This is a genomic window from Rhizobacter sp. P2_H3, assembly GCF_056403355.1.
Genome location: NZ_JBFUFQ010000007.1, coordinates 1 through 56,128, shown reverse-complemented (window position 1 = coordinate 56,128; position 56,128 = coordinate 1). Strand labels below are relative to the sequence as shown.

Below are 56,128 nucleotides of genomic sequence, written 5' to 3'. Positions count from 1 at the left end.
GCACCGAGCTGCGCATCGGCTACCAGAAGTACGGCACGCTGACGATCCTGAAGGCGCGCGGCGACCTCGAGAAGCGCCTCGCGCCGCAGGGCGTCGACGTCAAGTGGACCGAGTTCCCGGCCGGCCCGCAGCTGCTCGAAGGCCTGAACGTCGGCTCGATCGATTTCGGCACCGTCGGCGAAGCGCCGCCGATCTTCGCGCAGGCGGCCGGTGCCGACCTGGTCTACGTCGCGAACCAGCCGCCCGCACCCGCCGGCGAGGCGATCGTCGTCGCGAAGGATTCGCCGATCCGCTCGGTCGCTGAACTGAAGGGCAGGAAGGTCGCGCTGAACAAGGGCTCCAACGTCCATTACCTGCTGGTCAAGGCGCTGGAAAAAGCCGGCGTCAAGTACAGCGAGATCCAGACCGTGTTCCTCGCGCCGGCCGATGCGCGCGCCGCCTTTGAGCGCGGCAGCGTCGACGCCTGGGTCATCTGGGATCCGTTCCTCGCCGCGGCCGAAAAGCAGCTCGGCGCGCGCGTGCTCGCCGACGGCAAGGGGCTGGTCTCGAACCACCAGTTCTACCTCGCGTCGCGGCCCTATGCCGACAAGCAGCCGCAGGTGATCCGCGCGATCGTCGAAGAACTCGCCAGGCTCGACCGCTGGGCCGAGGGCAACAGCCGCGAGGTGGCTGCCTTCCTCGCGCCGCAGATCGGGCTCGATGTCGGCGTTGCCGAGGTCGCCGCCGGCCGCTTCGCGTACGGCATCGTGCCGATCACGCCGAACGTGGCCGCGCAGCAGCAGAAGATCGCCGACGCGTTCTTCGAGCTGAAGCTGATCCCGAAGGCGATCCGCATCTCCGATGCGCTGCCGACGGCGCTGAAGACCGCGAGCGCGCCATGAGAGGCACGCGACGCGAGCTGCTGCAGGTGACGCTCGGCGCGGCCGCGGCGTCGCTGGCCGGGTTCGCGCGCGCCGCAGAATCGGCGCCCGCCCAGTTGCGCATCGGCTTCCAGAAGGCCGCCGTCAACCTCGTCGTGCTGAAGCAGCAGGCCGCGCTGGAAAAGCGTTTCCCGGCCAGCACCGTCAAGTGGATCGAGTTCCCGGCCGGGCCGCAGCTGCTGGAGGCGCTGGCCGTCGGCAGCCTCGAGTTCGGCCTCACCGGCGACACGCCGCCGGTGTTCGCGCAGGCCGCCGGCAAGGACCTGCGCTACGTCGGCGCCGAGCCGCCGAAGCCGCTGTCGTCGGCCCTCCTCGTGAAGCCCGATGCGCCGCTTGCGACGCTGGCCGACCTGAAGGGCCGCAAGGTCGCGCTGCAGAAGGGGTCGAGCGCCCACTACCTGCTGGTGCGCGCGGTCGACCGCGCCGGGCTGCAGTGGTCCGACATCCAGCCGGTGTACCTCGCACCGTCCGACGCGCGCGCCGCGTTCGAGCGCGGCAGCGTCGACGCCTGGGCGATCTGGGACCCCTACTACGCGGCCGTCGAGCTCGACCTGAAACCGCGCGTGCTGGCCAACGGCCGCGACCTGTCGAGCAACAACTCGTTCTACCTCGCGTCGCGCGCGCTCACCGAGCAGCACCCGCAGGCCGTGCTCACGCTGCTCGCCGAGCTGAGCCGCGCCGATGCGTGGGTGCAGGCCAACCGCAAGGAGGCGGCGCAGCTGATTTCCGACTTCAGCGGATTGAGCCTCGCGACCACCCATTTGTTCATCTCGCGCCGCCCGGTCTCGCCGGCGGCACCGCTGACGCCGGCGATCGTCGCCGACCAGCAGCGCGTGGCCGATGCGTTCGCGCGGCTCGGCCTTCTCCCGCAGGCGGTGCGCGTCGCCGACATCGTCTGGTCTCCCACTTCGAAGTCCCTATGAAGATCCTCTGGTTCATCCCCACGCACGGCGATTCGCGCTACCTCGGCACCAGCAAGGGCGCGCGCGCCGCGACCTTCGACTATTTCAAGCAGGTCGCGATCGCGGCCGACAGCCTGGGCTACGAAGGCGTGCTGCTGCCGACCGGCCGCTCCTGCGAAGACTCGTGGGTGCTGGCCGCGAGCTTGATCGACGCGACGCGGCGCCTGAAATTCCTGGTCGCGCTGCGGCCGGGGCTGGTGCAGCCGGTGCAGTCGGCGCGCATGGCCGCGACCTTCGACCGCCTGTCGGGCGGCCGCCTGCTGGTGAACCTGGTGACCGGCGGCGATGCCGAAGAGCTGGAGGGCGACGGCCTGTTCCTGCCGCATGCGCAGCGCTATGAACTCTCGCGCGAGTTCCTGACGATCTGGCGCGACGTGCTCGCGAAGAGCCACGACAACGAAGCCGTCAGCCACGACGGCGAGCACCTGCGCGTGAAGGGCGGCAAGGTGCTGTACCCGCCGATCAACAAGCCCTACCCGCCGATCTTCTTCGGCGGTTCGTCGGAAGAAGCGCACGAGCTCGCCRCGCAGCAGCTGGACACCTACCTCACCTGGGGCGAGCCGCCGGCGGCCGTCGCGACCAAGGTGGCCGACATCCGCCAGCGCGCCGCCAAGTACGGCCGCACGCTGGAGTTCGGCATCCGCCTGCACGTGATCGTGCGCGAGACCGAGGATGAAGCCTGGCGCGCCGCGGCCGAACTGGTCTCGCACCTCGACGAAGAGACCGTCGCGCGTGCGCAGCAGAAGTTCGCGCAGATGGATTCGGTCGGCCAGCGCCGCATGGCCGAACTGAACAAGGGCAGATTCAACCCGAAGAACGTGCGCGAAGGGCTGGAGGTGTCGCCGAACCTGTGGGCCGGCGTCGGCCTGGTGCGCGGCGGGGCCGGCACCGCGCTGGTGGGCGATCCGCAGCAGGTGGCCGACCGCATCCAGGAGTACGCCGCCCTCGGGCTGGAGTACTTCATCCTCAGCGGCTACCCGCACCTGGAAGAGGCGCACCGCTTCGCCGAGCTGGTGTTCCCGCTGCTGCCGGTGAACCTGCGCGAACGGCTGGCCGGCCAGGTGCTCACCGGCCCGTTCGGCGAGATTGTCGCCAACACCTACGTGCCCAAGGTTTCGCAGAGCTGATCACCATGCCCGACTTCCGCAGCGTCGACCACGTGCAGTTGCCCATTCCCCTCGGCGGCGCCGTGCGGGCCCGCGCGTTCTACGAGGACGCGCTCGGCCTGCGCGAGGTGCGCGACCCGGAGCTCGACCGCCCCGGCACGCTGCGCTTCTCGCTCGGCTGGCAGCGGCTGGACCTGACCGAGGGCCACTACACCGGCGTCGCGCCGCAGGCCCACCTGGCGCTGCGCGTCGGCGACCTCGACACGATCGTGTTCCGCCTGCAGCGCGCCGGCGTCCGCGTCGACGAGGCGCCGCTGTTCGATGCCAGCCGTGCCTATGTCGAAGACCCGTTCGGCAACCGCCTCGAGTTGATCGAGCCCCACCACCCCGATGCGGAGACGCAGCACCATGTCACGGACATCCGGATCGCGGTTTGAAGCGGCGCGCCGGCGCCTGCTGCCCTGGCTGCTGCCGGTCGCGGTGCTGCTCGCGTGGGAGCTGTCGTCGCGCAGCGGCTGGCTGTCCACGCGCGTGCTGCCGGAGCCGCTGGCCGTCGTGAAGGCGTTCTGGTCGCTGCTGCTGTCCGGCGAGATGGCGCAGCACGTGGCCACCAGCACCGGGCGTGCGCTGGCGGGTTTCGCGATCGGCGGCGGGCTGGGCCTGCTGCTGGGGCTCGCGACCGGCTCGTGGCGCGCGGCCGAGACGCTGCTCGACTCGACGCTGCAGATGGTGCGCAACATCCCGACGCTGGCGCTGATCCCGCTCGTGATCCTGTGGTTCGGCATCGAGGAGTCGGCCAAGCTGTTCCTGGTGTCGCTGGGCGTGTTCTTCCCGGTCTACATCAACACCTTCCACGGCATCCGCTCGGTCGACAAGGGCCTGATCGAGATGGCGCGCAGCTACGGCCTGTCGGGCTGGGCGCTGTACCGGCACGTGATCCTGCCGGGCGCGCTGCCGTCGATCCTGGTCGGCGTGCGTTTCTCGCTCGGCTTCATGTGGGTGATCCTGATCGTCGCCGAGACGATCTCGGCGCAGGCCGGCATCGGCTACATGACGATGAACGCGCGCGAGTTCCTGCAGACCGACGTGGTGCTGGTCGGCATCCTGTTGTATGCGCTGCTCGGCAAGCTGGCCGATGTGCTGGCCAAGGGGTTGGAGCGCTGGTGGCTGCGCTGGAACCCCGCCTACCAGGTGGCGAAATGATGTTCAAGAGGATGGCGATGTTGCCTTCGCAGATCGAGTTCCAGGGACTGGCGTTTTTGGGTGAGTCGGCGGGTGAGTCGGCCGGCGATGCCGTCCTGCGCGAGGCGGATGTCGCCGTGCCGCGCCGCAGCGCGCCGGCCGGCATCGGCATGGGGCTGCAGCTGGACGGCTTGTCGAAGCGCTTCGGCGAACGCGAGGTGCTGTCGGGCATCGACCTGCGCGTCGACCCGGGCGAGTTCGTCGCGATCGTCGGGCGCAGCGGCTGCGGCAAGAGCACGCTGCTGCGGCTGGTGGCCGGGCTGGAAGAGGCGAGCGCCGGCGCGCTGGCGCTCGACGGGGCACCGCTTGCGCAGCACAGGAGCGACCTGCGCTTCATGTTCCAGGACGCGCGGTTGCTGCCGTGGAAGCGGGTGATCGACAACATCGCGCTCGGGTTGGATGCGGCCGACGGACGCGAGCGCGCGCTGGAGGCGCTGGCGCAGGTCGGCCTGGCCGATCGCGCGAACGACTGGCCGGCGGTGCTGTCGGGCGGGCAGCGGCAGCGCGTCGCATTGGCCCGCGCGCTGGTGCACGCACCGCGGCTGCTGCTGCTTGACGAGCCGCTCGGCGCGCTCGACGCGCTGACGCGCATCGAGATGCAGTCGCTGATCGAATCGCTGTGGAAGCGGCACGGCTTCACCGCGCTGCTGGTGACGCACGATGTGTCCGAGGCGGTCGCGCTGGCCGACCGGGTGCTGCTGATCGAGGACCACCGCGTGACGCTGGACGAGCGCATCGCGCTGCCGCGGCCGCGCTCGCGCGGCAATGCGGCGTTCGCGGCGCTGGAGGAGCGGGTGCTGCAGCGGGTGTTGCAGGTTCCGGGACGCGATGAGCCCGAACGCGTGAACTTGTCCCCGGCATCTGAATGGCGCTGGGCTGTGTAGATTGGCCCACCCCGGCGGTGGCAGGCAACTCGCGGCACACTTGGCGCCCATGTCCGCCTCCGAACCCCTGCTGATCGCCTGCCTCTGCGCCGCCTGGTGCGGCACCTGCCGCGACTACGAACCGCTGTTCGACAGCGTGCGCGCCGAGCACCCCGACGCGCAGTTCGCCTGGGTCGACATCGAGGACAACGACGAGGTGCTGGGCCCGATCGACGTCGAGAACTTCCCGACGCTGCTGATCGCCCGCGGCGACCGGCCGCTGTTCTTCGGCACCGTGCTGCCGCATGTGCAGACGTTGTCGCGCCTGGTGCAGAGCGCCGCGGAAGGCAACCTGCCCGGCGTCCGCGAGATGGGCCTCGAAGGCATGCCGGCGCGGATCCGCGCCCTCCAGTCTCATGACGTTTGAATCAGAAAGCGCATAAGAACGGAAGTTTTGATTCGTTTCCCGCGCAAGGCCGGCTGCCTACCATTCGCATCCTCCCCGCGGCTTCGTGCCGCCCACCAGGACGATTTCATGACGACGGCCCGCTTCATTCACCACTCGCTGCTCTCCCTCGCGCTCGCCGCCACGGCGGGCGTCGCTCTCGCCAAGGACATCACGCTGCTCAACGTGTCCTACGACCCGACGCGCGAGCTCTACCAGGAATACAACACCGCCTTCAGCAAGTACTGGAAGGCCAAGACCGGCGACAACGTGACGATCAAGGCCTCGCACGGCGGCTCGGGCAAGCAGGCCCGCTCGGTGATCGACGGCATCGACGCCGACGTGGTCACGCTGGCCCTCGCCTACGACATCGACGAGATCGCCGAACGCGCCAAGCTGCTGCCCACCGGCTGGCAGAAGCGCCTGCAGCACAACAGCACGCCGTACAGCTCCACCTACATCTTCCTGGTGCGCAAGGGCAACCCGAAGGGCATCAAGAACTGGGATGACCTGATCAAGCCGGGCGTCTCGGTGATCACCGCGAACCCGAAGACCTCGGGCGGCGCGCGCTGGGGCTACCTGGCCGCCTACGGCTTCGAGCTGAAGCGCAACGGCGGCAACGACGCGAAGGCCCGCGAGTTCATCTCGAAGGTCTACAAGAACGTGCCGGTGCTCGATTCGGGCGCGCGCGGTGCCACCGTGACCTTCGCCGAGCGCGGCATCGGCGACGTGCTGCTGGCCTGGGAGAACGAGGCCTACCTGTCGCTGAAGGAGTTCGGCGCCGACAAGTTCGACGTCGTCTACCCGCCGATCAGCATCCTGGCCGAGCCGCCGGTGTCGGTGGTCGACAAGGTGGTCGACAAGCGCGGCACCCGCGAGGTCGCCCAGGCTTACCTCGAGTACCTCTACACGCCGGAAGGCCAGGAGATCGCGGCGCACAACTTCTACCGCCCGATCGACCCGAAGGTCGCCGCCAAGTACGAGAAGCAGTTCCCGAAGCTGAACCTGTTCACCATCGACGACGTGTTCGGCGGCTGGACCAAGGCCCAGAAGACGCATTTCGCCGACGGCGGTGTCTTCGACCAGATCTATTCGAAGTGATTTGAAGGAATAGAGCGCAAGTAAGCGCAGGCTTCAAGTGATCGCGGCGGGCGCTTCGGCGTCCCGCCGCGAACTCGCTTGTGCAAAAAACTCATAAGGATTCGCCGATTGAGTCGTTCGCTGTTGCGGTGTCCGTCCGTAACATCGCCGGTCCGATCTGCATGGGCTGCGTCGTTGGCGGCCGAAACACCATGTCCTCACGCCTGTCCCTCCTCCTGTCCTCGGTCGGTGCCGCCGCGCTGTTCGCCTTCGCGCCCGCCCACGCAGCCGGCCCGACGCTGCTGAACGTCAGCTACGACGTCGCCCGCGAGTTCTTCAAGGACATCAACCCGGCGTTCCAGAAGTCCTGGAAGGCCGCGACCGGCGAAGACGTGGCGATCAACCAGTCGCACGGCGGATCGAGCAAGCAGGCGCGTGCCGTGCTCGACGGGCTCGAGGCCGATGTGGTGACGATGAACCAGTCGAGCGACATCGACGTGCTGGCCACCCGCGGCAAGCTGCTGCCGGAAGACTGGGCCAGGCGCCTGCCGAACAATGCGGCGCCGACCACCTCGCTCACCGTGATCCTGGTGCGCAAGGGCAACCCGAAGGGCATCAAGGACTGGGGCGACTTGGCGAAGCCGGGCACCAGCGTCGTGATCCCGAACCCGAAGATCACCGGCAACGGCCGCTACAGCTACGTGGCCGCGTGGGGCTCGGTGATCAAGGCCGGCGGCACACCGGCCCAGGCCCGCGAGCTGGTGCAGAAGATCTTCGCCAACGTGCCGGTGTTCGACGGCGGCGGTCGCGCCGCGACGACGACCTTCGCGCAACGCAACATCGGCGATGCGCTCGCGACCTTCGAATCCGAAGTGAACCTGATCAAGTCGGAGTTCGGCGACAACTTCGAGGTGGTCTACCCGAAGTCGACGATCCTGGCCGAGAACCCGGTCGCGGTGGTCGAGAAGGTGGCCGACAAGAAGGGCACGCGCAAGCAGGCCGAGGCCTACCTCAAGTTCCTGTGGACCGACGAGGCGCAGGAGATCGCCGCCAAGCACCAGCTGCGCCCGCGCAGCGCGGCCATCCTCGCGAAGTACGCGACCGATTTCCCGAAGGTCAACACCTTCACGATCGATGAGGTCTTCGGCGGCTGGACCAAGGCGCAGAAGGAGCATTTCGACGACGGCGCGATCTACGACCAGATCCTCGCCGCCGCGAAGAAGTAAGCGCCTTCCGTGCTGTTCACCCGCACCCTGCTGAAGCGGCACAGCGTGCTGCCGGGCTTCGACCTGGCGCTCGGCTTCACGCTGCTGTACCTGAGCTTCATCGTGCTGCTGCCGCTGTCGGCGGCCTTCCTGAAGACGGCCACGATGACCTGGCCGGCGTTCTGGGACGCCGTCACCGCGCCGCGCGTGCTCGCGTCGTACCGGCTCACCTTCGGCGCATCGTTCGCCGCCGCGCTGATGAACTCGGTGTTCGGGCTCGTCGTCGCGTGGGTGCTGGTGCGCTACGAGTTCCCGTTCAAGCGGCTGATCGATGCGCTGGTCGACCTGCCGTTCGCGCTGCCGACCGCGGTGGCCGGCATCGCGCTGACGGCGCTGTACGCGCAGAACGGCTGGATCGGCCGCTACCTGCCGTTCAAGGTGAGCTTCACGCCGCTCGGCGTGTTCGTGGCCCTCACCTTCATCGGCCTGCCCTTCGTCGTGCGCACGCTGCAGCCGGTGCTCGAAGACCTGCACAAGGAGATCGAGGAGGCCGCGGCCACGCTCGGCGCCTCGCGGCTGCAGACCTTCACGAAGGTGATCTTCCCGATCATCTCGCCGGCGCTGCTCACCGGCTTCGCGCTCGCGTTCGCGCGGGCGCTCGGTGAATACGGCTCGGTGATCTTCATCGCCGGCAACATGCCGCTGATCAGCGAGATCACGCCGCTCTTGATCATCACGAAGCTGGAGCAGTACGACTACACCGGTGCCACCGCGATCGCGGTCGTGATGCTGGTCAGCGCGTTCGCGCTGCTGCTGGCGATCAACGCATTGCAGGCCTGGACGAGAGCGAGGCAGGGACGATGAGCACGGCCGCGATTCCCCGCGACGCCGCGAGCGCGGCCGAGGCCCCGCGCCATCTGCAATCCGCCACCACCGAGCCGGCGTGGGTCAAGTGGACGCTGATCGGCATCGCGCTCGCGTTCCTGACGCTGTTCCTGTTCGTGCCGCTCGCGATCGTGTTCGCCGAGGCGTTCAAGAAGGGCGTCGGCGTCTACTTCGCCGCCATCACCGACCCCGATGCGCTGTCGGCGATCAAGCTGACGCTGATTGCCGCCGGCATCTCGGTGCCGATGAACCTGGTGTTCGGCATCGCCGCCGCCTGGTGCATCGCGAAGTTCGAGTTCCGCGGCAAGAACGTGCTGCTCACGCTGATCGACCTGCCGTTCTCGGTCAGCCCGGTCATCTCGGGCCTGATCTACGTGTTGCTGTTCGGCCTGCAGGGCTGGTGGGGCGAGTGGCTGCGCGACCACGACCTGAAGGTCATCTTCGCGGTGCCGGGCATCGTGCTCGCGACCGTGTTCGTGACCTTCCCGTTCGTCGCGCGCGAACTGATCCCGCTGATGCAGGCGCAGGGCACCGAGCAGGAAGAGGCAGCGCGCGTGCTGGGGGCCAACGGCTGGCAGATCTTCCGGCGCATCACGCTGCCGAACGTCAAGTGGGCGCTGCTGTACGGCGTGATCCTGTGCAATGCGCGCGCGATGGGCGAGTTCGGCGCGGTCAGCGTCGTGTCGGGCCACATCCGCGGGCAGACCAACACGATGCCGCTGCACATCGAGATCCTCTACAACGAGTACCAGTTCGCCGCGGCGTTCGCGGTCGCGTCGCTGCTGGCCGGCCTGGCGCTGGTGACGCTGGTGTTGAAGTACCTGGTCGAGCGCCGTGTGCGCGAGCAGAAGAAGGCGGCCGAGGGCCGCTCGGAATGAGGTTTCCAGAATGAGCATCGAAGTCCGCAACCTGAAGAAGAGCTTCGGCAAGACCGTCGTCTGCGACAACCTGAACCTGGACATCCCGGCCGGCGAACTGGTGGCGCTGCTCGGGCCCTCGGGCTCGGGCAAGACCTCGCTGCTGCGCATCATCGCGGGGCTCGAGGTGCCCGACAGCGGCACCGTGCTGTTCCACGGCGAGGACGCGACGAACACCGACGTGCGCGAGCGCCAGGTCGGCTTCGTGTTCCAGCACTACGCCCTCTTCGGCCACATGACGATCTTCGAGAACGTCGCGTTCGGGCTGCGCGTGCGGCCGAAGGCGACGCGACCGAGCGATGCCGCGATCAAGGCCAAGGTGACCGACCTGCTGAAGCTGGTGCAGCTCGACTGGATCGCCGATCGCTACCCGCACCAGCTGTCGGGCGGCCAGCGCCAGCGCATCGCGCTCGCGCGCGCGCTGGCGGTGGAGCCGAAGGTGCTGCTGCTCGACGAGCCGTTCGGTGCGCTCGATGCCAAGGTGCGCAAGGAACTGCGCCGCTGGCTGCGCCGGCTGCACGACGAGATGCACGTGACGAGCGTGTTCGTCACGCACGACCAGGAAGAGGCGATGGAGGTGGCCGACCGCATCGTCGTGATGAACCAGGGCCGCATCGAGCAGGACGGCCCGCCGGACGAGGTGTACGACCACCCGGCCAGCCCGTTCGTGCTGCAGTTCCTCGGCGACGTGAACCTGTTCCACGGCCGCTTCGGGCGCAGCGGCGCGGGCACGGCGGCCGAGGACGTGAGCTACGTGCGGCCGCACGAGCTGCAGATCCTCGGCTCGGCAGAGGACGGCACGCTGGCGGTGACGCTGTCGCAGGCGCTGACGGTCGGGCCGAACACGCGGCTGGAGTTCAAGCGCGAGGACGACGGCAGCTATGTCGACGTGGAACTGCCGCGCTCGGAGTACCAGGGGCTGCGCGAGAAGCTGCAGCTGGCGACCGGCTCACGCGTGCATCTGAAGCCGCGGCGAGTGCAGCGGTTCGCGAATGACGAACTGCCCGACCCCGCGGCGATGATCTGAGCTCCCCGTTCGGACTGAGCCTGTCGAAGGCCAGCGCAGTCAACGAGCCCGACTATTCCTCGACCGCTTCCCCGTTCAACGACCGTTCCACCGTCTCCCGCGTCAGCGTCGGCGCGAACGCCTCGATGAACGAGTAGACATACCCGCGCAGCCACGTTCCGCGCCGCACCGCGAGCCGCGTCAGGTTCACCGCGAACAGATCCCGCGCGTCGATCGCACGCAGCTGGCGGTCGCGTTCCGGGTCGAACGCGATCGACGCGACGATGCCCACGCCCATGCCGAGCTCGGCATAGGTCTTGATCACGTCGGCATCCATCGCGGTCAGCACCACGCTCGGCTTCAAGCCCTCGGCGGCGAAGGCCTCGTCGATGTGGGTGCGGCCGGTGTAGCCGACGTCGTAGGTGATGATCGGGTAGCGCGCCAGGCGCTGCAGCGTCAGCGGCCCCTCCTGCTTCAGCAGGTCATGGCCGATCGGCACCACCACGCTGTGCGTCCAGCGGTAGCACGGCAGCGCCACCAGCTGCTCGTAGCCGGCCAGCGCCTCGGTCGCGATGCCGATGTCGGCCTCGCCGGACAGCAGCATCTCGGCCACCTGCTTCGGCGACCCCTGGTGCAGGTTCAGCGTGACCTGCGGATACAGCTGGCGGAAGTCGCGCACGACGGCCGGCAGTGCGTAGCGGGCCTGCGAATGGGTCGCGGCGATCGACAGCCGGCCGCTGGTCTGCGCGCTGAACTCGTCGCCGGCGCGGCGCAGGTTCTCGGCATCCAGCAGCAGCCGCTCGACGATCGGCAGCACCGCCTCGCCGGGCGGCGTGAGGCCGGTGAGCCGCTTGCCGGCGCGCACGAAGATCTCGATGCCGAGCTCGTCCTCGAGCTCGCGGATCTGCCGGCTGATGCCGGGCTGGGATGTGTGGAGCACCGCGGCAACCTCGGTCAGGTTGAAGCCGCAGCGCACGGTCTCGCGGACAGACCGCAGTTGCTGGAAATTCATTCGCGTGGGCGCGGCCGCGGGGGTGGCGCGGCGTGCGCATGAGTAGGTGCGTGATTCTGCTGAGCAGTCCTGCGGCCTACAACGAATGTTTGCTTATGACCATATTCGTGTGGGATCAGGACAGCAGCTGCTTGCGCGCCCGGTGCAGCCGCACGAACAGGTTGTCCTCGGTGATCGCCAGTGCCGCACACACCTGCTCGGTCGGCTGGTCGTGCAGCACGCGCAACCGCATCACGTCGCGCAGCCCGGTCGGCAGGGCCTCGATGCGCGCCAGCATCCGGTCGAGCTGCTGGCGCTGCTCGGCGACCTCGTCGGGGCGCGGCTGCGGGCATTCCACCGCGGCGGCGCCGACCGCCTCGCCGTCGTCGTCCAGCCACTGGGCGTCCAGGCTGTCGTGGCCGGCGCGCTGGCGCACCAGGTCGACGATCTTGTTCTTCAGCACCGCCGTCAGCCACGAGCGCAGCGCGGCCCGCCCGCCGAAGCTCGCACGGCCGGTGAGCACGGCCTCGAACACGTCGTGCACCACGTCCTCGGCCAGCATCGGGTCGTGCAGCTTGCGCTGCGCGAAGCGCACCAGGTAGCCGCGGTGCGCCACCACCTCGGGCCAGGACAGGGCTGCCGGCATGAAGGCGGTCGATGCGGAAGCGGCGGCGGTGGCTTGCATGGTGGGCTCCTGGGATCGGTGGTTGTCGATGGAGTGACTGTCGCCACCGCACCTCGCGCGCCCATCGCCGAACATCACAGGAAGATCACATTTGCCTCAGGACGCGGTGGTCCCGCCCTGTAAGAAGCTTCCCGGCCCGCACGACAATCCCCCCATGCCAGCCACCATCCTCGTCGCCGAAGACCAGACCGACATCCGCGATCTGATCGTGCTGAACCTCAGCAATTCGGGTTATGCGGTGACCGCGGTGGCCGACGGCGTCGCGGCGCTGGCCAGCCAGAACGAGCAGGCGAGCGACCTGCTGATCCTCGACCTGATGATGCCGGGCCTGGACGGCCTGGAGGTCTGCAAGGCGCTGCGTGCGCGCGGCCGCAGCACGCCGATCCTGATGCTCACCGCCAAGGCGACCGAGCTCGACCGGGTGCTCGGGCTGGAGCTGGGCGCCGACGACTACCTGACGAAGCCGTTCTCGCTGGCCGAGCTGCTGGCGCGCGTGAAGGCGCTGCTGCGCCGTGCCGACCTGCTGCGCGCCGCGCAGGCCGGCGCGCAGGCGCAGGCCAGCACGCTGCGCAACGGCGACCTGGAGATCCTGCCGACCAAGCGCCAGGTGCGCTACCGCGGCGACGAGATCGACTTCACCGCGCTCGAGTTCGACCTGCTGCTGCACTTCGCGAGCCACCCGGGGCATGTGTTCTCGCGCGGGCAGCTGCTGAATGCCGTGTGGGGCTACACGCACGACGGCTACGAGCACACCGTCACCACGCACATCAACCGGCTGCGCGCCAAACTCGAGGCCGATCCGATGCGCCCGCAGCTGATCCTCACGGTGCGCGGCGCCGGCTACAAGATGCGCGAGGCGCCGCGGTAAATGAGCGTTCGCCTCAAGATCGCGCTGACCATCCTCGCGACCGGCCTGGTCACCGCGCTCGCGGTGATCGCCACCGTCGCCTTCGCGTTCCAGCGCTTCGAGCACGAGACCACCTACCAGCGCGCGACGCTGTTCCTCGGCCGGGTCGTCGCGATGTACGACAACCTGTTCGAGATGCGCGAACTGCATCCACAGGACTTCGACGGCTTCCTGAAGAACCTGGTGCTGTTCGAGCCCGACACCCAGCTCTACCTGCTCGACGTGCAGGGCACCGTGCTCGCGAGCACCGGCTCGGCGAAGCTCGCGCCGGGCTTTCGCGTCGCGATCGATCCGGTGCGACAGGCGGTGTCGTCGCAGGCCTCGTCGTACGTGATGGGCGACGACCCCGAGCGCATGGACGCCGATGCGGTGATCGCCGCGCGGCCGATCCGCCGCCCGCTGATCCGCAGCGGCGACAACCTCGCCGGCTACCTGTACCTGGTGGCGCACAAGGCCGACCTGCCGGCCGACCGCTGGCAGGTGCTGAGCGCGAGCCTCGCGCGGCCGGCGCTCGGGCTGATCGCCGGCATCGTGATGGTGACGACGCTGCTCGCGGCGATGGTCATCGCCTCGGTGACGCGCCCGCTGCGGCGGCTGACCGATGCGGTCGCGATGCTGTCCGAGAAAGGCCTGCAGCACGGCGCGGCCGATGCGCAGCCGCTGCTGCCGCCGGCCACCGCCGACGAGTTCGGGCAGCTGACGCGTGCGTTCGGCGCGATGCTCGCGACACTGCAGCGGCAGTGGAACGCGTTGAGCCGGCTCGATCATTTCCGGCGCGAGGCGGTCAGCAACCTGTCGCACGACCTGCGCTCGCCGCTGACCGCGACCGATGCCTGCCTGGAGACGCTGGAGGCGCGCTGGGCCGGCGATGCGGCACGCACCGAAGACCGCCGGCTGGTGGAGGTGGCGCTGCGCAACACGCGCAATGCGTCGCGCCTGGTGAAGGCGCTCGGCGACCTCGCGACGCTCGACGAGCCGAGCTTCCAGCTGCGCGCCGAGCAGGTCGACCTGCGCGAGCTGCTCAACGACATCGAGATGCGCTTCGCCGAGCGCGCGGCGCAGTCGGGCGTCGAGCTGCGGGCCGAACTGGGCGAGGCGCCGGTGCCGGCCCAGGTCGACGTCGAGCTGTTCGAGCGCGCGATCGCGAACCTGGTCGACAACGCGCTGAAGTTCTGCGGCCGCGGCTGCCGCGTGACGCTCGCGGCCGCCCGCGCCGGCACGCAGGCCGAGGTCAGCATCAGCGACACCGGCCCGGGCATCCCGGCCACCGACCTGCCGCATCTGTTCGATCGCTTCTACCAGGCGCGCACCAATGTGGCACCCGCCACCGGCGAAGGCGGCAGGGGCCTCGGGCTCGCGATCGTGAAGCGCATCACGGAGCTGCATGGCGGCGACGTGGCCGTGGAGAGCCCTTCCGGGCAGGGCACGCGCGTGATCCTGCGCATCCCGTTGCTGCGGGACAGCGCTGCCCTGTAACGGTGCAGGAAAACACCTAGTGCGTGCGTGGGGGCCTGCTCCCAAAATCCGCCCACTCGCGGCCGACATCCCCGGATGACCGGCTGGGCGGGGGACTGAGGAGACAGACACAACGCATCCGAGGGTCGCGTCAAGAACGCGTTCAAGGCTGCGACACACCGACAGGCCGGCGCTCCAGAGAGCGACCGGACCGATGACAAAATGCGAAGGGCGCCAGGTGATCCTGGCGCCCTTTCCCATTCTGGATTCCCTGTCTTCCCCGTCCCTGCATGCTCGATCTCGTCACGGTCACCCTCGCCTCCCTGTTCGCGGGCTTCATCGATGCCATCGTCGGCGGCGGCGGGTTGATCCTGGTGCCGGCGCTGTTCAGCGTCTACCCGAGCGCCGCGCCGGCCACGCTGCTGGGCACCAACAAGGGTGCGGGCGTCTGGGGCACCGGCTGGGCGACCGCGCAGTTCGCGAAGCGCGTGCAGCTGCAGTGGAGCGCGCTGCTGCCGGCGGCGGGGGCGGCACTGATCGGCGGGCTGGGCGGTGCGTGGACCGTCACGCTGGTCAGCGCCGACGGCCTGCGCAAGGCGCTGCCGCTGATCCTGATCGGCGTGCTGGCGTACACGCTGGCGCGCAAGGACATGGGCCGCACGCACGCACCGCTGCACAGCGGGCGCACGCAGGCGCTGGTGGCCAGCGGCATCGGCCTGGTGATCGGCTTCTACGACGGCTTCTTCGGCCCCGGCACCGGCAGCTTCTTCGTGTTCCTGTTCGTGCGCTTGCTCGGCTACGACTTCCTGAACGCGAGCGCGAGCGCGAAGCTGCTGAACACCGCGACCAACCTGGCCGCGCTCGCGCTGTTCGCGATCAAGGGCCATGTGTGGTGGCACATCGCGCTGACGATGGCGGTGGCCAACGTGATCGGCAGCCTGCTCGGCACGCGGCTCGCGCTGAAGCACGGTGCGGGCTTCGTGCGCGGGGTGTTCATCGCGGTGGTGTCGGCGCTGATCCTCAAGACGGGGTGGGATGCGTTCCTGAAATAGGGACTGAAATCGAAAAGCGGGCGGATTTCCCACCCTGTTCGACGGATCGCCGCCGGGTCGGCTGCGTAGCATCGACCGTGAAGAACTGCTTTGACCCGGATTTCGCCATGCCCCCCATCGATCCCAAGCTGCGTTCGCTGAACATCGACGTGCCCGCCCAGCCGGAAGCGCTGGTGAAGTTGTCCCTGCTGCTCGCCGAGGACGACGTGAACCTGCAGGCGCTCGCCCGCCTGATCGAGAGCGACATGGCGCTCGCATCGGCCGTGCTGAAGGCGGTGAACTCGTCGCTGTACGGGCTGAAGGGGCGCGTGCAAAGCGTGCAGCAGGCCGTCACCTACCTCGGCACGCGCGAAGTCGCGGCCGTCACCTTCGAGATGGGCCTGCGCGCGGTGTTCCCGCCGGCGCCCGAACTGGAGCCGCTGTGGCAGCGCGCCAGCGTGCGCGGCCTGCTGATGGGTCGCATCGGCCAGGTGCTGAGCGTCGATCCGTGGGGCGCGCATTCGGCCGGGCTGTTCGAGGAATGCGGCAAGGCGGTGCTGTTCAAGCATTCGCAAGCCATCTACCAGCCGATGCTCGCGTCGGCCGCCGACGACACCGAGCTGATGTACCTGGAGCACCAGGCCTTCGGGGTCAGCCACGACCTGCTCGGCGCGGCGCTGTGCGAGAGCTGGGGCCTGGCTGCCGCGGCCGTCGCCAGCGTGCGCCATCATGTGACGGTGAACGCGACGCGCGAGCTGCCGCCGCAGGTGCCGCGGCGCTCGATCTGCGCGCTGTCGGCGCTGGCGAATGCGCTGATGACCGACCCGGATTCGCTCGAGGAAGTGGCGCGCGCGGTGGCGCCGCAGGCTTTGCTGGACGAGACGCTGGTGCTGCGCGGCGCCCGGAAAGTCAAACAGCAGATCGAGGACGCAGAAGCCCGCTAGAGGAATGACGACCCCTGGGTCGACGGGTACGTCGACCGATCCCCCAAGGGGATGCGGGCCGGCTTGGGGCGGCCCGGCGCTCGGCCCGCAGGCGCTCACACGCGCCGCGTCGTCTCCCGCACGATCAGCTCCAGCGGCGGCACCTGCACCTCTTCGGCGGTGTGGCCGAGCATGCCGAGCAGCGCGTGCGCGGCAAACAGACCCATCTCGTAGATCGGCTGGCGCACCGTCGTGATCGGTGGCGTCAGGTAGGCCGCGGCCGGCAGGTCGTCGACACCGACCAGCGACACGTCGTCCGGCACGCGGATGCCGCGGCGGTACAGCACCACCCGCGCGCCGAACGCCGACTGGTCGTTCGCGCAGAACACCGCGGTGAACGAGCGCCCGCCGTCGAGCAGCCGCGTCATCGCGAACAGGCCGCCCGGCTCGGTGAAGTCGCCCTGCACCACCAGCTCGGGATCGGGCGTCAGCCCCGCCTCTTCGTGCGCCTGCAGGTAGCCCTGGTAGCGGTCCTTCGCGTCGTCGTGGTCGCGCACGCCGGCGATGTGGGCGATGCGCCGGTGCCCGAGCGAGATCAGGTGGCGCGTGGCCAGGTAGCCGCCGCGCACCTGGTCGAGCTTGATCGCGATGATGTTGTGGCTGTCGAGGTGGCGGCCGGTCACGACGATCGGCTGGTGGCGCGCGAACTCGACGATCTGCGCGTCGTCCATGTGGCCGGTCAGGATCACGACGCCGTCGATGCGGCGCGTCATCAGCAGCCGCACCCGCTCGGCTTCTTCGCGCGCATCCCAGTGGCCGCTGACGATGATCGGCGCATAGCCGCTGCCCAGCAGCCCGGTCTCGATGCCCTTCATCGCCCGCGTGTAGAACGGGCTCTCGATGTCCTGCGCCAGGATGCCGATGGTCATCGTGGTGCCGGTCTTCAGGCTGCGCGCGAACAGGTTGGGCTTGAAATCGAGCTTGCTGATGGCGGTTTCAACCGCCTGCCGCTTGTCGGAGGTGACACGGGCAGTGCCGTTCAGGATGCGCGACACCGTGCTGGGCGAGACCCCGGCCTCGCGCGCCACGTCGAGCAGGGTCACGGCAGCCGGCACAGTCAGGGGCGAACGTACGATCGGACGGGTCACGGTGGGCTGTGGCGAGAGGGCGATTCGCGATTTTGCATGGGGTTTCAAGTATGGCAACGTTTTCAGAACCTTGCCCAAACCAGATGGCACCATGAGCGGGATCGATGGCCCGCCTCCGGGAGGCTCAAATGTGTGCTGGCGCAACGGACGATGGCCGAAGCGCCAGCTGCAAATGGCGCCAATGCTGGCTTGCAGCGCCATTGTGAAACCGGGAACACGGGCGCGGCACGGCGCGCCACCTCGGGGATTTCCCCAATCTCGAACGTCTTGACCGATGGTGTCGTGACGTTTCTAATTCGCTTCGATCTGAAATCGATTTCAGAAATGACGGCAGATTCAGGGGATCAGAACTGTCCGAATTCCCCACAGGGTGAGTCCGGAGAGGACTTTCCCTCATTGGTATGTCAGCCCGGGTTTTGTCGATTGACACCCAGGCGCGTCGCCGCTGAAATCGTTTGCAGAAGTGAAATCGATTTCAGCCGAGCCGATCTGGCCGAAGTTCGACCCCGTGTCAGGCACGAGCCTGTACAAAAGCCGACGGAGCAAAGGCAGCCCGCCCGGCGTCCACAAAGACCTTAGGAGACCCGACGTGACACGACTGATGAAACCCCTGCTGCTGTGCGCAGCGCTGGCGATGGCCGGAGCCGTTTCGGCGCAGACCACGACGACGCTGACGGTGGCGTCCTTCCCGAGCTTCGACCTGGCCGTCAAGGCCGCGATCCCGCTCTACAAGAAGCTGCACCCCGAGGTCGAGATCAAGCTGACCAGCCTGGCCTTCGGCGACCACCACACCGCGATGACGACGGCGCTGGCCACCGGCGCGAACGTGCCGGACGTGATGGCGGTGGAAGTCGGCTTCATCGGCAAGTTCGCCGAATCGGGCGGCCTGGAGGACCTGGGCAAGGCGCCGTACAACGGCCTGCAGTACCAGTCGAAGATCGCCAAGTTCACCGTGCCGCAGGGCATGAGCGGCAGCGGCGCGCTGGCCGCGATGCCGGCCGACATCGGCCCGGGCGCCCTCTTCTACCGCAAGGACCTGCTCGACAAGGCCGGCGTCAGCGAGGCTGACCTGACCAAGAGCTGGGAGTCGTACATCGAATCGGGCAAGAAGGTGAAGGCCGCGACCGGCGCCTACCTGCTCGCCAACGCGGTGGACATCAAGGACATCTACATCCGCTCCGGCCTGAAGGACGGCGAGGGCATCTTCTTCGACAAGAAGGGCACGCCGCTGATCAACACGCCGCGCTTCCAGAAGGGCTTCGAGCTCGCCAAGGCGGCCCGCACCGCCGGCATCGACGCCAAGATCGCCGCCTGGTCCAACGAGTGGAGCGAAGGCTTCAAGCGCGACAAGGTGGCCTCGCAGATGATGGGGGCCTGGCTGGCCGGCCACCTGTCGAACTGGCTGGCGCCGGAGTCCAAGGGCAAGTGGCGTTCGGCGCAGCTGCCCAACGGCGCGTTCGCCTCGTGGGGCGGCTCGTTCTACGCGATCCCGAAGAAGGCGGCGAACAAGGCCGCGGCCTGGGACTTCATCAAGTTCATGAGCCTGGACAAGGGCATGCAGATCGAGGCCTTCCGCAGCCTGGACGCGTTCCCGTCGCTGATCGAGGCGCAGAGCGATCCCTTCCTCGACCAGCCGATCGAGTACCTGGGCGGCCAGAAGGCGCGCCAGCTGTGGAAGGTGTCGGCCGACAAGATCAAGGCGATCGCCGTCGACAAGTACGACCCGGTGGCCAACGATGTCGTGAATGCCGAGCTGGACAAGGTGCTCGAGCAGAACAAGGACATCAAGACCGCCCTGGCGGACGCACAGGAGCAGGTCAAGAAGCGCGTGCGCCGCTGACCCGCTGCGTCTGACTCACGTCTGATCTTCCGCTGAACGACCGGGCACGGCGCGCGCCGCCCTGCCCGGTCTGCACCCGACACCATGCAGGCCATGCCCAAACCCACGGTCCCGGCGACCCCGGACCCGACGACGCCGCTCGCTGCGCAGCCCGGCACGCGCAAGCGCCGCCGCAGCTTCCGCGACATCGCGCCGTACGTGTTCATCAGCCCGTTCTTTATCCTGTTCCTGGTGTTCGGGCTGTTCCCGCTGCTGTTCTCGATCTTCATGTCGTTCCACCGCTGGGAGCCGGCGGCCGGGCTGGAGGCGATGCAGTGGGTGGGCCTGGAGAACTACATCTACGTCGTCACCAACGACGACTGGTTCCGCAAGTCGCTCTACAACACGGTGTGGATGGCGATCGTGTCGGGCGTGCCGCAGCACCTGGTGGCGCTGCCGCTGGCGTTCTTCCTGCACACCGCGTTCGGCCGCTGGCGCAACGCGGTGGTCGGCGCGTACTTCCTGCCGTTCATCACGTCGACGGTGGCGATCTCGCTGGTGTTCTCGTCGCTGTTCTCGCGCGACTACGGCGTGGTCAACGCGGCGCTGGGCGCGATGTCGCAGGTGCCGGTGATCGGCTGGCTGTTCCCGGCGCAGAACATCGACTGGGGGCAGCCGTACTACACGAAGTGGATGATCTCGTTCGTCGTGTGGTGGCGCTATGTCGGCTTCAACACCGTGCTGTACCTGTCGGCGATCCAGACGATCCCGAAGGACCTGTTCGAGGCCGCGACGATGGACGGCGCGAAGGCCTGGCAGCAGTTCCGCTACGTGACGCTGCCGATGCTCAAGCCGATGATCTTCTTCGCGGTCACGCTGACCATCATCGGCAACCTGCAGCTGTTCGAGGAGCCCTTCATCCTGACCGGCGGCACCGGCGGCCTGGACCAGGCCGGCAAGACGGCGGCGATGCACATGTACGCGACCGCCTTCATCGACAACGATTTCGGTACTGCGTCGAGCATCGCGTGGCTGCTGTTCATGGTGATCGCGGTCGTCACCTGGGCCAACAACCGCCTGCTGGGCGAGAAGAAGGCCTGACGCGATGAGCTCGACTTCCATCCGCTTCGCCAACCCGGCCACCGCTGCGAGCGCCTATGCCATCGTGCTCGGCGGTGCGCTGCTGATGCTGGCGCCGTTCTACTTCATGTTCGTGTTCGCGACGCATTCGAACCGCGAGATCCTGTCGGTGCCGCCGCCGCTGTGGTTCGGCGATGCCTTCATCGACAACCTGAAGCTGCTGCTCGACCGCCTGCCGTTCTTCTGGCGCAACCTCAGCTGGAGCCTGTACATCGCCGTCGCGGTCACTGCGCTGAACCTGCTGTTCTGCTCGCTGGCCGGCTTCGCGTTCGCGATGTACGACTTCAGGCACAAGGACCGGTTGTTCGCCTTCGTGATGGCGACGCTGCTGTTGCCGAGCTTCGTCGGGATGATCCCGACGGCGCTGACGATGAGCTGGCTGGGCTGGCTGAACCAGCCGAAGGCGCTGATCGTGCCGGCGGCCTGCGGGGCGCTGGGCATCTTCATGATGCGGCAGTACATCGGCTCGGCGATTCCGCGCGACCTGGTCGATGCCGCGCGCATCGACGGCTGCGGCGAGTTCGGCATCTACCTGCGCATCATCGTGCCGCTGATCGGCCCGGCGCTGGGCACGCTCGGCCTGGTCACCTTCATCGGTGCGTGGAACAACTTCCTCGGGCCGCTGATCGTGATGCGCGACATGGAGATGTTCACCGTGCCGCTCGCGCTGCGTTCGCTGCAGGGCACCGGCCAGACGCCGTGGGGCGCGATCTGCGMCGGCTCGTCGATCGCGGTGCTGCCGCTGCTCGTGATGTTCGTGTTGGCCTCGCGCCGGCTGATCGAAGGGCTGACCGCCGGTGCGGTCAAGGCCTGACCTGTTTCATCTCAAGGATTCCGACCCGTGACCGACCCGAAATTTCCCCGCGGCTTCGCGTGGGGCGTTGCCACCAGCGCCTACCAGATCGAAGGTGCGGCCCGTGAGGACGGCCGCGGCCCGTCGATCTGGGACACGTTCTCGCACACGCCGGGCAAGACCTTCGAGGGCCACACCGGCGACGTCGCCTGCGACCACTACCACCGCTGGTCCGACGACGTCGAGCTGATCGCCGGCCTGGGCGTCGACAGCTACCGCTTCTCGATCGCGTGGCCGCGCGTGCAGCCGCTCGGCCATGGCGCCTGGAACGACAAGGGCCTGGCGTTCTACGACCGGCTGGTCGACCGGCTGCTCGAGCGCGGCATCGCGCCGCACGCGACGCTGTACCACTGGGACCTGCCGCAGGGGCTGCAGGATCTAGGTGGCTGGGGCTCGCGCGACACCGCGTACCGCTTCGCCGAGTACGCCGAGGTGATGGGCCGCCGGCTGGGCGACCGGGTGGCGAGCATCGCCACGCACAACGAGCCGTGGTGCACCGCCTTCCTCGGCAACGGCAACGGCCAGTTCGCACCGGGCTTCAAGGACCCGCAGCTGACGGTGCAGGTCGCGCACCACCTGCTGCTGTCGCACGGCCTCGCGCTGCAGGCGATGCGCGCGGCCGGCGTGAAGGCGCCGCTGGGCATCGTGCTGAACCAGTCGCCGGCGACGCCCGCCACCGGCAGCGCGACCGACATCGCACTCGCCGAGCGCGAGTACGCGACCTTCGTGCGCTGGTACATGGACCCGATCTTCCTGAAGCGCTACCCGACGGCCCCCGGTGTGCACCTGTACCCGGTCACTCATGAAAACGATTTCGACGTGATCGCGCAGAAGCTCGATTTCCTCGGCGTCAACTACTACACGCGGATCTGGGCCTCGAGCGAGGACCCGCCGCGCCCGGCGCCGAAGCTGCGTGGCGAGAGCGACATGGGCTGGGAGAACTACCCGCAGGGGTTGACCGAGCTGCTGGTGAAGATCCACGGCGACTACCCGTTGCCGCCGGTGTGGATCACCGAGAACGGCACGGCCTGCGCGGACCGGCTGGTGGAAGGCAAGGTGGCCGACCCGCAGCGCATCGACTACCTGAGCAGCCACCTGGGGGCGGTGCGCGATGCGATCGCCCAGGGCGTGGACGTGCGCGGCTTCTTCTACTGGAGCCTGCTCGACAACTACGAGTGGAACTCCGGCTACGCGAAGCGCTTCGGGCTGGTGCACGTCGACTACGCGACGCAGCAGCGCACGCTGAAGGACAGCGCCCATTGGTACCGCGAGTTCATCGCGCGGTCTCGGAGTGGGGGGTGAGATGACGGCGTTCGATCTTTCGAGCGGCAAAGGCGCATGTGCGGAGACGACAGCGGACTTCGTCGAACACGCTCCGACCGGCGGCTGCGGCTGGGGGTATGGCCGGGAGGCGATTTCTGGGGCGACGAGAAGTGCGGCATTTGGCGGTGGCGTGCGCAGCACGCTTCGTGAACTGACTCATCGCCACTGTTTGACCACAGCGAACGAAGTGAGCGGAGGGAGTTTGGCGATGCACCGCCAAATGCCGCACTTCTCGTGGAGTCGGCCCGCCAGGGCCGACCGCCCCGGCATGAGCCTCCCGGCCATACCCCCAGCCGCAGCCGACGCGCACAGCAAGACCCAATCGGAGACCTGAAGAGATGTCCACCCTGACCCTGCGCGGCGTGCGCAAGAGCTACGAGAACAATGTCGAGGTGATCCGCGGCATCGACCTCGACATCGCCGATGGCGAATTCGCCGTCTTCGTCGGCCCGTCCGGTTGCGGCAAGTCCACGCTGCTGCGCATGATCGCCGGTCTCGAAGACATCGACCAGGGCGAGATCCGCATCGGCGGCGACCTCATCAACGAGGTGCCGCCCGCCGACCGCGGCGTCGCGATGGTGTTCCAGAGCTACGCGCTCTACCCGCACATGACCGTCGCCGAGAACATGGGCTTCGCGCTCAAGCTGGCCGGGCAGTCGAAGGACGACGTGAAGAAGGCCGTCGGCCGCGCCGCCGAGATCCTGCAGATCACGCACCTGCTCGAACGCAAGCCGAAGGCGCTCTCCGGTGGCCAGCGCCAGCGCGTCGCGATCGGCCGCGCCATCGTGCGCAAGCCGCGCGTCTTCCTGTTCGACGAGCCGCTGTCCAACCTCGACGCCTCGCTGCGCGTGCAGATGCGCATCGAGCTGTCGAAGCTGCACAAGGAAATCGGCAACACGATGATCTACGTGACGCACGACCAGGTCGAGGCGATGACGCTCGGCGACCGCATCGCCGTCTTCAACGCCGGCCGCATCGAGCAGGTCGGCACGCCGATGTCGCTGTACGAGCAGCCGGCCAACCAGTTCGTCGCCGGCTTCCTCGGTTCGCCGCGGATGAACTTCATTCCCTGCGTCGCCGCTGCCGCCGGCGGTGGTGCGGTGCAACTGCGCGTCGACCAGGCCGGCACGCTCAGCCTGCCCGGTGGCCTGCCCTCCGGCGCGTCGGCGCAACTCGTGCTCGGCATCCGCCCCGAACACCTCGGCATCGGCCGCGTCGAAAACGGCCTGGCCGCCCGCGTCGACCTGCTCGAACACCTCGGTGACTCGATCATCGTGCACGCCACGCTGCGCGGCACCGCCAACACCGTCTCGCTGCGCGTGCCCGCCGACCACGAAGGCCTCGGCGCCGGCCAGGACATCGGCCTCGTGCCGCAAGCCTCGCGCGCGCTGCTGTTCAGCGACAGCGGCGCCACCCTCGCCCTCCACTAGCGATCCCCCATGCACGCCCCGCTGCAAACGCCCTCCACCGCTGTCATGAAAACGATTTCGCAGCCGCTGCCGCGCACGTTTCCGACAGACCGCCCGGTGCCGGCTGCAGCGTCGCGTCCCCCGTTTTGGCCTGCCACTCCAAGGCCAAAAGCCGCCACTTCGGCGAACGACCTTTCTTCCACCCCAACAGGAGACCAGGAGACACCATGAACAAGAAACCTCTGTTCCTCGCGATGGCGCTTGCAGGCGCCGCCGGTTCGGCCGCCGCCGGTCCGGCCATCGATTTCTCGGGCTACATGCGCGCAGGCGTCGGCCTGAACACGCGCGGCGGCAACCAGGTGTGCTACCAGCTGGCCGGCGCCGACACCAAGTGGCGCCTCGGCAATGAATGCGACTACGTCGTCGAGCCGAACATCAACGCGAAGCTCGCCGAGTTCGAGGGATCCGACTGGCACGTGCACGTGATGCCGAGCGTCTACAAGGCCTGGGATGCCGGCCAGTCGCAGCCCGACGCGCTGACCACGCGCTTCGGCCAGATCTACACCTATGGCGACCACATCAGCCAGCTGGCCAACGGCAAGGTCTGGGCCGGCCGCCGCTTCTACAACCGCCTGCAGCTCGGCATCAACGACCAGTTCCTCGAGAACAACGACGGCAACGGCGCCGGCATCGAGGACATGGAGCTGGGCTTCGGCAAGCTCAGCGTCGCGTTCATGATGGACCCGAACTACGGCGTGCCCGGTGCCGTCAACGACACCTCGGTGAAGAACAACCGCTTCACGATCCCGGTGCGCCTGACCGGCATCAAGGACATCCCGAACGGCGACCTGTCGATCTACGTGACCGGTTCGATGCAGTCGAAGACCAGCGGCGCCAACGGCCAGGAAGCCGACAAGCAGCCGAAGGGCCTCGCGGTCGGCGCCTACCAGACCATCAACGGCACGCTCGGCGGATCGACCATCTTCGGCGCCAAGTTCGACAAGCTGGGCGAGACCAAGAACAGCCGCGTGGTGATCCAGCAGACCGGCAAGTTCGGCGAGGCCACCGGCTGGGATGCGATCGCCGAGTACCGCATCAACAAGCAGATCAACAACGCGGGCGCCGACGCCGGCAACAAGTGGTTCGCGCTCGGTGCCCGCGCCGACACCTACCTCGGCGGCCCGTTCCGCGCGCTGCTCGAAGTGGGCCACGACCAGGTCAAGCCGGATGCCGGCTCGAGCCTCGCGGCCAACGCCGGCAGCACCGGCAACCTGACGATGACGAAGATCACCGGCACGCTGGCCGCTTCGGCCGGCAAGGACCCGTGGTCGCGTCCGACCGTGCGCCTGTTCGTCACCCACGCGACGTGGAACGAGGCGGCACGCCTGAACCTGGGCGGCACCACGCAGGCCGTCTTCGGCGACAAGAAGGCCGGCACGTCCGTCGGGATCCAAGGCGAGACCTGGTGGTGATCGGCCCGGGCCGCCGCCGGACGGAGAGGTTTTGCCGCGGTTGGGGGATCGTGCTTGCCCGACTCCCCCGGTGTGCGGCCCGATCACGCGGGCTCGGCGCCTCGGCGCCGTGATCCGCGGGATCCCCACGGCGGTGGGGGTCCGAAGCGAGAGCGTTGGCCCGGCCCTGTGCCGGGCCTTTTTGCGTGCGGCCGGGCTTCAGCCGGCGAGCAGCCGGCCGTCGATCGCGATGCGCAGCGTGCGCACCGTCAGCACCGCCAGCACCGCCGTCAGGAACGCGAGCAGTGCGAGCGCGATCGCCTGCAGCGGCCAGCCACCGCGCACCGCGGCGTAGTGCAGCGCCGCGTTGCTCAGCGCCGCCAGCGGGAAGCCGATCGCCCACCACGCCGGCGCGAACGGCACGTCGCGGCGGAACACCTTGGGCGCCAGCACGAGGAAGATGAAGAGCGCGAAGTAGAAGAGCATCGACGCGAAGCGGTCGACCGCGCCGGTCATCGCGGTGTACGCGAGGAAGCCGACCGCGAACGGTCCGATCAGCACCAGCAGCGACGGCACCATCGCCCCCACCAGCGGCTCGTGATGCACCAGCCGCGACAGCACCAGCACCAGCAGCAGCAGCGCGATCACCGTGCCGAGCGCCATCGCCGCCCAGTTGAGCTCGGCCGCCCACGGCATCGGCATCTGCGCGCCGGTGACCGCGATGTCCAGCGTCGCGACGCCGGGGATCACCCAGGCCGGCACCGCGAGCTTCGCGTCGACGGCGCCGCGCAGCAGGCGCGACATCACCACCCCGCTCAGCGCGAAGGCGGCCGCGGCGCCCAGCGTCCACACCGCCACGGCCACCGCGCCGCTGTACGGCTGCAGCACCGCCGACAGCAGCAGCAACGCGATCACGATGGTGGCGAAGAAGTTGCCGGCCACCGGGTGGCGGAACTCCGCAGCGACCGCGTCCGGATGCCACGCGAGCTTGGCCAGGTACGCGAGGGCCAGCACGCCGAACACGATCAACGCGAAGGCACCGATCGCCTCGCCGATCACCGGCGGCGCACCGAACTGCCCGGCCGCCTGCCGCCACGCGAGCGCGAGGCCCGACAGGCCCATCACCGAGGCGAACAGGTTGACCGGCAGGTGGCGCACGCCGGGCGGATGCTTCAGAGGAAGAGCGGGCGGGATGGCGGAAGAGAGACGTGGCGTCGACGGGCTGGACATGCGAACTCCGATGGCTGGATTTGCCGGAGCGAGAAGTTTCAGCCACACTGGCCCGAGCCGTGCCGGCGATGCCCGCCGATTCCTGCCAAACATCCGAGAGCCTCTGCCATGCGTGTCGGAATCCTCGTCTTTCCGGGCGTCCAGCTGCTGGATGTCGCCGGCCCGTCCGATGTCTTCGTCGAGGCGGCGCGCCAGCTCGGCGATCTGCGGGCCTACGAGGTGCAGCTGATCGGCACCGAGGCCGGCCTGCTGCGCTGCGGCAGCGGCCCGCGCCTGCAGCCGGACGCGACCATCGCGACCCACCGCGGGCGCTTCGACACGTTGCTGGTGGCCGGCGGCCCGGCGGTCGAATCGATCACCGCGCGCGACGACGTGCGGCGCTGGCTGCAGCGCCACGCCAAGGCGGTGCGGCGCATCGGCTCGGTGTGCAGCGGCGCCTTCGTGCTGGCGGCGGCCGGGCTGCTGCAGGGGCGGCGCGTCGCGACGCACTGGAACTCGGTCGACCGCCTCGCCGCCGAGAACCCCGGCACCACCGTCGAGCCCGATGCGATCTACGTGAAGGACGGGCCGCTCTACACCTCGGCGGGTGTCACGGCCGGCATGGACCTGGCGCTCGCGATGGTCGAGGAGGACCACGGCCGCGAACTCGCGCTGCGCGTCGCGCGCGAGCTGGTGATGTTCCTGAAGCGGCCCGGTGGCCAGAGCCAGTTCAGCGCTCACCTGGCGGCGCAGACCGCCGAGAAATCAGGCATCCGCGCGCTGCAGGAGCACGTGCTCGCGAACCTGCGCGGCGACCTGTCGGTGCCGGCGCTGGCGGCGCGGGCCGGCATGAGCGAGCGCAACTTCGCGCGCATCTTCAAGGACGAAGCCGGCATGACGCCGGCCGAGTTCGTCGAGCTCGCGCGCATCGACGAGGCGCGCCGGCGCCTCGAGGCGAGCGACCTGCCGCTGAAGCGCCTGGCCGATGCGGTCGGCTACTCGAATGCCGACGCGCTGCGGCGCGCCTTCACGCGGCGCGTGGGTGTGGCGCCGCGCGACTACCGGCGGCAGTTCACTTGACGGGGCTGGCGCAGGCGGGATCCTGCGGCGGCACGATGGTCCAGAGGATGTCGTAGGTCGACGTGGTCGAGCCGCCGGGAATGAACGGCAGCATGTGCAGCGGCGGCGTGCCGGGCGGGGCCTCGTCGGCGCTGTGGAACAGCTGCACCGAGCCGGCGTCGCGCAGGGCCGCCAGGTCGACCCACGGCGACTTCAGCGGATCGCCCGACTCCAGCACGGGCGGGTTGCTGCCTGCATACACCGACACCATGCCGCCCTCGTAGGTCGGGCCGACCACGAAGCGCAGCGGGCACGACGTGGTCTGCCGCCATGCGGCCAGCACCGTGTCGGCGAGATGCTGCGCCGGGTAGAACTGGTCGGCCCGCCCGCGGCCGGCCACCGTCGACGGATCGACCACCGAGCGCGCATAGGCTGCCATCAACGCCAGGTGGATCGCGAGCGCCAGCAGGCACAGCCGCCGCAGCGTGGCCGCACCGACGCGCTTGCGCAGCAGCCAGGCAAACCACAGGCTGATGAACTGCACGCTCTGGAAGCCCCAGTGGTCCTGCAGGCGCACGCCGAACACCAGGCACATCACGACCAGCACCGCGAGCGGGAAGCCGAGCAGCCCGAACAGCCATGCGCGCCGCACGCGCGGCGGCACGACATCCGCAGGCGCTGCGGCGACCGGCGCGGCGCGCTGCCAGGCCACCAGCGCGAGCATCGCGACCCCCACCGGCACCAGCATCCGCAGGTGCACCGCGGTGAACGACAGCAGCTTGTGGATGCGGCCCGCGGCATCGAGCTGCAGCGCGGTCGTCGACGCATAGCGCAGCGTCGAGAACTGGTGGTGGAACACCCAGGCGATGTGCGGCGCGAACAGCGCCATCGAGATCAGCACGGCCAGCGCCAGCCCGAGCCGTGCGCGGGGGGTGGCCAGCATGCCGCTCAGGCCCAGCGCCAGGATCAGCCCGGCCAGCCCGACCGCCGACTGGTACTTGGACAGCAGCGCGAGCCCCGCCAGCACGCCCAGCGCGATCCACCAGCCAAAGCCGGTGCGGGGCTCGGCAGCGCGCAGTGCGACCCAGGCCGCGGCCGCCAGGCACAGCATCATCACCGTGTTGTGGTTGAACAGCTGGCCCTTCCAGCTGAACGCGAAGTGCAGCCCCCACAGCACGATGGCCACGCCGGCCAGCCGCTCGCCGAGCAGGCGCCGCGCGACCCCGAACGTGAACACCGCGGTGCCGGCGACGCACAGCGCGGCCAGCAGGTAGGGCCACAGCGGCGAGAAGCCGAACACGCGGATCACGGCGGCCAGCATCCAGGTCGGCAGCGGCGGGTGCTTGTGGTAGCCGCCCTCGAAGCTGTGCGACCAGGTGAACTGCTCGAAGTGGTCGCCCGGCTGGCCGGGATTCAGCAGCGCCCCGAACAGCGCCCAGCCGATGCCGAACAGCAGCGCGAACGCGAGTGCCGGCGGCAGGCGGGGAGCGGCCGGCGGCCGATCGGAGACAAGGGAGGACAAGGCCATGGGAAGAGGGGAGCCGGGCTGCCGACAGGGCGCCGCAGTTTAATCCCCGCCCCCCGTACTCACCCTCTAGGCGCCGGGGCCCTGCCGCTCCTATCGTCGGTGACCGGTGCCATCGCGCCGATGCCGGAGTTGCACGTGGCCGATCCCATCCTGCCGGAACACCTCGCGCTGCACCGCCTGTACCACTGGGAGCGCAGCGCGCCGGACCGCATCTGCTTCACGCAGCCGCAGGGCGGCGGGGTGCTGCGCGAGTTCACCTGGTCGCAGGTGATGGCCGAGGTGCGGCGCATCGCCGCCCACCTGCGCGAGCGTGGCGTGCGCGACGGCGCGAAGGTGGCGCTGCTGTCGAAGAACTGCGCGCACTGGCTGATGGCCGACTGGGCGATCTGGATGGCCGGCGGTGTCTCGGTGCCGCTGTACCCGACGCTGTCGGCCGCGACGATCCGGCAGATCCTGCTGCACAGCGAGGCGCAGCTGCTGTTCGTCGGCAAGCTCGACGGCTGGGAGGCGATGAAGTCCGGCATCCCGGACGAGCTGCCGTGCATCGGCATGCCGCTCGCGCCGCCGAACGACTACCCGCAATGGGATGCGCTCGTCGCGCGCACCGCGCCGCTGGCCGGCGAGCCGGTGCGCGACGCGGCCGAGCTCGCGACCCTCATCTACACCTCCGGCACCACCGGCGTGCCCAAGGGCGTGATGCAGAGCTTCGGTGCGTTCGCGTGGTCGATCCGCACCGGGCTGAAGCGGCTGGAGGCGATCGACCCCGACACCCGCATGCTGAGCTACCTGCCGCTGGCCCACGTCGCCGAGCGGGCGCTGGTCGAGCACGGGCAACTCGCGACCGGCATGCACCTGTTCTTCGCCGAGAGCCTGGAGACCTTCGCCGGCGACCTGCAGCGCGCGCGGCCCACGGTGTTCTTTTCGGTGCCGCGGCTGTGGGTCAAGTTCCAGCAGGGCGTGCACGCGAAGATGCCGCCGGCGAAGCTGCAGCGCCTGTTGCGGATCCCGCTGGTCGGCGCGCTGGTGCGGCGCAAGATCCTGCGCGCGCTCGGGCTCGACCAGTGCCGCGTCGCCGCCTGCGGCGCCGCGCCGCTGCCGCCGGAGTTGCGCGCCTGGTACGCGGGCCTGGGCTTGCCGATCCTCGATGCCTACGGCATGACCGAGAACTGCGGCGTGTCGCACGCGACGCTGCCCGGCCGCGCGAGCCCCGGCACGGTCGGCCCGCCGTACGACGGCGTCGAGTGCCGCATCGCGCCGGCCGACGGCGAGATCCAGATGCGCAGCCCCGGGTTGATGATGGGCTACTACAAGGCGCCGGGGCTGACGCGCGAGGCGATGACCGACGACGGCTGGCTGCACACCGGCGACAAGGGCGAGATCGACGCGCAGGGCAACCTGCGCATCACCGGCCGCGTGAAGGACCTGTTCAAGACGAGCAAGGGCAAGTACGTGTCGCCGGCACCGATCGAGGACCGGCTGGTGATGCACCCGGCGGTCGAGGCCTGCTGCGTGATCGGCGCGAACCTGGGCCAGCCGATGGGCATCCTGATGCTGTCGCCGGCGGCCGCGCAGGGTGCGGGAGACCCGCTGTCGCGGCAGGAGCTGGAGGCTTCGTTCGAAGCCCACCTGCGCCATGTCAACGAGCGGCTCGATCCGCACGAACAGCTCGACTGCCTGGTCACGGTGAGCGAGCCGTGGACCGTCGACAACGGCTTCATCACGCCGACCTTCAAGGTCAAGCGCAACCGGATCGAGGAGGCGTACGGGGCGTTGTTCGAGGGCTGGTCCGCGGCCCGGCGGCCGGTGGTGTGGCATCGCGCCTGAGCCGAGCCGCCGGAGCCCACGGATTTCCCCACTAGACTGCCACCCCATGACCAAACTCGCCCTCACCTGCCTCGCGCTCGCCCTCACCGCCTGCGCCTCCGACGCCCCCCGGCAGACGCTCACGCAGGCCGGCGAGGCGATGGTCACGCCGCTGAACGACCTGAACCTGATCCGCACCGACATCCCGGCGCCGCTGCAGGCCGCGCAGAAGGCGCCGTATGCGGTGCCGGCGCCGGCCGGCTGCACGGCGCTGGTCGCCGAGGTGCAGTCGCTCGACGCGGTGCTCGGCCCCGACCTCGACACGCCGCCGTCGGCCAGCAACCCGAGCCTGATCGAGCGCGGCGCCGGCACCGCCAGCGGCATGGCGGTCGGCAACCTGCGCAGCGCCGCCGAGGGCGTGGTGCCGTTCCGCGGCTGGATCCGCAAGCTCAGCGGTGCCGAACGCTACTCGCGCGATGTCGCCGCCGCCATCGCCGCCGGCACCGTGCGCCGTGCGTTCCTGAAGGGACTGGGCGCCGCCGCGTCGTGCGAGATCCCGGCCATGCCGCGCGCTGCCAGCTGACGAGGAGCTCGCATGAGACGGCGCCTGCTGCTCGCGGCCACCGTGGCCGCGCTGTGCCTGCCCTTCGTCCACGCGGCGCACGCGGCCGACGCGCCACCGGTCGGCTACTACGGCATCGGCATCTCGGTGAAGACCGACGGCGGCATGCCGTGGAACCCGAAGCTGCAGAGCGTGACGATCTCGCGCGTCGCCCCGGCGTCGCCGGCCGCGCAGAAGGGCATCGCGGTCGGCGACCTGGTGATCGCCGCCGACGGCCTGACGATCGCCGGGCGCAAGGCCCGCGAGCTGGAGCCGGTGATGCACAAGACGGTCGGCCAGTCCTTGCGCCTCGCGCTGAAGCGGCCGGACGGCAAGGCCTACGAGGTGACGCTGGTCGCGGTCGCGAAGCCCGCCCCGGCCGCACCGGCGCGATGACGACGCTGCAGGTCAAGGTCAAGCCGAACGCGCGCCTGCGCCAGCTCGAGGCCCAGCCGGACGGCAGCTGGCTCGCCCACCTCAAATCGCCGCCGATAGATGGCAAGGCCAATCAGGAGCTGATCGCGCTGATCGCCGAACATTTCGGTTTGCGCAAATCGCAGGTGCAGATCAGGAGCGGGGCGTCCGGCCGGATGAAGCTGGTGCAGCTGGACTGATCCGGGCCGGCGTTGTTGCGCACGCTTTCCTCGATGCCGCCATGCTGACGATCACCGCTGAAGACCCCGGTTCGCCCGATGCGCGGGCGCTGGTGGACGAACTCTCCGACACGCTCGCGGCCCTCACCGGCGACCCGGGCCGGTCCTCGTTCGATCCGGACGACGTGCGCCATCCGCGGGCGCGCTTCGCCGTTGCGCGCGACGCGCAGTCGCGGCCGGTCGGCTGCGGTGCACTGCGGCCGCTGCAACCGGGCGTCGCCGAACTGAAGCGCATGTACGCCCGGCCGGGCACCCGCGGCGTCGGCTCGGCGCTGCTCGCCTTCCTGGAAGCCGAGGCGACCACGCTCGGCTACCACGCGCTGTGGCTGTCGACCCGCGTCGTCAACGAGCGGGCCGTCGGCTTCTACGAATCGCGCGGCTATGCGCGCATTCCCAACTTCGGCCACTACGCCGGACGCACGCAATCGGTGTGCCTCGCGAAGGTGCTCGATGCTTCCCAGAACAGATCCGAGACAAACCCATGACCCATCCCTACCAAGACCCGGCCCGCCCGGTCCCCGAACGCGTGGCCGACCTGCTCGCACGCATGACGCTCGACGAGAAGATCGCGCAGCTGCACGCCTTCTGGCTGGTGCTGTCCGAGGACGGCGATCACCGCCCGCGCATGGACAGCTTCACCGGCGGCAGCGACGCCGACACGGTGCGGCACGGCCTGCGCCATGGCCTGGGCCAGATCTCGCGCCCGCTCGGCAGCCACAGCGTCGACCCGGCCAGCGGCGTGCGTGCGCTGAACCGGCTGCAGAAATTCCTCGTCGAGCAGACCCGGCTCGGCATCCCGGCGCTGTCGCACGAGGAGTGCCTGGTCGGGCTGATGGGCCGCGGCGCCACGCTGTTCCCGTCGGCGCTGTCGTACGGCGCGACCTGGAACCCCGAGCTGGTCGAGCAGGTGGCGCAGGCGATCGGCCGCGAGGCGCGCAGCGTCGGCTGCCACCAGGGCCTGGCGCCGGTGCTCGACGTCTCGCGCGACGTGCGCTGGGGCCGCACCGAAGAGACCTTCGGCGAGGATCCGTACCTGGTCGGCGTGCTCGCCACGCGCTACGTGCGCGGGCTGCAGGGGCCGAAGCGCGACCTGCTCGCCACGCTGAAGCACTATGCCGGCCATTCGGCCAGCGAGGGTGCACGCAACCACGCGCCGGTGAGCCTCGGCTGGCGGGAGCTGAACGACGTGTTCCTGCTGCCGTTCGAGATGGCGGTGAAGCAGGCGAACGCCGGCTCGGTGATGCCGGCGTACCACGACATCGACGGCGAGCCGGCGCATGCCTCGCAGCACCTGCTGACCGAGGTGCTGCGCCGCCAGTGGGGCTTCGACGGGCTGGTCGTCGCCGACTACGTCGGCATCAGCCTGCTGTACCAGCACCATGGCGTGGCCGCCGACCGGGCCGAGGCGGCCGCGCAGGCGTTCAACGCCGGGCTCGACATCGAGCTGCCGGGCGACGACTGCGCGCCGCAGCTGCGCGAAGCATTGGAGCGTGGTCTCATCACGATGCAGAAGGTCGACGAGATCGTCGCCCGCGTGCTGACCGAGAAATTCCGGATCGGCCTGTTCGAGCGGCCGTATACCGAGGTGGCGGGCATCGCGCTGCAGCAGCCCGAGACCGTCGCGCTCGCGCGCGAGGTGGCGCGGCAATCGGTCGTCGTGCTGCACAACGACGGCGTGCTGCCGCTGGATGCGCGCGCCGGCCGGTGCATCGCGGTGATCGGCCCGACGGCCGACGACCCGCTGGCGCTGCTCGGCGGCTACAGCTTCCCGGTGCACCTGATCCTCAACGACCAGGCCGAAGGCGCGTCGCAGGTCGTCACGCCGCTCGCGGCCCTGAAGGCGGTGTTCGGCGACGCGAACGTGCGCTATGCCCAGGGCTGCCCGATCCTCGAGGAGCGCAGCGCCGGTGCGCCGGTGTTCCCCGGTGACGTGGCCGAGGCGGTGAACGGCGAGCGGGTCTCGCGCGTCTCGCAGCGCCGCGACGGCATCGCGGGGGCGGTGGCCTGCGCGAAGGCTGCCGATGTCGCGATCGTCTGCGTCGGCGATCTGGCGGGCCTGTTCCAGACCGGCACCGTCGGCGAGGGCTCGGACGCCGATTCGCTCGCGCTGCCCGGCGTGCAGCAGGCGCTGCTCGATGCGGTGCTCGACAGCGGCACGCCGACCGTGGTCGTGCTGACCGGCGGGCGGCCCTACACGCTCGGTGGGCGCGAGCACGAACTGGCCGCGCTGGTGATGGCCTTTGCCGGCGGCCAGGAAGGCGGCACCGCGATCGCCGAGGTGCTGAGCGGCGCGGTCGAACCGTCGGGCCGGCTGACGCTGTCGGTGCCGAAGAGCGCCGGCGCGATGCCGTACTTCTACAACCACAAGCTGAAGAGCGCCGGCACGCCGATCGCGCTGCATTTCGGCAGCCGCCATCCGTTCGGCCACGGGCTGTCGTACACGGCGTTCGCCTACGACGAGCTGCAGCTCGCGCAGCCGCAGGTCGACATCGAGCGCGGCGAGATCGAGCTGTCGTGCCGCATCACCAACACCGGCGCGCGCGCCGGCGTCGAGGTGCCGCAGCTGTACGTGCGCGATGTGCTGGCGTCGGCGGTGCGGCCGGTCAAGGAGCTGAAGGGCTTCGCCCGCGTGGCGCTCGCGCCGGGCCAGTCGGCGCGCGTGCGCTTCCACCTGCCGGTGGACATGCTGAACTTCACCGGTGCGGCCGGCGCCCGCATCGTCGAGCCCGGCGAGTTCGAGCTGCAGGTCGGTGCGTCGAGTGCCGACATCCGGCTGCGCGCGAGCGTGCAGGTCACCGGCGCGGTGCGCACGCTCGGGCGCGACTGGCGCATGGAGAGCCGTGTCACTTGTCAGATGCAAGGGTGAAGCGGACGTAGACTCGGCGGACCGTTGTTCCAGGTCTGCCATGTCCGACCCGTCGAGTCATTTCCCCGTCCTCGAGACGCAGCGGCTGCTGCTGCGCGAGACCTCGCTGGCCGATGCGCCGGTGCTGTTCGCGATCCATTCGGATGCCGATGCGATGCGCTGGTTCGGCACCGAGCCGCTGCCCGACGAGCAGGCGGCGCAGAAGGTGATCGAGGGCTGGGCGACGGCGCGCACGCTGGCCAACCCCGGCATCCGCTGGGGGATCGAGCGGCGTGACGACGGCCGGCTGATCGGCACCTGCGGGCTGTTCCGTTGGAACCGCCAGTGGCGCGCCTGCATGGTCGGCTACGAACTGGCGCGCGAGGCCTGGGGCCAGGGCTACATGCGCGAGACGCTGCTCGCGGTGCTGGGTTTCGGCTTCGCGCAGATGCAGCTCAACCGGGTCGAGGCGCAGGTGCATCCGGACAACATCGCGTCGCTGAAGCTGGTGGAGCGGCTCGGCTTCGTGCGCGAAGGCCTGCTGCGCGAGGCCGGCTGGTGGGGCGGGCAGGCGCAGGACCTGGTGCAGTTCTCGCTGCTGCGGCGCGAGCAGCGGGTGGTGGTGCTGGATCCGTAGGGCCAGGTCTGCCGTCAGGCGGGCCGAGCGCCGGCCCGCCCCAAGCCGGCCCGCGTTCCCTCGGGGGACAGCCCGGTGTACCCATCGGGCGAGGGGCTCCATGTCACCCCCTGGTGCACGCTCAGGAACAACTCCCCCTTGAACCACTGCTGCCAGCCACCCGCCCGCAGCCCGTCCATCACCGGCCCCTTCACCTCCGACAGGTCCAGCCGCATGCCGCGCGCGGCCAGCATGTCCTGCAGTGCGCGCAGCGCCTCCAGGCCGCTCAGGTCGATGCGGTTCACCGGCGCCATCTGCAGCAGCACGCGGCGCGTGTCCGGGTGGGTCGCCAGGTGCTGCGCGACCACGTCCTCCAGCTGGCGGGCGTTGGTGAACAGCAGGCTCTCGTCGATGCGCAACGCGAGCACGCCCGGCGTCAGCTCCACCTGGTAGCGGTCGATGTTGCGGTAGTGCTCGGTGCCCGGCACGCGGCCGATCAGCGCCACGTGCGGCCGCGCGGTGCGCTGCAGCAGCAGCGCGATCGATGCCGCCACGCCCAGGCCGAGCGACCAGCCGGCGCCGAACAGCAGCATCAGCGCGGCCACCGCGACCATCACCACCCACTCGCTGCGCGCGTAGTGCCAGGCCTCGCGGAACGGCCCGAGCGCCAGGCCCGACAGCACCGCCACCAGGATGGTCGCGGCCAGCACCGGCGTCGGCAGCCAGGCGAGCGGCTGCGCCAGCAGCAGCATCGCCAGCACCATCAGGATCGCGGTGAACACGCCGGCCATGCGCGTGCGGCTGCCCGCTTCCAGGCTGACGATGCTGCGCGAGAAGCTCGCGCTGACCGGCATGCCCCCCGTCAGCGCCGCCGCCATGTTGGCCGCGCCCAGGCCCGCCAGCTCGCGCCGCGGATCCACCCGCTGGCCGAGCCGGCGCGCCAGCGATTCGGCGACGACCAGGCTGCTGACGTAGGTGACCAGCGCGATCAGCAGCGCCTGCGGCAGCAGTGCCCACCACAGCGTGGCGTCGAGCAGCGGCAGCGCGAAGTTCGGCGACAGCGCCGGCAGCGCGCCGACCAGCGTCACGCCGTGCCGGTCGGCGCCGGTCAGCATCGCGGTCGCCATCGCGCCGACCAGCACCGCCAGCGGCACCAGCCGGCCGACCAGCACCGCGTGCGGCCGGCCGAAGCGCTTGGCGAGCCATGGTTGCGCATGGCGGCGCGTGAACCACAGCAGCGCGACAGCACCCAGGCCGTACGCGGCCGTCATCGGCGCCCACGGCCGCACCGCCTGCCACCAGCTGTGCAGCACCTGCACCGCATCGGCACCGCGTGCCGACGCGCCGAGCAGCACCGGCAGCTGGCTGAGCGCGATCGACAGCGTCGCGCCGGTCTCGAAGCCGTGCAGCACCGGCACGCTGAGCAGCGCGGCCAGCGCATCGAGCCGCAGCCAGGCCGCCGCCAGCAGCAGCAGCCCGACCTCGGCCGCCAGCACCAGCGCGACCGCCGGCGCCTCGACGCCGGCCGGCGCCTGGCCGATCGCCTGCGCGATCATCAGCGCGAGCACCGCGGCCGGCCCGACGCCCAGCACCGGGCTGGAGCCGAGCGCCGCGTACGCCACCAGTGGCAGCAGGCTCGCATACAGGCCGACCTGCGCCGGCAGCCCGGCGAGCAGCGCATAGGCCAGGCTTTGGGGGATCAGCAGCACGCTGATGACGAAGGCGGCGACCAGGTCGTCGCGCAGGGCCTCGCGACGGTAGGCGCGCCAATCCAGGCGCCAGGGGGTGAAACGCATGTGGCGATTGTCCGTCGAGTGCAATCCCCAAGGCAGCTGATTGCCTTCGGCGGATACCAGCCCAACACTTGCCGGGCAAGGCTGCGACCGCGGCCAGGGAGGCGACGACCATGTGGTGGCTCAACTTCAACCCGCAGTTCAACTGGCCGTTCAGCGGCTCGGTCGTGCAGGACATCCACCCCTCGCTGCTGGCCCGTGCCGGCAACGACGAGACCGAGCTGCGCGTGCTGCGCGAGGTGGCGTCGTACGGCAGGCAGATCGGCGTGCTCAGCGACCTGGTGCTGGGCCTCGCGAAGCGGCTGCCGGCCGGTGAGCTCGACGACGACGCCCGCCATGCGCTCGCACAGCTGGAGGAGATGGGCGCGCGGATCGCGCGCATCAAGCAGGGCCAACGCTGAGCTTCCCGGCGTAAAGTCGCGGGCTGCTCCAGGTGAACAGCCCCGTCCATGCGCTCCACAGTTGCCAACCCCGTCGCCACCCGACCCACCCGCCCCGCCATCAGCTGCGTGATGCCGGCCTACAACGAGGCCGCCAACCTGCCGGTGCTGCTGCCGCAACTGAGCGCGCACCTGGCCGGGCTGACCGACCGCTGGGAGGTCGTCATCGTCGACGACGGCAGCACCGACGGCACCGCGCTCGCGGTCGCGCCCTTCCTCACGACGCCCGGCGTGCGCTACGTGCGGCTGTCGCGCAACTTCGGCAAGGAGCAGGCGCTGACCGCCGGCATCGACCTGGCGCGCGGCGAGGTCGTCGTGCTGATGGATTCCGACCTGCAGCACCCGGTCGACCTGATCGACCGCATGGTGCAGGCCTGGGTCGGCGGGGCCGACATGGTGTGCGCCGCGCGCGCCTCGCGCGCCGACGAGACCTGGGCCAAGCGGCTGGGCACCTGGGCCTTCTACCGGCTCGTCAACACCAAGCACTCGGTGCACATCCCGGTCGATGCCGGCGATTTCCGGCTGATGGACCGGCGCGTGGTCGATGCGCTGAAGGCGCTGCCCGAGCGCAACCGCTTCATGAAGGGGCTGTACGCGTGGGTCGGCTTCCGCACCGAGATCATCGACTACACGCCGGCCGAGCGGCATGCCGGCACCAGCAGCTTCTCGATGCGCAGCCTGGTGCGGCTCGCGCTGACCGGCGTCACCGCGTTCTCGAACGTGCCGCTGCGGCTGTGGAGCGCGCTCGGCGCGCTGATCGCGTTCGGCGGCATGGGCTTCGGGCTGCTCGTGATCGCGCAGCACTTCATCTATGGCCATGATGTGCCGGGCTGGGCCACGCTGGTGTGCAGCCTGATGTTCTTCAGCGGCGTGCAGCTGCTGTCGATCGGCATCCTCGGCGAATACGTCGGCCGCATCTTCGACGAGGTCAAGCGCCGCCCGATCTACCTGGTGGCGAGCGAGGCCGGCCAGGGCCTGGCGGAGCCGGAATCCCGATGACGGGCGCGCCGCGCACCCTCGGCCTGTGTGCCGATGACTTCGGGCTGTGGCCGTCGGTCTCGCGCGGCATCGCGCGGCTGGCGCATGCGCAGCGCCTGACCGTGGTGTCGTGCATCACGACCGGCGATGCGTGGCGGGCCAGCGCGCCGTTGCTGGCCGACCTGCCCGACAGCGTCGAGTGCGGCCTGCACTTCAACCTGACCGAGGGGCTGCCGCTGAGCGCCGAGCTGGCGCGCGTGTGGCCGGTGCTGCCGCCGCTGCCGACGCTGATCGCACAGGCCCACCTGCGCCGGCTGCCGGTCGACGCGCTGCGGGCCGAATGGCAGGCGCAACTGGCCGCGTTCACCGAAGCGACCGGCCGCGTGCCGCAGACCATCGACGGCCACCAGCATGTGCACCATCTGCCGCAGGTGCGAGAGGTGCTGCTGCACGGCATCGGGCAGCTGCTGCCGGCACCGGCGGTGCGCGACACCGGCGTGCTGCCCGGGCCGGGCTTCGGCCTGAAGCGCCAGCTGATCGCCGGTACCGGCGGGCGCTGGCTGCACCGCGAGCTGCTGCGCCGCGGCTGGCTGCACAACCCGGCGCTGCTCGGCGTCTACGACTTCGTCGACACCGATTACCGCGGGTGGATGCAGCGCTGGCTGCGCGCGTTGCCTGCGTCGGGCGGGCTGGTGTTCTGCCACCCGGGCGAGATCGATGCGCAGTCGGCCGGCGATGCGATCGCCGCGGCGCGGCAGCGCGAGCTGGCCTACCTGGAAAGCGGGGCGTTCGCCGACGACCTGGCGGCGGCGAACGTCAAGCTCGGGCGGGTGTGGCAGCGCGGCGCTACGAAAACGTCCAGCGCCGGTTGATCAGGAAGGTCAGCACCAGGCCGGTCAGGGTCGCGACGACCTGCGCCAGCAGGTAGTGCCAGCCGAGCGCGACGCCGCCCGCGACGATCGCCATGCCGACCAATGCACCGATCAGGGCCGTGCCCTGGAACTTGAGCCAGGCCGGGCCGAGCGGCCCGCGGTGGTCGAAGGTGAAGCGCCGGTTGCCGAAGAACGCGACCTGCGCGCCGAGCGCCGCGCCGAGGCCCGAGGCGATCCAGGCCGGCACCTGCACGCCCTCGACCAGCGCAGCCAGCAGCGCATAGTGCGCCGCGGTCGCGAGCACGCCCACCAGGCCGTAGCGAAAGAAGCGGTGCAGCAGATCGGTCAGCGAGGCGGCCATGGCCGCGCATTAAACCCCACCCCCGACCTCAGTCGACTTTCGCGCCCGACACCTTCACCACCTGCGCCCACTTCTTCGTCTCGGCCGCGATGTAGGCCGCGAACTCCGCCGGCGGCATGCCGCTCGGGATCGCGCCCTGCGCCAGCAGCCGCTCCTTCAGCGCCGGCGTGCCGAGCGCCTTGGCACTTTCCTGCTGCACCCGGTTGACGATCTCCGCCGGCGTGCCGGCCGGCGCCAGCAGCCCGAACCACGAGCTCGCATCGAAGCCTTTCACCGGCCCGGCCTCGGCGACCGTCGGCACGTCGGGCAAGGCGGCGCTGCGCTGCGCGCTGGTGACGGCCAGCGCCTTCAGCTTGCCGGCCTTGATCTGCGGCATCGCCGACGGCAGGTTGTCGAACATCAGGTCCATCGTGCCGCCGATCAGGTCGAGCAGCGCCGGCCCCGAGCCGCGGTACGGGAAGTGCAGCATGAAGGTGCCGGTCATGCTCTTGAACAGCTCGCCGCTCAGGTGGATCGAGGTGCCGTTGCCGCTGGACGCCATGTTCAGCTTGCCCGGGTGGGCCTTCGCATAGCGGATCAGGTCGGCCACGCTGTTGATCCCCGCGGCCTCGGCCTTGGCCGGATTCACCACCAGCACGTTCGGCACGCCGGCCACCAGCGTGACCGGTGCGAAATCCTTGATCGGGTCGAACGGCAGCTTCGGGTACAGCGACTGGTTGATGCCGTGCGTGCCGACCGTGCCCATCAGCAGCGTGTAGCCGTCCGGCGGCGACTTCGCCACCTGCTCGGCGCCGACGTTGCCGCCGGCCCCCGGCTTGTTGTCGACGATGAACTGCTGGCCGAACGCCCGGCTCAGCTCGGGCGCGAGCGCACGCGCCAGGATGTCGGTGGTGCCGCCCGGCGCGAACGGCACGACGATGCGCACCGGCTTGGTGGGCCAGGCGCCCTGGGCGCGCAGGGGGGAGGCAAGGACTGCGGTGGCGGCCGCCGCTGCGGTGGCGAGCACCTGGCGGCGTGTCGGACAGGTCATGGGAACTCCGGTCTTCTCGAGGGATGGGCCCAGTGTGCGGCAGCGCAACGCCGCCCCGTACCCGCGCTCGCCCTACTTCTCACCACCCGGGCGCTGTGCCACGATCCACCTGCCTGCAGCACGCTCTCGTGCCCACCGGAACCCGACGACCGTGCCCCCACCGTTCCCGCCTGCCGACGACCTCGGCGCGATCATCGCCCGGGTCCAGTCCCGCTACATCCGCGCCGCGCCGCCGCGCGAGATGCTGGCGCCGCTGCTGACCGACCTGCTCGAGAGCACCGCCTGCGAGTACGGCTTCATCGCCGAGGTGCTGCACGACGGCGACGGCGCGCCCTACCTGCGCTTCTACGTGCTGACCGACATCTCGTGGGACGACGCGACGCGCGCGCTGTACGAGCGCCACATGCACGGCGGCCCGGAGCACACGATCGAGTTCCACAACATGCGCACGCTGTTCGGCGCCGCCGTGCTGAGCGGTGCGCCGGTCATCAGCAACGACCCCGAGGTCGACCCGCGGCGCGGCGGCCTGCCGCCCGGCCATCCGGCGATGCGCTCGTTCCTCGGCGTGCCGCTGTTCCACGGCGGCGAGATGCTCGGCATGGTCGGCCTCGCGAACCGGCCGGGCGGCTTCGACCAGGCCCTGGTCGACCGGCTGCAACCGCTCTTCACCAGCGTCGGTGCGATCCTCGGCGCGGTCCGCAACGACCGCGAGCGGCGCGAGGCCGAGAATGCGCTGCGCGCGAGCGAGACCCAGCTGCGCGCGGTGCTCGAGATGGCCGGCTCCGGCATCGTGCAGATCGGGCTCGACGGCTTCCCGCTGTTCCTGAACCAGCAGCTGTGCGACATGCTCGGGCGCAGCCGCGCCGAGCTGCTCGCGCTCAGCACCGAGGACGTGACCCACCCCGACGACCTGGCGGGCGAGCGGCGCCGGCGGCGCCAGCTGCTGGCCGGCGAGATCCCGCGCTACCGCGCCGACAAGCGCTACCTGCATGCCGACGGCCGCATCGTCTGGGCCACCATCAACGTCACGCTGGTGCGCAAGCCCGACGGCCATCCCGACTACCTGATCGCGGTGGTGCAGGACATCACCGAGCGCAAGCAGGCCGAGTCCGAGCTGCGGGCGAGCCGCCAGCGCTTCGTCGACCTGCTGAACTCGGTCGACGGCATCTTCTGGGAGGGCGACCCGCGCACCGAGAACTTCACCTTCGTCAGCGACAAGGCCAAGCAGCTGCTCGGCTACCCGCAGGCCGACTGGATGCAGCCGCGCTTCTGGATCCTGCACGTGCACCCTGACGATCGCGAGCGCGCGCTGCGCGAGGTCGCCGATTCGCAGCTCACCGGCTCGGTCAGCGCGATCGAGTACCGCTTCTACGCGGCCGACCGCAGCGTGCGCTGGATGAGCAGCTGGGTCACGGTGTTCCGCCCCGAGGGCGGCCAGCGGCTGCTGCGCGGGCTGATGATCGACATCACCGAGCGCAAGCGCATCGAGGAGGCGGTGCTCGCGGCCGAATCGGCGCAGCGCGCGAACGCCGCGAAGACCGAGTTCCTGTCGCGCATGAGCCACGAGCTGCGCACGCCGCTGAACGCGGTGCTCGGCTTCGCGCAGCTGCTGGAGCTGGACAGCCAGCAGCCGCTGAACGCGGCGCAGCAGATGCGGGTGCAGCACATCACGCAGGCCGGCACCCACCTGCTCGCGATGATCAACGATGTGCTCGACCTGTCGCGCATCGAGAGCGGTGGCGTCGCGCTGGTGTCGGGCAGCGTCGCGCTGCGGCGCGTCGTTGACGAGGCGCTCGCGATGGTCGCGCCGGCTGCGGCCGAGGCCGGCGTGCAGCTGCTGATCGAGCGTGCATCGCCGCAGGCGGCCGACCCGCGCATCTGCGTGCAGGCCGACCACCTGCGGCTGCGCCAGGTGCTGGTGAACCTGCTGAGCAATGCGATCAAGTACAACCGCCGCGGCGGCCAGGTGCTGCTGAGCTGGCCGGTCGACGCGGGCGTGGGGTTGGTGCACCTGCAGGTGCGCGACACCGGCGAGGGGCTGACGGCGGCGCAGATCGCGCACCTGTTCGAGCCGTTCAACCGGCTCGGCGCCGAGCGCAGCGGTGTCGAAGGCACCGGCATCGGCCTGGTGATCACGCAGCGCCTGGTACAGCTGATGAACGGCCGGCTGTCGGTCGAGAGCGAGCCGGGCGTCGGCAGCGTCTTCACCGCGAGCCTGCCGTGGGTGCCGATGGCGGCGTCGGACCCGGGCTTCGCGCCCACCGAGGTGTCCGTCGACATTCCGGCGGCGCCCTGGACGGTGCTGTACGCCGAGGACAACCCGATGAACGTCGAGCTGGTGCGCCAGGTGATGAAGATGCGGCCCGACTGGCGGCTGCTGGTGGCGGCCAACGGGCGCCAGGCGGTCGAGATGGCGCTGCAGCAGCGCCCCGACCTGCTGCTGCTCGACATGCACCTGGGCGACATGAGTGGCGTCGAGGTGTCGCGCGCGCTGGAGGCGGCGCTCGGCTGCCCGCGCATCGCGCTGTCGGCCGACGCGACGCCGGAGCAGTCGCAGGTGGCGCGCGCGGCGGGCTTCGCGGCCTACCTGACCAAGCCGGTGAACGTGGCGCAGCTGCTGCGCTGCCTGGACGAGCAGCAAGCGGGGCGGGCGCCATAAGGTTTGCGCATTGATGTTTGCGCAAAGGCGCGTGGGGGAGACCGTGGCGCGCCGGCCGGTTCGGTCATCGCCCCAGGGGGCGATGACTTCCCTCCGCTGACTGGTTTTGCGGCCCGTCGCCCAAACTCCCGCCACTCACTTCGTTCGTTGTGGTCAAACAGTGGGCGACAGTCAGTTCACGAAGCGTGCTGCGCACGCGGGCCGCAAAACCAGCCAGCTCCGGCGACCCGTCCTGATTGGCGCTCCACGGTCTCCCCCACGCGCCTTTGTGCCACCGCCCTGCTCCTTCGGCTGTGACAAGCGAACAAATGGGGTTTGATGCCCGGGCTGTCGCCCGGGCCCGGTTCCGCATCTGCGATCAATCGTCCCTCCATGCCGACACCCTCACCCGCTGCGTCTGGCGGCACTTTTCAAGCGGCACTCGTTGCCCGGGTGACAACCCGGACTCAACCTTCATTTGTTCGCTTGTCACCTCCCGAAGGGGGACGGTGCTGCCACAAAGGCATGTGGGGGAGGCTGTGGAGCGCCAATAGGGACGGGGCGCCGGAGCTGGCTGGTTTCATGGCCCGCGTGCGCAGCACGCTTCGTGCACTGACTGTCGTCGACTGTTTGACCACAACGAACGAAGTGAGTGGAGGGAGTTTCGACGACGGGCCATGAAACCAGTCAGCGGCGGGGAGTCATTGCCCCCAGGGCAATGACCGCACCGGCCGGCGAGCCACAGCCTCCCCCACATGCCTTTGCCGCGCCAATGCAAAAACTACGAGAACAGATCCGGCTGAGGCCCCGCCTGCTCATGCAGCCGCACCCTGCCGTCGCGCCAGGCGCTGTCGAAGTCGTTCTCGATCGCCTTCAGCTCGTCCGGCGAGCGCAGCTGCGCGCCCACCACGCCGATCGCGCGGTTGCGGCCCTGGCCCTTCGCGGTGTAGAGCGCCATGTCGGCCAGGTTGACCGCCTGTTCCCACGGCACCGGCAGCTCGTCGGGCGGCAGCGGAAAGCGCACGTAGCCGATCGATGCGGTGACGCGCAGCACGTCGTCGGGGCCGCCGTCCGTGCCGCTGGCGATCGGCTCGCGCCCGATCTGCTCCAGCACGCGCGCCGCGAGCTGCTCGGCCTGCTCGGCACTGACCTCGGGCGCGAGGATCAGGAACTCCTCGCCGCCCCAGCGCACCACCAGGTCGCGCTCGCGCACGCAGCCGGCCAGCCGCCGCCCCACCTCCACCAGCACGGCGTCGCCCACCGAATGCCCGTGGCCGTCGTTCACATGCTTGAAGTGATCGATGTCGACCAGCAGCAGCGCGCCTTCGATGCCCTGCGTGCCGTTGCGCGCCATCGCGGCCTGGAACTGGCGGCGGTTGGCCAGGCCCGTCAGCGGGTCGCGTTCGCTCTGCAGCCGCAGGTTGGCATGGCTCGCCTGCAGCCGGCGGTTGATCTCGCGCACCCGCAGGTACAGCAGCGCGGCGACACCTACCGACAGCGCCAGCACCGCCGCCATCAGCGCCCACACCCGCTGCTGCAGCTCCCGGTTCGCGAGTGCCGCGGTCTTCAGCGCGTTGTCGCGACTCACCAGTTCGATCTCGCGCTGCTTGCTCTCGGTGTCGTAGCGCTGCTGCACATCCTTCAGCGCCGCGGCGCGGTTGGCCTTCATCACCTCGGCACTCAGCTTGCGCTCGCGGTGGAACAGCTCCAGCGCGCCGCGCGCATCGCCGGCCGCCGCCAGCGCCTCGCCGAACTCGCGCAGCGACTGCGCCTCGCTGCCCGGCGCGCCGTTGCGCTGCCACAGCTCCACCAGCCGGGCGAGGTCGAGCCGGCCTTCGTTGAGGCGGCCGAGGCCGATCTTCGCGAGCCCGGCGTTGTTGATCAGCACCCGCTCGGCACGCAGATCGCCATGGCGGCGCACCACCGGCAGCGCGGCCTCGGCCGCACGCAGCGCATCGGCCGGGCGGTCCTGGCGCGCATACAGGTCGCTGAGGTTCGCGTTGACCAGCGACTCCAGCCGCGGCGAATCGGCCCGCGCGGCGATCGGCAACGCCTCCTCGGCCAGCCGCAGCGACTGCTGGTGCTCGCCGCGCAGGTCGGCCAGGCGCGCCTCGTGCAGCCGCAGCCGCACATCGACGTCGGGGTCGTCGAGCGGCGCCGCCACGCGCTGCGCCTGCTGCAGCGTGCGCACCGCGCCGGGCATGTCGCCCTGGCGCGCGATGTCGAGCGCGAGCAGCCCCAGCACCAGCGCCTGGCGGTAGCCGTCGTGCTGCGCCTCGGCCAGCTGCGCGGCGGTGCGCAGGTGGCGCGCGCCCTCGGCCCACAGCGCGCGGCTCTGCGCATGGCGCTCCAGCACCTGCAGCGCGCGCCACGCGGCGCGGTAGTCGCAGCCGGGCGCGGTGGCCGCCGGCGCACCATCGGGCCCCGGGCAGCCCTGCTGCAGCGACGGCACCGCCGCCTGCGCCAGCGCGGCCGCCACGTCGAGCTGGCCGTTGTTCTCGGCCACCAGCGCACGGACCAGGTTGGCGCGCGCAGTGCTGTCAGCCTCGTCCGCCTCGGTGCCCGCCATGCTGGTGCGGATCTCCTCGGCCAGCATGCCGGCTTCGCCGATGCGGCCGTTCTGCGCCAGCACGATCGCGCGCGCGAGCTGCAGGCGGCGGATCGTCTGCGCCGGCCGCGGCGAGATCGCCTCCTGCTCGTGCTGCAGCTGCAGCAGCGCCTTCAGCGCCGGCTCCGGGCGGTCGTAGCCCTGGCGCACCAGCTGGTCCGATTGCTCGATCACGCCGGCCGCCGCCGCGCCGGCAGCGAACAGCAGCCACGCGACACCCGCGCACCGGAACCCGCAGCGGAACCCGCGCCCGACCGTCATGCGCGGCCCTCGAGCAGCGGCCCGCGCAGCAGCGTCAGCGTGACCTGCCCGTCGCGCCAGGCGGATTCCAGCGCGGCGGTGATCGCCTGCAGCCCCTGCACCGTCTGCGCATGCAGCAACCCGACGCCGTAGGCCCGGTTGCGCCCGTGCGCCTTCGCCAGGTACAAGGCGGTGTCGACCAGGTTGATCGCCGGCTCCCACGCGACCGCCAGGCCGGTCGGCTCGATCGGGAAGCTCGCGTAGCCGATCGAGCCGGTCACCGCGATCTCGCGGCCCTGCCAGCGCACCGGCACCTGCCCCACCGCATCGAGCAGCCGCTGCGCCAGCGCATCCACCTGCTCGCGCGACAGCGACTGCACGACCACCAGGAATTCCTCGCCGCCCCAGCGCACGACCAGGTCGGGCTCGCGCAAGGCATCGGCCAGGCGCTGCGCCATCGCGACCAGCACCGCGTCGCCGGCCGCATGGCCGTGCTCGTCGTTGATGCGCTTGAAGTGATCGATGTCGAGCAGGAACACGGTGCCGGCCAGCTGGCCGTCGACCGACATCTGCTTCATCGCCGCCTGGAAGTAGCGCCGGTTCGCGAGGCCGGTCAGCGGGTCGCGTTCGCTCTGCACCTTCAGCTGCGCATTGCTGTGCGCGAGCGCCTGGTTGGTGCGGCGCACGCGGCGCATCATCAGCAGCACCACCGCGAACGACAGCACGAAGGTCGCCGCGAGCAGCCACCACAGGCGCTGCTGCAGGTCGCGGCGCTGCAGCTGCGTGCTCTTGATCGCGTTGTCGCTGTTCAGCAGCGCGAGCGCGCGGCCGCGGCGGTCGCTGTCGAACTGCTCCTGCAGTTCGAGGATGGCCTTCTGCTGGTCGCGTTGCACCAGCTTGTCGGCGATCGCACGGTGGCGGTGCAGCGCCTGCACCGCGGCGGTGGCGGCGCCGGCCTTCTCGAGCGCGGTGCCGAACTCCAGCAGCACGTCGGACACCAGCGGCGCATCGCCGCGGCGCTCGGCCATCGACAGCGCGAGTTCGACGTGCCGCTTGCCGTCGGCCACGTCGCCCAGGCCGATGTGGGCCAGGCCCATGTTCCACAGCGCGATGATCTCGCTGCTGGTGTCGCGCACCTCGCGCGTCAGCGGCAGCGCCTCCTGCGCGCGGCGCAGCGCGGTGCGGTAGTCGCCGCGCTGCAGGAAGAAGTCCGACATGTTGGCCAGCAGCAGCGCCTCGTCGAGCTTGGCGCCGGCCTCGTGCGCATAGTTGATCGCGGACTGCATCGAATGCAGCTCCGCGGCGACCTCGGTCGGCCCGTCGAGCAGGATGCCCTGGATGTTGTGCACGCGGGCCAGCGAGATCTTGTCGTCGGCCGCGGTCGCGATCGCCAGCGCCTCGGCATTGGTGCTGCGCGCGCGCTCGGGCTGCTGCGCTTTGTAGAGCGAGTAGGCGGCGCGCGAGCGGGCCTCGGCGCGGCGCCAGGCGACGCCGAGCTGGTCCGCAAGGTCGATCTCCTGAAGATGCAGCCGCACCGCGTCGTCGAGCTTGCCGGCGCGCTGCTTGGCCTTCGAATGCGCGGCCAGGAAACGCAGGCGGCTCGCGGCCGGCGTCGACGCGGGCAGTTCGGCTGCGGCGGCATTCAGCAGCTGGTCGGCCTCGCGCGCGTCGCCGCTCTTCAGCGCCATGCTGGCCTGGATCAGCCGCGCCGCCGCGTCGGTGGCGGGCGTCGCCTGCTGCCGCAGCCGGCGGGCGCAGTCGGTGGCCGCGTCGAATTCCGAGGCCTCGGTGTGCATCAGGCCCTGCAGCGTGAGCGCGTCGACCCACTCGCCGCTGCCGATCGCGAGCGCGGCGACGCGCGTGCGCAGCAGCGCGGCCGTGTCGGATGGATGGGCACGGCCGGTCGATTCGAACTCGGCGAACGCGCTGTCGGATGCCACCTGCACGGCCGAGGCGGAGGCCGGTGCCGACGGAGGGGCCGGCGCGGCGCGCACGCTGCCGCACGCGAGCGCGGCGATCAGCACGCAGCTCAGGCGCAGGAGGAAAGCCCCAGGGGCACGCAGGATCGGGACCATCGGTGGATATCGACCAGCAAAGGGCGGACCTGAGGTTCCAGCGGACTGCTCAGCGCCCGGGACGGCGCCGCAGCAGCGCGTGCAGCAGGATGGCACCGAAGGTCGCGGTGCCGATGCCGCCGAGCGTCAGGCCGCCGAACTTCAGCGTGTAGTCGCCGGTGCCGAGGATCAGCGTGACCGCGGCGACGATCAGGTTCGTGTTGTCGCCGAAGTCGACCCGGTTGTCGACCCAGATCTTGGCGCCGGCCACCGCGATCAGCCCGAACACGACGATGCTGACGCCGCCCATCACCGCCAGCGGGATGGCCTGGATCAGCGCACCGAACTTGGGACTGAAGCCGAGCACGATCGCGATCAGCGCAGCCACCACGAACATCGCGGTCGAGTAGATCCTGGTCGCGGCCATCACGCCGATGTTCTCGGCATAGGTCGTCACGCCGGTGCCGCCGCTCGCGCCGCTGACCATCGTGGCCAGCCCGTCGCCGATGAAGGCGCGGCCCATCAGCGCGTCGAGCGGCTTGCCGGTCATCGCGCCGACCGCCTTCAGGTGGCCGAGGTTCTCGGCCGCGAGGATCACCGCGACCGGCGCGATCAGCAGCATCGCATCGGCCTGGAACACCGGCGTCGCGAAGCCCGGCAGGCCGAACCACGCGGCCGCGGCGACGCCGGACAGGTCGAGCGGCTTACCCAGGCCGAAGCCGTTGGCGAGCACCGCGTAGACGACGCTCGCGGCCAGCAGGCCGACCAGGATCAGCAGCCGTTGCGTCATGCCGCGCGTGTACACCGCGACCAGCCCGACGCTCAGGAACGTGACGGCCTGCATCCAGGCGTCGAACGGCGTCGGCGCCATGTTCTTGATCGGCACGCCCGCCAGGTTCAGGCCGATCACCGCGACGACCGCGCCGGTGACGACCGGCGGCATCAGCGACTCGATCCACGCGGTGCCGGCGGCCGTGACGGCCAGCCCGATCAGCAGCACGACCGCGCCGCAGGCGACGATGCCGCCGAGCGCGACGCCCAGGTTGGCGTTCGGGCCGTGGCCGGCATAGCCGCTGGCGGCGATGACGACGCCGATGAACGCGAAGCTCGAGCCCAGGTAGCTCGGCACCTTGCCGCCGACCACCACGAAGAAGATCAGCGTGCCGATGCCGCTCATCAGGATCGCGACGTTCGGGTCGAACCCCATCAGCAGCGGCGCCAGCACGGTGGCGCCGAACATCGCGATCACGTGCTGCACGCCCATCGCGAAGGTCTGCGGCCACGGCAGGCGCTCGTCGGGCGCGACGACCACGCCGGGTTGGGCGCTGCGGACGCGCCAGGTGGGGAGGGACATGTCGTGCTCCTGTGTTCTTCTGCGATGCGCACCCGGGGCGGTGCGCGACGCAGTGTAGGAGCGCGGCAGAAACGAGTCACCCGGGCCGGCACCGATGGTCGGCGCGCCCGGGTAACAGTGGGAACTGAATTCGACGGATGTGAAAAAAAGAGGGGAAACGGGACAGGTGCCGGGGGCTCGCTCTCATCCACCCCGGCTTGCCCGTTCCCCCTTGGACGTCACATACGTCTGGAAATCAACGCGCGCCGCGGACGCTGCCGGGCGGCGGGAACAACGACAGCTGCGCCGGAGCGCGGCTCGATTGCAGGACCTTGAACGACCGGTCGGCGGCGTTGCCGGCCTGCGGCGTGATGCGCGTCACGCTCGGCTGGCTGGTCGGGCGGACGATCATGTGTTCGGTGCGGGGTGCCATCGCGAGCCCCTTCAGTGGCCGACCAGCCATTGGCTGGGGGCGAATTCGCTCGGGCGCACGGTGACCATCTCGGCCGCCGCCGGCGACAGCACGTTGGCGGCACGCGCCAGCCAGTGCCTGACGTTGCCACCGCCCTGCCCGGTCGCGGGCTGGGCCAGGCGCAGCAGCGAAGAGGCGCCGCCACGGCAGCTCGGGGTGGCCGGGCGGGCCCGGCGGGAAGAAGGCGTACGACGATGAAACAGCGACATGGCAACGACGTCCTTGTGTTGGAGCTGCTGCCGGCGTGGAGCGGGAGAGTCACCGGACTGGCAGTCTGTGCGCACTGATGCGCAGCTTCCATGCCAGCCTGCTTTCGGGTCTTGCGACCCCGCTTCGGACCAAAAATGCCGCGTGACGAAGTCCGTGCCGGCCGAATTGTGGCCAGACGGTAAGGTCGCGGTTACAGACTTGACCGGATTCGTCGATCCGCCGCACTTATTTCAAACCCGCTTTTCAAGCACGGTTACAAGGGCCGGCCACGACCGCTCAGGGGCCGTGCCGCGCCGCTCATCTATTTGGCACGCACGTGCTCGACGACGAGTCGGATGCCCTCCTCATCCGACAGCACCCGCCGGTGGCCGAGGCCGCTCGTCGTGGCCAGCCGGGCATCGGGCAGGGCCTGCTGCAGCGCCCGGCTGCCGGCCAGCGGCGCGACGCGGTCGCCCTCGTCGTGCAGCAGCAGCGTCGGCTGGGCCAGCCGCTCGCCCAGCCACGCCGGCTCGAACTGCTGCAGCGGCACGCCCTCGCGGCGCTCGATCGCGGCACCCATCCGCTCGGCCAGCCCGGCGCCCAGCCCGAAGCTGCCGCTGAACCAGTGCAGGAAGAGGCCGGGCGGCGGCGACGGGGCGATCAGCGCCAGCCGCTTCACCGGCAGGCCGCTGGCGGCGGCATGGCCGGCCGCCAGCGCACCCAGCGAATGTGCGACCACGGCATGCAGCGGGCCGAGCCGGGCCGAGGCCGCCCACAGCGCGCGCACGAACTGCGGCAGCGTCGAGCGCCACGCGGCGCTGCGGCCGTGCGCCGGGAAATCCAGCAGCACCGGCGCGAAACCGGCCGCCGCCAGCGCATCGCCGAGCGGCCGCATCTGCAGCGCGTCACCGGCCCAGCCGTGCACCAGCAGCACGGTCGGCAGCCCGGCGGGCTGGTCGGCGCGGCGGTAGACCGCGACCGTGCCCTGCTCGAACGGCCAGTGCGACAGCTGCCAGCCGGCCGGCACGGCGCGCCGCCGCGCCGTCAGCTTCAACGGCAGCGGCGTGAAGAACAGCCGCAGCGCGAGCCGCATGCCCAGTCCGGGCGCGATCGACTGCGTGCCGCGCAGCGCGGCGCCGATCCAGCGCGCGCTGCGGCTGGCGGCGTAGAAGGCGGTGGCGGGGTTGGGCGTGCTCATCAGAAGCAGCCGAAATCGGCATTGCTGTGCGGCACGGCAGCCACCACGCGCCACAACGACCACGCGCCGCGCAGCAGCGCAGCGACGACCAGGGCGGACACGACGATCATCAGCATGGCAATCTCCTTGATTTCGCACGCACGTGCGAAATGTGTGGGCAGGGAACGGCGAACGGGGCGGGCATGGCTTCAGGCCTGGAGGGAGCGGATGAGCCGTTCGTAGGCCGACCAGCAGCGGTCGGCGGCGCGCGGCTCGCGCAGGAAACGGGCTTCGCGCATCAGCGCGACGAACAGGCCGTCCATCTCGAAGACGAGCTGGTCGGCGTCGGTGTCGGCGCGCAGGTGGCCGGCGTCGATGGCCTGGATCACGGTGCGCTTGAGCGCGCTGCGCCAGCGCATCACGTGGTCGAGCAGCAGGTCGCGCAGCGGGCCTTCGCGGTCGTCGAACTCGAAGGCGCCGGCGCAATAGAGGCAACCGGTGCGGATCTCGACATCGCGCGCACGCTGCAGCCACAGCCGCATGATCGCGTTCAGCCGCGGCAGGCCGCGCGGCTCGCGCATCGCGGGCACGAAGACATCCTGCAGGAAACGGCGGTCGTACTCGTCGATCACCGCGATCTGCAGCGCCTCGCGCGAGCCGACGCGCGAGAACACGCCGCTCTTCGACAAGCCCAGGCGCCGGGCGACCTCGCCGATCGTCAGGCTGTCGAGCCCGTCGGCGGCGGCCATGCCGAGCGCGGTGTCGAGGATCGCGGCGAGCGTGAGCCCGCTGCGTTCGGTCCGGGTTTCCATGCGGCGCAATTTAGCACGATCGTGCGAAGTGTCAAGCCGAGGTGTCGGACACCGCCGGCACCACCCATCGACAGGGGTTGCGGCGCCGTGGTACACCGCGTGACGGCACGCGACGGGGGTGGCGCGCCGGGAGAGAGGGAGCCGATGGCGCAGTCGGATGACGGATCGCGATTTCGCTGGCTGGTGGTCGGCCTGTGGCTGGTCGTGGTCGCGCTGCTGGCGGGGCTGAGCGCCTTCAGTGCCGACACGCTGTCGGCGGCGCGCGCGTATGTCGGCGGCGAGAGCCACTGGTCGAAGGGCCAGAAGGACGCGATCTACCACCTGTACCGCTACAGCGAATCGCATGACGCGCTCGACTACCGGCGCCACCTGGCGGCGCTCGCGGTGTCGCAGGGCGACCGGCTCGCCAGGCTCGAGCTCGACAAGCCCGTGCCCGACATGGCCGTGGTGCGCCGCGGCCTGCTGCAAGGCGGCAACCATGCGGACGACATCGATTCGATGGCCCGCCTCTACCGGCGCTTTCGCCACGTCGGCTTCATGGCCGAGGCCATCAGGACCTGGGCGGAAGGCGATGCGCAGATGGACGAGCTGAGCGCGCTCGGGCGCGACATGCATGCCCGCATCCTGGCCGGCGACAACGGCTCGCCGGAGCTGCGCTTGCTGGTGAGGCGGATCCCGCCGCTGAGCGAGCGATTGACCGAACTCGGGATGCGCTTCTCCGACTCGCTCGGCGAGGCCTCGCGCATCACGCGGCAGCTGGTGACGGCGACGACGCTCGGGCTCGGTGCATTGCTGGCCGCGGCCAGCGTGTGGTTGACGATGCGCATGCACCACGCGCAGCGCCGCACCGAACAGGCGCTGCGCGAAAGCGACGAGCGGCTCGCCACGGCGGCCGAGGGCGCGCACATCGGCGTGTTCGACTGGGATGTCGAGCACGATCGTGTGCAACTCGATGCCCGCGCGGCGGCCCATTTCGGGGTCGATGACGACCCGGGCTCGCGCAACGGCACGCAACTGTCGGCCGACAGGGTGGACCCGGCCGACCTGCCCGCGCTGCATGCGGCGCTCGCGCGGGCCGTGAATGGCGACGAGCTGGTGGAGCTGCGCTTTCGCGTGCTGTGGCGCGACGGCCGCGTGCGCCACCTGGAGATGAATGCGCGCCGCCGCCAGGTCGACGGCCGGCGCGCGGTGGGCCTGCTGTGGGACGTGAGCGACGACGTCGAGGCCGAGCAGCTGCGCCTCGACAAGGAGGCGGCCGAGCGCGCGAACCTGGCCAAGACGCAGTTCCTGTCGCGCGTGAGCCATGAGCTGCGCACGCCGCTGAACGCGGTGCTGGGGTTCGCACAGCTGCTGCAGACCGATGCCCACGAGCCGCTGACGAGCCGGCAGGCGGCGCGGCTGCAGCATGTGCTCGACAGCGGCCAGCACCTGCTGGAGCTGATCAACGACCTGCTGGACCTGACGAGCATCGAGGATGGCGCGCTCGCGCTGTCGAACCGTGAGGTCCCGCTCGCGCCGGCGCTCGGCGCGAGCCTGCGCCAGGTGGAACCGCTGGCGTTGTCGATGGGCGTGACGCTGGCGATCGAAGGGGCGCAGGCGCTGGCGGTGCACGCCGATCCGCGGCGGCTGGAGCAGGTGTTCGCGACGCTGCTGTCGAACGCGGTCCGCTACAACCGCCCGGGCGGACGGGCCTGGGTGGTGTGCGCCGAGGAGGGCGCACGCGTCGTGGTGACGGTGCACGACACCGGTGTCGGCATCGAGGCCGGCAAGCTCGCGCAGCTCTACCAGCCCTTCAACCGGCTGGGTGCCGAGAACACGCCGGTGCCCGGCAGCGGGCTCGGCCTCGTGATCACGCGGCTGCTGCTGCAGCGCATGGGCGCGACGATGGCCATCGAGAGCGAGGTGGGACGTGGAACCCGGGTGCGCGTGAGCCTGCCGCTGGCGCGTGTGGTGCGGCAGGAGACGGCGCTCGAAGGGCGCTGATCAGCCTCGGCGCTGAGGCTGCATCTGCTGCTGGTAGCGCGCCGGCGTGACGCCGTACATGCCGGCGAAGCGGCGCGTCAGGTGGGCCTGGTCGGTGAGCCCGTTGTCGGCCGCCACCAGCGCGGGTGCCAGGCCGGCGGCCAGTTGCCGCTTCGCGCGGAACAGCCGCAGCGCCATCAGCATCTGGTGCGGCGTGGCATGGTGCCGCGCCTTGAAGCAGCGCTGGAAATGGAACGGGCTGAGCCCGGCCGCCTGCGCCAGGTCGGCCAGCGTCAGCGGCTCGGCCAGGCGGTCGTGCATCAGGTCGATCGCGCGTTGCAGCGGCGCGTGGCCCTCGAGCGCGCGCTCGGGCGGGCCGCGGCGTGCATGCGGCTGCACCGCCTGCAGCAGGTCGAGCAGCGCGCCATCGAAAGCCAGTGGGGCATCGGCCGCCCACAGCGCCTGCAGGGCCCGGCTCGCGCGCTGCGCGCTCGCCGCGTGCTGCAGCACCGGCTCGGCGAACGACCAGTCGGCCTCGCCGGCCACCTCGCGCAGCAGCGCGGCATCGACGTACGCCATGCGGTAGCGCCAGCCGTGCGCGGTCTCGGCGCGGCCGGTGTGCAGCACGTCGGGGTTCATCAGCACCAGCGACTGCGGCGGTGCCAGGTGCTCGCTGCCGCGGTAGCGGAAGCGCTCGACGCCGGCATCGATCACGCCGAAGCCGTAGGCCTCGTGCGTGTGCGGCTCGAATGCGTAGCGCACGATGTGCGCCCGGTACAGCTCGATGCCGCCGCGGTGCGCGGGCTGCTTGAACTGCGCACGGTCGCTGGCGTGCTCGAATCGGGCGGGGACGGCTTCCACCGCACGATGATGGCATGCTCGGGGGGCGATGAGTGCCTTGCCCGTCCTCCCGCTTCACCCGGCCGACAGCTTGCGCGTGTCGGACCAGGAGCGCGCGACGCTCGCGCAGTTCGTGACGCTGTCGATCGTGCTGCACGTGCTGGCGGTGATGTGGGTCGGCACGCAGACGGGACGCTCGGACGGCGGTGCCGCGCCGCGGGCCGATGCCTGGGGGCCGCTGCGGGTGAC

52 protein-coding genes (1 of these 52 cut by a window edge) are annotated in these 56,128 nt (G+C 70.3%); 36 read left to right on the top strand and 16 right to left on the bottom strand.

The genetic code is table 11. The annotated features are described in order from the left end of the window. The 12 genes from AC1D1T_RS02650 to AC1D1T_RS02595 all read left to right on the top strand — a co-directional run. Window positions 1-881, top strand: partial view of a sulfonate ABC transporter substrate-binding protein gene (locus tag AC1D1T_RS02650; protein ID WP_477824507.1) — the 3' portion only. It extends 103 nt beyond the left edge of the window; only the last 881 of its 984 coding nucleotides appear in the window; its start codon lies beyond the left edge, outside the window; it ends in the stop codon at window positions 879-881. Then, on the top strand, window positions 878-1,843 hold the full coding sequence (locus AC1D1T_RS02645; protein ID WP_477824506.1) for a sulfonate ABC transporter substrate-binding protein: 966 nt from the start codon (window positions 878-880) through the stop codon (window positions 1,841-1,843). The genes AC1D1T_RS02650 and AC1D1T_RS02645 overlap by 4 nt, the downstream gene beginning before the upstream one ends. Further along, the gene (gene ssuD / locus AC1D1T_RS02640; RefSeq protein ID WP_477991338.1) at window positions 1,840-3,009 is read left to right on the top strand and encodes an FMNH2-dependent alkanesulfonate monooxygenase; all 1,170 of its coding nucleotides are present in this window, start codon (window positions 1,840-1,842) and stop codon (window positions 3,007-3,009) included. Before AC1D1T_RS02645 ends, ssuD begins: the two co-directional genes overlap by 4 nt. A 5-nt stretch (window positions 3,010-3,014) precedes the next feature. Beyond that, window positions 3,015-3,425 carry a VOC family protein gene (locus tag AC1D1T_RS02635; RefSeq protein WP_052204129.1) on the top strand — a complete coding sequence of 137 codons (411 nt, stop codon included), beginning with the start codon at window positions 3,015-3,017 and terminating at the stop codon, window positions 3,423-3,425. Next, window positions 3,397-4,191, top strand: a complete 795-nt coding sequence (gene ssuC / locus AC1D1T_RS02630; protein ID WP_047503953.1) for an aliphatic sulfonate ABC transporter permease SsuC — start codon at window positions 3,397-3,399, stop codon at window positions 4,189-4,191. Before AC1D1T_RS02635 ends, ssuC begins: the two co-directional genes overlap by 29 nt. A 17-nt stretch (window positions 4,192-4,208) precedes the next feature. Further along, window positions 4,209-5,114 carry an ATP-binding cassette domain-containing protein gene (locus AC1D1T_RS02625; protein WP_477824504.1) on the top strand — a complete coding sequence of 302 codons (906 nt, stop codon included), beginning with the start codon at window positions 4,209-4,211 and terminating at the stop codon, window positions 5,112-5,114. Window positions 5,115-5,163: 49 nt separating this feature from the next. Then, window positions 5,164-5,520, top strand: a complete 357-nt coding sequence (locus AC1D1T_RS02620) for a thioredoxin family protein (RefSeq protein ID WP_465110169.1) — start codon at window positions 5,164-5,166, stop codon at window positions 5,518-5,520. Between the two features lie 108 nt (window positions 5,521-5,628). Next, window positions 5,629-6,639, top strand: coding sequence for a sulfate ABC transporter substrate-binding protein (locus tag AC1D1T_RS02615; protein WP_477839038.1), 1,011 nt, complete (start codon window positions 5,629-5,631; stop codon window positions 6,637-6,639). Between the two features lie 191 nt (window positions 6,640-6,830). Further along, window positions 6,831-7,844 carry a sulfate ABC transporter substrate-binding protein gene (locus tag AC1D1T_RS02610; protein ID WP_477839040.1) on the top strand — a complete coding sequence of 338 codons (1,014 nt, stop codon included), beginning with the start codon at window positions 6,831-6,833 and terminating at the stop codon, window positions 7,842-7,844. A 9-nt stretch (window positions 7,845-7,853) separates the two neighbouring features. Next, the gene (cysT, locus tag AC1D1T_RS02605; RefSeq protein WP_477824501.1) at window positions 7,854-8,687 is read left to right on the top strand and encodes a sulfate ABC transporter permease subunit CysT; all 834 of its coding nucleotides are present in this window, start codon (window positions 7,854-7,856) and stop codon (window positions 8,685-8,687) included. After that, complete coding sequence (cysW, locus tag AC1D1T_RS02600; RefSeq protein ID WP_477824500.1) at window positions 8,684-9,586, top strand: sulfate ABC transporter permease subunit CysW; 903 nt, start codon at window positions 8,684-8,686, stop codon at window positions 9,584-9,586. Before cysT ends, cysW begins: the two co-directional genes overlap by 4 nt. Before the next feature lie 10 nt (window positions 9,587-9,596). After that, complete coding sequence (locus AC1D1T_RS02595) at window positions 9,597-10,652, top strand: sulfate/molybdate ABC transporter ATP-binding protein (protein ID WP_047503969.1); 1,056 nt, start codon at window positions 9,597-9,599, stop codon at window positions 10,650-10,652. Between the two features lie 52 nt (window positions 10,653-10,704). On the opposite strand, the gene AC1D1T_RS02590 is transcribed toward AC1D1T_RS02595, so the two are convergent. Together AC1D1T_RS02590 and AC1D1T_RS02585 are read right to left on the bottom strand one after the other, a co-directional pair. Further along, window positions 10,705-11,643, bottom strand: a complete 939-nt coding sequence (locus AC1D1T_RS02590; protein WP_047503972.1) for a CysB family HTH-type transcriptional regulator — start codon at window positions 11,641-11,643, stop codon at window positions 10,705-10,707. Between the two features lie 115 nt (window positions 11,644-11,758). Next, window positions 11,759-12,307: an RNA polymerase sigma factor gene (locus AC1D1T_RS02585; protein ID WP_477824499.1), complete on the bottom strand. Its 549-nt coding sequence runs from the start codon at window positions 12,305-12,307 to the stop codon at window positions 11,759-11,761. Window positions 12,308-12,461: 154 nt separating this feature from the next. Here AC1D1T_RS02585 and AC1D1T_RS02580 point away from each other — a divergent pair, with 154 nt between their 5' ends. From AC1D1T_RS02580 to AC1D1T_RS02565, 4 genes are all read left to right on the top strand, one after another. Then, a complete protein-coding gene (locus AC1D1T_RS02580) occupies window positions 12,462-13,175 on the top strand; it encodes a response regulator (RefSeq protein WP_047503978.1) in 714 nt (237 codons plus the stop codon). Further along, window positions 13,176-14,690, top strand: a complete 1,515-nt coding sequence (locus AC1D1T_RS02575; protein WP_477824498.1) for a sensor histidine kinase — start codon at window positions 13,176-13,178, stop codon at window positions 14,688-14,690. Window positions 14,691-14,959: 269 nt separating this feature from the next. Beyond that, window positions 14,960-15,721 carry a TSUP family transporter gene (locus tag AC1D1T_RS02570; RefSeq protein ID WP_477824497.1) on the top strand — a complete coding sequence of 254 codons (762 nt, stop codon included), beginning with the start codon at window positions 14,960-14,962 and terminating at the stop codon, window positions 15,719-15,721. A gap of 107 nt (window positions 15,722-15,828) precedes the next feature. After that, entirely contained in the window at window positions 15,829-16,644 is an 816-nt protein-coding gene (locus AC1D1T_RS02565; RefSeq protein ID WP_047503988.1) for an HDOD domain-containing protein, read from the top strand. Between the two features lie 95 nt (window positions 16,645-16,739). Here the strand turns inward: AC1D1T_RS02565 and AC1D1T_RS02560 are convergent, their stop codons facing one another. Beyond that, the gene (locus AC1D1T_RS02560; RefSeq protein ID WP_465110177.1) at window positions 16,740-17,726 is read right to left on the bottom strand and encodes a LacI family DNA-binding transcriptional regulator; all 987 of its coding nucleotides are present in this window, start codon (window positions 17,724-17,726) and stop codon (window positions 16,740-16,742) included. Window positions 17,727-18,360: 634 nt separating this feature from the next. On the opposite strand from AC1D1T_RS02560, the gene AC1D1T_RS02555 reads away from it, so the two are divergent. The 6 genes from AC1D1T_RS02555 (at window position 18,361) to AC1D1T_RS02530 (ending at window position 25,787) form a co-directional block, all read left to right on the top strand. Next, a complete protein-coding gene (locus tag AC1D1T_RS02555; RefSeq protein WP_465110178.1) occupies window positions 18,361-19,611 on the top strand; it encodes an ABC transporter substrate-binding protein in 1,251 nt (416 codons plus the stop codon). Window positions 19,612-19,704: 93 nt separating this feature from the next. Continuing rightward, entirely contained in the window at window positions 19,705-20,691 is a 987-nt protein-coding gene (locus AC1D1T_RS02550; RefSeq protein ID WP_047504196.1) for a carbohydrate ABC transporter permease, read from the top strand. Window positions 20,692-20,695: 4 nt separating this feature from the next. After that, window positions 20,696-21,544 carry a carbohydrate ABC transporter permease gene (locus AC1D1T_RS02545; RefSeq protein ID WP_477991336.1) on the top strand — a complete coding sequence of 283 codons (849 nt, stop codon included), beginning with the start codon at window positions 20,696-20,698 and terminating at the stop codon, window positions 21,542-21,544. A 27-nt stretch (window positions 21,545-21,571) separates the two neighbouring features. Further along, the gene (locus AC1D1T_RS02540; protein ID WP_477824495.1) at window positions 21,572-22,885 is read left to right on the top strand and encodes a GH1 family beta-glucosidase; all 1,314 of its coding nucleotides are present in this window, start codon (window positions 21,572-21,574) and stop codon (window positions 22,883-22,885) included. A 359-nt stretch (window positions 22,886-23,244) separates the two neighbouring features. Then, window positions 23,245-24,336, top strand: coding sequence for an ABC transporter ATP-binding protein (locus AC1D1T_RS02535; RefSeq protein WP_477824494.1), 1,092 nt, complete (start codon window positions 23,245-23,247; stop codon window positions 24,334-24,336). Window positions 24,337-24,542: 206 nt separating this feature from the next. Continuing rightward, window positions 24,543-25,787, top strand: coding sequence for a carbohydrate porin (locus tag AC1D1T_RS02530; RefSeq protein WP_477824493.1), 1,245 nt, complete (start codon window positions 24,543-24,545; stop codon window positions 25,785-25,787). Window positions 25,788-25,985: 198 nt separating this feature from the next. Here AC1D1T_RS02530 and AC1D1T_RS02525 read toward each other — a convergent pair whose 3' ends face one another. Further along, the gene (locus AC1D1T_RS02525; protein WP_477824492.1) at window positions 25,986-26,996 is read right to left on the bottom strand and encodes an SLAC1 anion channel family protein; all 1,011 of its coding nucleotides are present in this window, start codon (window positions 26,994-26,996) and stop codon (window positions 25,986-25,988) included. Between the two features lie 108 nt (window positions 26,997-27,104). On the opposite strand from AC1D1T_RS02525, the gene AC1D1T_RS02520 reads away from it, so the two are divergent. Continuing rightward, window positions 27,105-28,055, top strand: coding sequence for a GlxA family transcriptional regulator (locus AC1D1T_RS02520; protein ID WP_477824491.1), 951 nt, complete (start codon window positions 27,105-27,107; stop codon window positions 28,053-28,055). On the opposite strand, the gene AC1D1T_RS02515 is transcribed toward AC1D1T_RS02520, so the two are convergent. Continuing rightward, window positions 28,048-29,562, bottom strand: coding sequence for a glycosyltransferase family 39 protein (locus tag AC1D1T_RS02515; RefSeq protein ID WP_477991334.1), 1,515 nt, complete (start codon window positions 29,560-29,562; stop codon window positions 28,048-28,050). The two genes, AC1D1T_RS02520 and AC1D1T_RS02515, sit on opposite strands and share 8 nt — an antisense overlap. 120 nt (window positions 29,563-29,682) lie before the next feature. Between AC1D1T_RS02515 and AC1D1T_RS02510 the strand changes: the two genes are divergently transcribed. From AC1D1T_RS02510 to AC1D1T_RS02480, 7 genes are read left to right on the top strand one after another with little or no spacing between them, the layout of a single operon-like run. Then, window positions 29,683-31,386, top strand: coding sequence for an AMP-binding protein (locus AC1D1T_RS02510; RefSeq protein ID WP_477824520.1), 1,704 nt, complete (start codon window positions 29,683-29,685; stop codon window positions 31,384-31,386). Window positions 31,387-31,432: 46 nt separating this feature from the next. After that, on the top strand, window positions 31,433-31,948 hold the full coding sequence (locus tag AC1D1T_RS02505; protein WP_477824489.1) for a hypothetical protein: 516 nt from the start codon (window positions 31,433-31,435) through the stop codon (window positions 31,946-31,948). A 12-nt stretch (window positions 31,949-31,960) separates the two neighbouring features. After that, window positions 31,961-32,362, top strand: coding sequence for a PDZ domain-containing protein (locus tag AC1D1T_RS02500; RefSeq protein WP_477824488.1), 402 nt, complete (start codon window positions 31,961-31,963; stop codon window positions 32,360-32,362). After that, a complete protein-coding gene (locus AC1D1T_RS02495) occupies window positions 32,359-32,580 on the top strand; it encodes a DUF167 domain-containing protein (protein WP_047504012.1) in 222 nt (73 codons plus the stop codon). The genes AC1D1T_RS02500 and AC1D1T_RS02495 overlap by 4 nt, the downstream gene beginning before the upstream one ends. Before the next feature lie 41 nt (window positions 32,581-32,621). Then, window positions 32,622-33,104: a GNAT family N-acetyltransferase gene (locus AC1D1T_RS02490; protein ID WP_465110186.1), complete on the top strand. Its 483-nt coding sequence runs from the start codon at window positions 32,622-32,624 to the stop codon at window positions 33,102-33,104. Further along, a complete protein-coding gene (locus AC1D1T_RS02485; protein ID WP_477824487.1) occupies window positions 33,101-35,485 on the top strand; it encodes a glycoside hydrolase family 3 N-terminal domain-containing protein in 2,385 nt (794 codons plus the stop codon). The genes AC1D1T_RS02490 and AC1D1T_RS02485 overlap by 4 nt, the downstream gene beginning before the upstream one ends. 40 nt (window positions 35,486-35,525) lie before the next feature. Then, entirely contained in the window at window positions 35,526-36,101 is a 576-nt protein-coding gene (locus AC1D1T_RS02480; RefSeq protein ID WP_477838905.1) for a GNAT family N-acetyltransferase, read from the top strand. Window positions 36,102-36,115: 14 nt separating this feature from the next. On the opposite strand, the gene AC1D1T_RS02475 is transcribed toward AC1D1T_RS02480, so the two are convergent. After that, window positions 36,116-37,876 (bottom strand): SulP family inorganic anion transporter, encoded by a 1,761-nt coding sequence (locus AC1D1T_RS02475; RefSeq protein WP_477824485.1) that lies wholly within the window; start codon window positions 37,874-37,876, stop codon window positions 36,116-36,118. 110 nt (window positions 37,877-37,986) lie between these two features. Between AC1D1T_RS02475 and AC1D1T_RS02470 the strand changes: the two genes are divergently transcribed. Genes AC1D1T_RS02470 through AC1D1T_RS02460 form a run of 3 tightly spaced genes read left to right on the top strand, consistent with a single transcriptional unit; the run spans window position 37,987 to window position 40,163 of the window. Continuing rightward, the gene (locus AC1D1T_RS02470) at window positions 37,987-38,274 is read left to right on the top strand and encodes a hypothetical protein (RefSeq protein WP_156154786.1); all 288 of its coding nucleotides are present in this window, start codon (window positions 37,987-37,989) and stop codon (window positions 38,272-38,274) included. Between the two features lie 48 nt (window positions 38,275-38,322). Next, entirely contained in the window at window positions 38,323-39,312 is a 990-nt protein-coding gene (locus AC1D1T_RS02465; protein WP_477824484.1) for a glycosyltransferase family 2 protein, read from the top strand. Then, the gene (locus AC1D1T_RS02460; protein ID WP_465110192.1) at window positions 39,309-40,163 is read left to right on the top strand and encodes a ChbG/HpnK family deacetylase; all 855 of its coding nucleotides are present in this window, start codon (window positions 39,309-39,311) and stop codon (window positions 40,161-40,163) included. Before AC1D1T_RS02465 ends, AC1D1T_RS02460 begins: the two co-directional genes overlap by 4 nt. Here the strand turns inward: AC1D1T_RS02460 and AC1D1T_RS02455 are convergent. Then, window positions 40,138-40,524, bottom strand: a complete 387-nt coding sequence (locus AC1D1T_RS02455) for a GtrA family protein (RefSeq protein ID WP_477824483.1) — start codon at window positions 40,522-40,524, stop codon at window positions 40,138-40,140. The two genes, AC1D1T_RS02460 and AC1D1T_RS02455, sit on opposite strands and share 26 nt — an antisense overlap. A gap of 28 nt (window positions 40,525-40,552) precedes the next feature. Then, entirely contained in the window at window positions 40,553-41,554 is a 1,002-nt protein-coding gene (locus AC1D1T_RS02450; RefSeq protein WP_047504034.1) for a Bug family tripartite tricarboxylate transporter substrate binding protein, read from the bottom strand. A gap of 151 nt (window positions 41,555-41,705) precedes the next feature. Between AC1D1T_RS02450 and AC1D1T_RS02445 the strand changes: the two genes are divergently transcribed. After that, window positions 41,706-44,213: a PAS domain S-box protein gene (locus AC1D1T_RS02445; protein WP_477824482.1), complete on the top strand. Its 2,508-nt coding sequence runs from the start codon at window positions 41,706-41,708 to the stop codon at window positions 44,211-44,213. Window positions 44,214-44,973: 760 nt separating this feature from the next. Here the strand turns inward: AC1D1T_RS02445 and AC1D1T_RS02440 are convergent. From AC1D1T_RS02440 to AC1D1T_RS02410, 7 genes are all read right to left on the bottom strand, one after another. Next, complete coding sequence (locus AC1D1T_RS02440; protein WP_477991331.1) at window positions 44,974-47,061, bottom strand: GGDEF domain-containing protein; 2,088 nt, start codon at window positions 47,059-47,061, stop codon at window positions 44,974-44,976. Then, window positions 47,058-49,115 carry a GGDEF domain-containing protein gene (locus AC1D1T_RS02435; RefSeq protein ID WP_477838901.1) on the bottom strand — a complete coding sequence of 686 codons (2,058 nt, stop codon included), beginning with the start codon at window positions 49,113-49,115 and terminating at the stop codon, window positions 47,058-47,060. Before AC1D1T_RS02435 ends, AC1D1T_RS02440 begins: the two co-directional genes overlap by 4 nt. A 49-nt stretch (window positions 49,116-49,164) precedes the next feature. Further along, a complete protein-coding gene (locus AC1D1T_RS02430; protein ID WP_047508564.1) occupies window positions 49,165-50,448 on the bottom strand; it encodes a solute carrier family 23 protein in 1,284 nt (427 codons plus the stop codon). A gap of 235 nt (window positions 50,449-50,683) precedes the next feature. Beyond that, on the bottom strand, window positions 50,684-50,860 hold the full coding sequence (locus AC1D1T_RS02425; protein WP_465110199.1) for a hypothetical protein: 177 nt from the start codon (window positions 50,858-50,860) through the stop codon (window positions 50,684-50,686). A gap of 11 nt (window positions 50,861-50,871) precedes the next feature. Continuing rightward, complete coding sequence (locus AC1D1T_RS02420; RefSeq protein WP_047508562.1) at window positions 50,872-51,108, bottom strand: hypothetical protein; 237 nt, start codon at window positions 51,106-51,108, stop codon at window positions 50,872-50,874. 302 nt (window positions 51,109-51,410) lie between these two features. Next, window positions 51,411-52,286 (bottom strand): alpha/beta hydrolase, encoded by an 876-nt coding sequence (locus tag AC1D1T_RS02415; RefSeq protein ID WP_047508560.1) that lies wholly within the window; start codon window positions 52,284-52,286, stop codon window positions 51,411-51,413. 188 nt (window positions 52,287-52,474) lie between these two features. Beyond that, entirely contained in the window at window positions 52,475-53,077 is a 603-nt protein-coding gene (locus AC1D1T_RS02410) for a TetR/AcrR family transcriptional regulator (RefSeq protein WP_047508557.1), read from the bottom strand. Between the two features lie 144 nt (window positions 53,078-53,221). Between AC1D1T_RS02410 and AC1D1T_RS02405 the strand changes: the two genes are divergently transcribed. Beyond that, complete coding sequence (locus AC1D1T_RS02405; RefSeq protein ID WP_477991329.1) at window positions 53,222-55,060, top strand: sensor histidine kinase; 1,839 nt, start codon at window positions 53,222-53,224, stop codon at window positions 55,058-55,060. On the opposite strand, the gene AC1D1T_RS02400 is transcribed toward AC1D1T_RS02405, so the two are convergent. Further along, window positions 55,061-55,900, bottom strand: a complete 840-nt coding sequence (locus AC1D1T_RS02400; RefSeq protein WP_477828959.1) for an AraC family transcriptional regulator — start codon at window positions 55,898-55,900, stop codon at window positions 55,061-55,063. It abuts the gene before it with no gap. Window positions 55,901-55,937: 37 nt separating this feature from the next. Between AC1D1T_RS02400 and AC1D1T_RS02395 the strand changes: the two genes are divergently transcribed. After that, window positions 55,938-56,128: hypothetical protein (locus AC1D1T_RS02395; protein ID WP_477991327.1), on the top strand; the 191-nt coding region annotated here is incomplete at its 3' end.

What these genes read in the sequence shown, in the direction of transcription:
- AC1D1T_RS02610 (WP_477839040.1), top strand. Translation starts at nt 6,831, where the DNA reads ATGTCCTCACGCCTGTCCCTCCTCCTGTCCTCGGTCGGTGCCGCCGCG.
- AC1D1T_RS02620 (WP_465110169.1), top strand. Translation starts at nt 5,164, where the DNA reads ATGTCCGCCTCCGAACCCCTGCTGATCGCCTGCCTCTGCGCCGCCTGG.
- AC1D1T_RS02525 (WP_477824492.1), bottom strand. Translation starts at nt 26,996, where the DNA reads ATGTCCAGCCCGTCGACGCCACGTCTCTCTTCCGCCATCCCGCCCGCT.
- AC1D1T_RS02410 (WP_047508557.1), bottom strand. Translation starts at nt 53,077, where the DNA reads ATGGAAACCCGGACCGAACGCAGCGGGCTCACGCTCGCCGCGATCCTC.
- AC1D1T_RS02635 (WP_052204129.1), top strand. Translation starts at nt 3,015, where the DNA reads ATGCCCGACTTCCGCAGCGTCGACCACGTGCAGTTGCCCATTCCCCTC.
- AC1D1T_RS02440 (WP_477991331.1), bottom strand. Translation starts at nt 47,061, where the DNA reads ATGACGGTCGGGCGCGGGTTCCGCTGCGGGTTCCGGTGCGCGGGTGTC.
- AC1D1T_RS02530 (WP_477824493.1), top strand. Translation starts at nt 24,543, where the DNA reads ATGAACAAGAAACCTCTGTTCCTCGCGATGGCGCTTGCAGGCGCCGCC.
- AC1D1T_RS02515 (WP_477991334.1), bottom strand. Translation starts at nt 29,562, where the DNA reads ATGGCCTTGTCCTCCCTTGTCTCCGATCGGCCGCCGGCCGCTCCCCGC.
- AC1D1T_RS02490 (WP_465110186.1), top strand. Translation starts at nt 32,622, where the DNA reads ATGCTGACGATCACCGCTGAAGACCCCGGTTCGCCCGATGCGCGGGCG.
- AC1D1T_RS02595 (WP_047503969.1), top strand. Translation starts at nt 9,597, where the DNA reads ATGAGCATCGAAGTCCGCAACCTGAAGAAGAGCTTCGGCAAGACCGTC.
- AC1D1T_RS02435 (WP_477838901.1), bottom strand. Translation starts at nt 49,115, where the DNA reads ATGGTCCCGATCCTGCGTGCCCCTGGGGCTTTCCTCCTGCGCCTGAGC.
- AC1D1T_RS02510 (WP_477824520.1), top strand. Translation starts at nt 29,683, where the DNA reads ATGCCGGAGTTGCACGTGGCCGATCCCATCCTGCCGGAACACCTCGCG.
- AC1D1T_RS02425 (WP_465110199.1), bottom strand. Translation starts at nt 50,860, where the DNA reads ATGGCACCCCGCACCGAACACATGATCGTCCGCCCGACCAGCCAGCCG.
- AC1D1T_RS02495 (WP_047504012.1), top strand. Translation starts at nt 32,359, where the DNA reads ATGACGACGCTGCAGGTCAAGGTCAAGCCGAACGCGCGCCTGCGCCAG.
- AC1D1T_RS02415 (WP_047508560.1), bottom strand. Translation starts at nt 52,286, where the DNA reads ATGAGCACGCCCAACCCCGCCACCGCCTTCTACGCCGCCAGCCGCAGC.
- cysW (WP_477824500.1), top strand. Translation starts at nt 8,684, where the DNA reads ATGAGCACGGCCGCGATTCCCCGCGACGCCGCGAGCGCGGCCGAGGCC.
- AC1D1T_RS02500 (WP_477824488.1), top strand. Translation starts at nt 31,961, where the DNA reads ATGAGACGGCGCCTGCTGCTCGCGGCCACCGTGGCCGCGCTGTGCCTG.
- AC1D1T_RS02535 (WP_477824494.1), top strand. Translation starts at nt 23,245, where the DNA reads ATGTCCACCCTGACCCTGCGCGGCGTGCGCAAGAGCTACGAGAACAAT.
- AC1D1T_RS02475 (WP_477824485.1), bottom strand. Translation starts at nt 37,876, where the DNA reads ATGCGTTTCACCCCCTGGCGCCTGGATTGGCGCGCCTACCGTCGCGAG.
- AC1D1T_RS02615 (WP_477839038.1), top strand. Translation starts at nt 5,629, where the DNA reads ATGACGACGGCCCGCTTCATTCACCACTCGCTGCTCTCCCTCGCGCTC.
- AC1D1T_RS02520 (WP_477824491.1), top strand. Translation starts at nt 27,105, where the DNA reads ATGCGTGTCGGAATCCTCGTCTTTCCGGGCGTCCAGCTGCTGGATGTC.
- AC1D1T_RS02470 (WP_156154786.1), top strand. Translation starts at nt 37,987, where the DNA reads ATGTGGTGGCTCAACTTCAACCCGCAGTTCAACTGGCCGTTCAGCGGC.
- AC1D1T_RS02580 (WP_047503978.1), top strand. Translation starts at nt 12,462, where the DNA reads ATGCCAGCCACCATCCTCGTCGCCGAAGACCAGACCGACATCCGCGAT.
- AC1D1T_RS02450 (WP_047504034.1), bottom strand. Translation starts at nt 41,554, where the DNA reads ATGACCTGTCCGACACGCCGCCAGGTGCTCGCCACCGCAGCGGCGGCC.
- AC1D1T_RS02480 (WP_477838905.1), top strand. Translation starts at nt 35,526, where the DNA reads ATGTCCGACCCGTCGAGTCATTTCCCCGTCCTCGAGACGCAGCGGCTG.
- AC1D1T_RS02465 (WP_477824484.1), top strand. Translation starts at nt 38,323, where the DNA reads ATGCGCTCCACAGTTGCCAACCCCGTCGCCACCCGACCCACCCGCCCC.
- AC1D1T_RS02575 (WP_477824498.1), top strand. Translation starts at nt 13,176, where the DNA reads ATGAGCGTTCGCCTCAAGATCGCGCTGACCATCCTCGCGACCGGCCTG.
- AC1D1T_RS02550 (WP_047504196.1), top strand. Translation starts at nt 19,705, where the DNA reads ATGCCCAAACCCACGGTCCCGGCGACCCCGGACCCGACGACGCCGCTC.
- AC1D1T_RS02460 (WP_465110192.1), top strand. Translation starts at nt 39,309, where the DNA reads ATGACGGGCGCGCCGCGCACCCTCGGCCTGTGTGCCGATGACTTCGGG.
- AC1D1T_RS02590 (WP_047503972.1), bottom strand. Translation starts at nt 11,643, where the DNA reads ATGAATTTCCAGCAACTGCGGTCTGTCCGCGAGACCGTGCGCTGCGGC.
- ssuC (WP_047503953.1), top strand. Translation starts at nt 3,397, where the DNA reads ATGTCACGGACATCCGGATCGCGGTTTGAAGCGGCGCGCCGGCGCCTG.
- AC1D1T_RS02505 (WP_477824489.1), top strand. Translation starts at nt 31,433, where the DNA reads ATGACCAAACTCGCCCTCACCTGCCTCGCGCTCGCCCTCACCGCCTGC.
- AC1D1T_RS02485 (WP_477824487.1), top strand. Translation starts at nt 33,101, where the DNA reads ATGACCCATCCCTACCAAGACCCGGCCCGCCCGGTCCCCGAACGCGTG.
- AC1D1T_RS02625 (WP_477824504.1), top strand. Translation starts at nt 4,209, where the DNA reads ATGTTGCCTTCGCAGATCGAGTTCCAGGGACTGGCGTTTTTGGGTGAG.
- AC1D1T_RS02405 (WP_477991329.1), top strand. Translation starts at nt 53,222, where the DNA reads ATGGCGCAGTCGGATGACGGATCGCGATTTCGCTGGCTGGTGGTCGGC.
- AC1D1T_RS02455 (WP_477824483.1), bottom strand. Translation starts at nt 40,524, where the DNA reads ATGGCCGCCTCGCTGACCGATCTGCTGCACCGCTTCTTTCGCTACGGC.
- AC1D1T_RS02430 (WP_047508564.1), bottom strand. Translation starts at nt 50,448, where the DNA reads ATGTCCCTCCCCACCTGGCGCGTCCGCAGCGCCCAACCCGGCGTGGTC.
- AC1D1T_RS02420 (WP_047508562.1), bottom strand. Translation starts at nt 51,108, where the DNA reads ATGTCGCTGTTTCATCGTCGTACGCCTTCTTCCCGCCGGGCCCGCCCG.
- AC1D1T_RS02570 (WP_477824497.1), top strand. Translation starts at nt 14,960, where the DNA reads ATGCTCGATCTCGTCACGGTCACCCTCGCCTCCCTGTTCGCGGGCTTC.
- AC1D1T_RS02585 (WP_477824499.1), bottom strand. Translation starts at nt 12,307, where the DNA reads ATGCAAGCCACCGCCGCCGCTTCCGCATCGACCGCCTTCATGCCGGCA.
- AC1D1T_RS02645 (WP_477824506.1), top strand. Translation starts at nt 878, where the DNA reads ATGAGAGGCACGCGACGCGAGCTGCTGCAGGTGACGCTCGGCGCGGCC.
- AC1D1T_RS02565 (WP_047503988.1), top strand. Translation starts at nt 15,829, where the DNA reads ATGCCCCCCATCGATCCCAAGCTGCGTTCGCTGAACATCGACGTGCCC.